Origin of the sequence: Halanaerobium hydrogeniformans (genome assembly GCF_000166415.1) — a bacterium.
GTDB lineage: Bacteria > Bacillota > Halanaerobiia > Halanaerobiales > Halanaerobiaceae > Halanaerobium > Halanaerobium hydrogeniformans.
Window position 1 is genome coordinate 2249188 of sequence record NC_014654.1, and the last position, 57671, is coordinate 2306858.

A 57671-nucleotide genomic window follows, 5' to 3' on the forward strand; every position below is an offset into this window, starting at 1 on the left:
ATCTATATATTAATGGGAAAACAAGTGTCCTAAAAAAAGGTAATAATATATACTGTCTTAAACCCATTCCAATCCCTACAACTATGGCAAAAATGAATGCTAAAATCAAAATAGCCATCGGGATACCAGGCCAGGGTGAAGAAAGTTTATCTCCTAATTCTTCTCTTTTGTTTTTCTCTTTTTTATTTTTTTTATTTAAATATTTATTGCTCAATCTTTCTGCATTTTCCCAACTAGCATTTATATTATTTGCTAAGTCATTTTGTGTTTCTATTTGAAGTTTTTCTCTAATTTTCTTTTTTAATTTTGATAAACCATATTCTTTAACAGCTACAGTTTCTACTATATCTATCTCTAACTCTTCTGCAAAAGCTTCAGCTGCAAAGCTATAACCCTTTTCTTCTAATAAATCAATCCTATTCAAGACTGCTATAGCCGGAATACCCTTTTCTAGAATTTGTAGGAGTAAATATATGCTACTTTCAATATTATTAGCATCAAGTACAACCACTAATAATGAAGCTCCTTTATTAAGCATATCAACTGCAACCTGTTCTGCCTCATTACTCGAATTAAGAGTATAGGTACCAGGTACATCTATCAGGTAGATTTCATCTTTTTCAAAAGTAATTCTACCTTTTTTATAATCTACGGTTGTACCAGAATAATTTGCTATTGCAGAATCCAAACCTGTAAGGTGATTGAAAATGACACTTTTCCCTACATTTGGAGGCCCCATTAATAATACTTTATTTTCTTTATCATCAAATTGCGGCATGAGTTAATACCTCATGTCTAACTAAAATGTCTTTAGCTATATCTTTAGCAAGTGCTATCTGTCTACCTTCTATTTCCACAACAAGTGGCCCATTCCAGGCTTGAGAACTTAAGATCTTAATTTTTTTCCCTTTTCTTAAACCTAAAGGTGCCAAAAGAGAATGTTCGGGAACATATAGAATTTCAGCCTCAGAATTTTCGGGGATATTTTTTAGTGATAATTTTTTTTGCAATTGCATATAATTCACTCCTTTATACATAGTTTATATATAGTTTCTAGAATATAAGACCAGCTTATATTTAGGAATAATAGATTTAAATTAAAAATTCTTTTTTGTTAAAAAATAGATACCGGGATATATTAATTGATGCCAAAGTAGATAAAAACAAAGGAAACCAAAAAGTAGCAAATCTGAGTATTAAAGCAATTGTAAGTCCTTCTGCATAAGAAATCTCTGCTTGTGTTAAAATCAGAGCCATCACTGCTTCAAAGCTTCCTAAACCACCAGGCGAAATAGGTAGTAAAGCAATTAAATAAGCTAAAAATGTAGCAGTTATAATCAAAATTGGACTAACATCATAGGCTAAATAATCGGCAATTAAATAAGTTTTTACTGGATAAAGCAACCAAAATAAAGCTGCAATAATTATTAAATACAATAACTCTTTAAAATTACATAGATTAAAAGTATTTGCAATAATATTTTTTGATTTATCTTTAAAAGTATTAATTTTAAGTTTTAAATTATTACTAATAGAAAAACAGATCATAAAAACCAGGAAAAGGAAAAACAAAGAATAAAATATTATATTAATATTCAAATTAAAATCAATATGCTGAACTAAAAACCTTTTATTAGAGATAAAAAGAATAAATGCAAAAATTAAAAACGGTATAAAAGTAGTTAATTTTTGAACTGCGATATAAGGAATAAATTCGCTAACTTCTATTCCTGTTATTTTATTATAAAGGTAAACCTTTGCTGACTCTCCTCCTAGTTTAGCAGAAGGAGTAATACTCTCAATAAAAGAAGCAGCTAAATTTATATTTATAATATCACTAAATTTAGCTTTCTTTTGCCCAGTAAATTTAAATAAGAATTTCCACTGAAAAGCTAATAGAAGAATAGTAGAAATTTGCAGTAAAATTAAGGCAGTGATAAGCCTATATGATATCTGATTAATGATATTTGCAATTTCAAGTCTTCCCTGCCAAATAGTACGCGAAAGAAATATTATAATTAAAACAGCAAAGCTATATTTAATAACCTTTATTTTTTTAGCCTTCATTTTTATAAACTCCTATCGAAGTCAAAGCAAAGAGTTTTGTCAAAGGTGAGAAAATTTTGTTTTACTTTCGAAAAAATTGCTTCACTTGGAAGTTCTAATTTATCATATGCTTTGTAAAATTTTTTTCTAGGTTCTCTGATCAGAAATTTTTTGATCTTTTTATCTTTAGCTAATCTTATCTTTTTATAAATTTCATTTTTACCTACTGTTTGTAGAGCAGCTAAAACTTTAGAATAATTGCAATTCTCTAGAGCCTTATCTGCAGACAAATGAAGAAATTCAATCTGTTCCTTTGATATTTTAAGTTTTTTCATAAGCTTTTGAGCTTGTAAAATGGCATTTCTGTCATAATCAACTGCAATGACCTTAGCAGCACTTAATTTATTAATATAATAAGCTGTAAAAGGTAAAGCTCCACAGCCGATGTTTAATACTATATCTTCAGAATTGATATCACCCAATTTTATTTCTTTAGCAACTGTTTTTTTATAAGGTCTAGCATAAATTTTAAATAACAAATTATTTGCCTGAGCTTTTTTTTCGATTTTTTGAATTATTTTTCTGATCAATTTCATCTTTAAACTCCTCATTATTTAAAATTTAGATAATGAAATTCATTATCGATTAAGCTTTAAAAAAAATTATTCTACTTCTAATAAACATGATTTCTTAGCTTTGATTATTTTTGTGGTTTTACATTTTTCAATCTTACTAAAACTACGTGGACAAATATAATCATAGAATTTGCACAACCAGGATGCCGGATTTCTGTAAATGATTTTGGTACCTGATCTTGATTCTTTTATCAGTTTTTTTAAAATATTTTTTTTGCTTTTAACATGTAGTGAAATCCAGACTGCATCATATTTTAAATAATTAATCTCTTCTTTACCATTACCTGCTAAAATATTTATTTTATTATCCACTTTTAAGTCTTTTAAATACTTTTTTGAAGTTTTTATAGCTTCTGGATCAATCTCAACTCCATCTACAAAATAACCTTTCCTGGCAAGATAAACAGCTGTCATTGGTCTTGGTCCACTGCCAATATGGAGTATTTTGCTACCTTTTTTCAATTCTGATAATTCTAATTCAGAAGCAATCAAACGATTATAGAAAAACTTGTCATAAAGTTCACCTGTATAGCTGATCTTGTTAAAAGAAGCTTCTAATTTTTGTAGAGCATTACAAGCTTTTTTATGAAAGTTTTCTTTGAAATTGCTGATTATATTTCTTGCTAACATTTAAAACCTCCAATACTATTTTATCATTCTGTTAAATTAATAGATATCTTAAATAAACTATTATAATTTAGCTGAAATAATAGAAAATCACATCAGCAAAAAACTAATTGATATTTAGTCTCAATAGCCTTCAAAAAAATACTTATTAAGAATAATTCTTAATAAGAGAAATCTTTCACAACTGAATCTATTTATAGAATACCATAGCTTAGCAATGTAGTCAAGTTCGATATTAAAAATAATTAAAAAAATTTGATTGCTTTTAAAATGACATAGTCCTCCTATATAGGAGGACTATGTCATTGTTATTATATTTAATTTTTATCTCTGTTTAAATAAAAATCCATATACTCTTTTGTTGAAGGTATCCTACCCAAAATTGCTGTACAGGCGGCTACTTGAGCACTACCTAAATAAGTTCTCGAATCAGCTGGACCTATTCTTGATTGATAATTACGGGTAGTTGTTGTAAAAGCAGTTGAATTAGAACCAATTCTACGTTTATTACCCATACAAAGTCCACAACCAGGCATAATTACAGTTGCTCCTGCTTCAGTTAATTTTATCATACTTCCATCTACCATCAATTCCTGATAAATATCACGTGATGCAGGTCCAACTACAACATTAACACCATGTGGAATCTTATGCCCAGATAGTATCTCAGCTGCTTCTTGAATACTTTTAAGATCTCCACCTACACAGCTTCCTATATACACCTCATCAACTTTTTCTCCAGCTGTCTCATTTAAGTAAGCAACATTGTCTGGATGATGTGGTTTTGCCACTATCGGGTCTTTTATTTCAGAAAGAGGTATTTCTATTACTGCTGAATAATCTGCATCTTCATCAGCTTGAAATAATATTGGGTCTTTTAAATATTCTTCTACTGCTTTGATAGTTCTTCTAACTGATGGTGAGCTATCAGCATCTTCACGATTTTTTAAATAATCCAGGTTATCTTTTATAGTTTCAATAGTTGTTTGATCACTTGGAACTACACCTGCAGAAGCACTTCTTTCGGCAACAGCATTTGTAAGAATATATCTTTCATCAGAACTTAAAAATTCAAGACCTTCCATTTCAATAATTCTACCATTATAGATATCTTTACCCACTGTTTTTTCTGCATAAACAACTAATGCAGAAACTAAATCACGAGCAGTAATACCTGGCTCAGGCTTGCCTCTAAATACTACTTTTACCGATTGATCCATGGTTAAATCCTGTTTACCATATTTCATAACACCAGCTACTATATCAGAAGCTGCAGGAAATGAAACTCCTCTTGGAGTTCTGGTATGAGAATCACCACCCACAATAACATCTGTAGGTAGTACAAATCTATTTCCAATTGTATGGATAATGCCCTCACCTGTTTCTAAGCTTACTCCACCTCTTTTGCTAACAAATTCATTTAAAAAGCGGTGAGTATCTCTATCTGAACTGGATGGGCATTCTCCAGTATGACATAAAGATTGGACAACGAAATCGGCTCCAAAATCCTCTCCAGCCATAGATTGATATTCTTCCATGGTCATTGGACCTGTTGTATCTTGAGAAAATGCTCCCCGCATCTTAACCTGGGCAGTTTCTCCAGGCAGAATTGTATCCTTACCATCAAGCCTATTATAAGCTACAATCTTTTGAGCTAAAGTTTGAGGAGGCCTGCTCTTTTCTATAATAATATTTTCTTGAGCAGGTGTTTTTATATCACCTGTTTCAATTCCTTTATCATTGCAATATTCAAGAGCCATCGTCTGCAGCTCATTACCAGCATCAAAATATGTCATACCACCAGCTGCAATCTTTTTTAATTTATAGTCGATTGGAAGTTCAACAGCAAGCTCTAGTTTGTCATTAACGATAATTTTTTGCTGTGCTAAATCTATTTCTAAATCATCACCTTCACTAATATCAGTGGTATCAACTTCTAGAGGTAAAATACCAGACGCAACTAAGGACTCTTTGAAAATTGGAGCGAAACTTTTGGCTGCAACTATTCCACCCTTCTTTTTTTCGGGTTCACCTTCTACATCTTTACCCAATAACTGCTGCATTGTATAGGTGGCAGATTTACGGGACGATCCTTCACCAAGTGCTTTGCCTGCTGTAAAAATAACAGTCGATTTTTTTTCTTTTAATTTTTCTAATCTCTGCAGTAAATCTTCCTCATCTTCGCGACCTTCCATAACATGTTTGGCATGTAAGGGATGGTCAGTTCTACTATCAGCATTTTTAGAAGGACTTAAATGACCTGTAGTAATATTATCTCCTACTCTTAAAGAAATGCCCTGATAGTGAGAATCCAATTCCCAGTCAGAGGCAAATTCTCTCTTTGCCCAACTTAACATTATTTCTGCCACTTTTTCTTCAAAATAAGGATTTTCTGAAGCTAATTCTTTTAATGTATTAAAATCTTTTTTAGTTAATAAAACCGTATTTTTTAAAATCTTAGTTATTTCATCTTTATATATCTCTTTAGAAAAAAGATCTATTAAGCGTGCTGCTGCAGCTCCACCCTTCATATCAGCCAAAAGTCTTAAAGCTTTATCAGCACTAAGATATTGGTTTTCCTTCTCACTTAGTTTTGCTTTCTTAATTAATTTAGATAACCCATCTGCTTTTGCATGAGAAGCAGGAAAAGTACCTCTTCTGACCTGATTAGTGATCAGTTTTAAGATTAAATTATCCAAACTTTCTTCTTTAAAAATTGTATAGGTTTTATCACCAAGCCCTTCAAGGCTTAAAGCATTAAACAAAAGCTCTACCTCTTTAGCTGAGAGTGGTCTGGGTTCTAAACCATGAACTTCACGTCGTTTAACTGCTCTATTTTTATATCCATCTAAAATATCAATTAAATTTTTAAATCTATCTTCCATAAAATTTATTTCTCCTTTCTTATACTTCCATTTTTATACAGGATTATAAATTTGCTATTATTGCTTCAGTAATTTGATCTGTAGTAGCATTTCCACCAAGGTCAACAGTTAAAACATCGCCAGCATTTAAAACATCTGACACCGCTTTTTCAATTCTATCTGCTGCAGATTTTTCATTTAAATGACGAAGCATTAAAACAGCAGAAAAAAGCAGTGCTACAGGGTTAGCCTTGTTTTGACCAGCTATATCAGGAGCACTCCCATGAACGGCTTCAAAAACAGCAATATCATCTCCAAGGTTCATTCCAGGGGCAAGACCAAGTCCGCCGATTAAACCAGCTCCTAAATCTGATACAATATCACCATAAAGATTAGGCATTACTAAAACATCGTACTGTTCAGGATATTGAACCATTTGCATACACATATTATCTACAATTCGGTCATCAAATTCTATTTCTGGATGGGTTTCAGCATATTCTGCTGCTATATTTCTGGCTTCTTCTAAAAATAGACCATCACTATATTTTAAAATATTTGCCTTATGAACTGCTGTAACCTTTTTGCGTCCCTCACGAACAGCGTATTCAAATGCAGCTCTAACAATTCTTCTTGAAGCTTTTCTAGTTATTATTTTAATGCTTTCTGCAGCCTCATCACCGACATAATGTTCTATTCCTACATAAAGGCCTTCGGTATTTTCTCTAAATACAACCATATCAATAGCCTCGTTTTGAGCAAATGCTTTTGCATGAACCTTAAGTGGACGAACATTTGCATAAAGATTAAGTTCTTTTCTGATTGCTACATTAACACTTCTAAACCCACTTCCTACGGGTGTGGTAATCGGCCCTTTTAAAGCAACTTTGTTTTTTCGGATTGAATCAAAAACCTGTTCAGGTAATGGTGTCCCATATTTATCCATAACACCCGCACCAGCTTCTACCTTATCCCAATTAATTTCTACACCTGCTGCTGCAATTATATCTGCAACTGCTTTCGATATTTCTGGTCCTATCCCATCTCCAGCGATCATTGTTACATTATGCATGCTCTAAACTCACTACTCCTTTTTAGTTTCCAAATAATATTTATGTTCTTGATTTCAAAAGCAAAGATTATTATACCATAGATGCTGCAAAACTTTCTAGTTTTCTAAATTCTTTTCTGCTTATACCACAATCACCAGGCAATATACCAGGTGAATTCTCTCCATGATAATCAGAACCGCCTGTTATTAAGAGGTCAAGTTCTTCAGCTATTTTTTTATATTTAGAAGTAGTTTTTTTATCATGTTTTGTTTGATAAACCTCTACCCCTTTTAAACCAACCTTTTTTAACCTGGCAATTTCCTTTTTATCTAAAGGATCACCATGATTAATCAAATAAGGATGAGCAATAACAGGAACACCACCAGCTTTTAAGATCATCTCAATAGCTTCTGCAGGAAGAACTTTTTCCTTTTCAACATAGGCTTTTCCTTCACCACCAATAAATTTATCTGTAAAAGCTTCCTGCATGTTTTCTACATAACCTTTTTCTATCAAGGCTCTAGCAACATGGGGCCTACCAATACTCACTCCAGCCGCATATTTTTGAACATCAGAATATTGCAGAGGATATCCCATTTCAGTCAATATTTCTATCATTTTATGGATTCTACTAATTCTCGATTCCAAAATAGTTTCAGTAAGACCCAATAAAGCTTCATTTTCAGGGTCTATATAATAACCTAAAATATGATATTCAGCTTCACCTCTATAAGTTGAAATTTCAATTCCAGGTACAAATTCTATTGGATATTTATCTGCTTCTTTTTCTAATTCCCTCAATGCAGTTGTATTATCATGATCAGTAACAGAAAAGACATCAAGATCAAACTCCAGACATTTCTGCACTAATTCTTTGGGAGTTAAAGCACCATCAGAAGCAGTAGTATGCATATGCAAATCTATCTTTTTTCTTTTTTTCTTCATAATATCAAGCTCCTTAATATTTACTAATAAATCTTTTTATTTCAATTATTCAAATCCGAGCTCTTAAATAATACCATACAATACCAACCCACTCATGTAAAGCAGATAAATTAACCTGTAAGGCACCTCGATTTGGTAAATAATTGAGCCAACTAAATTTGTGATCATAAATAAAACCAGAATGATGAGCTAAAAAATCAATTTCTTGAGCTCTAAAAGCCCTGGCAGAACGATACATATGATAAGCTGAGGTTACAAGGTAAATTCTTTCAATCTCATTTTCATTAAGCCATTTTTTGATGTAAAGAGCATTTTCATAAGTTGAGCGTGCCTGATCTTCACTTTCATATTTTTCACTCTCTAAACCAAGACCTGACAGAAATTCTTTAGCTGCATCAGCTTCACTAAAGTTATCATGACCTAAACCCACACCACCAGAGTAAATAATCTTAGTATTGAGAGTTCGATGAAGCTCATAAGCTTTAGCCAATCTTTGTTTGCTGTGAACTGAGGGCTCAGCACTTCCATCAGTTTTATAATAATTTCCTCCCCCTAATACTACAATTGGATGATCTTCTTCTAAATCAACCGATATCTCTTCTGCATAATTTTCTAAAGGTAAAAGCAAGACTTTTACACCAAAAGCTGTAGAAATAAAAATTAAAAAAATTAAAGTAGCTGTTGCTAAAAACTTTATTAATTTAGAATCAGATTTAAAAAACAAATAAACTGTTATAATCAATAATATTATAATAAAAAACCCCGGAGGCATCAAAAAAGAAGAAATTATTTTTTCTAATGCAAGCATTTAATCACCCTTTTAGCTAAGTCTCATTAATCAGTAAATTTGTCAATAACATGCATTAACTCAGCAATGATTTCTTCATCACCATTTTTTTAGAAATTGCATTTTTTACACAACCATTGATATGGCTGTCTAAAATCTTAAGGCCTACTTTTTTCAGGGCTCCCCGGCTGGCACTAATCTGTGTTAAAATATCAACACAATATTTGTCTTCTTCGATCATTCGCTGGAGACCTCTGATCTGTCCTTCAATTCTACGTAGTCTTATTATTAAATTTTTACTTTCTTCATCTGATAATGAACTCATATAATTACACCTCTATTGTCCTGATTTTAATTAATAATTATTAACCGATCTGAGGAAATAATAGTTCTAAAAAATCCATCTTCAAATAACTTTCCATTGTTTTAAAAGTATCTTCATTTTTAATAAGCCGGCCCGGCTCTTGATATTCCACCCAGGCCATAGCTGACCAGGAAATACCTCTCATTACTGAAAATTGATTAAATAATTGTAAAGCAGAACTGATTTCTTGATAACGCTCATCAAGTCCTCTTGCTTTTAAATAATGATGAAGAAATTCTTCCTCTTCACCCTGATTAAATATAAAATCAGCTTTCCAGAGAGTGGTTGTGGGAACCATAAAAATACTTAAATCCTGGAGTGGTGTTGTAATTAAAGGCTTTTCCCAATCCACCAAATAAGCCCTGTCATTTTTATCATCAACCAAAAAGTTAGCAGAATTAAGTTCAGTATTTACTATGGAAAGAGGTAAAAGCTCAATAATCTCTCTTTCTTTTTCTCTTTTTTCTCTTAAATTAACTTTAACTTTTTTAAGAAAATCTTTAACTTGAGCATCAGCCAGCTCAGAATTAAAGTATTTCTCTAAAAGACTATCACATTCATCCCAGATAGCACTCAACGGTTTCTGCTCTTCGATTAAGATTGTATTGTCCTCTATATCTACCTCATGAACACTGGCCAATACTTCTGCAGCTTTTTTTAAATCTTTCCGATAATCTAAAGGCCTTCCAGGCAAATATTCCATAACCAGCATTCCATATGGAAGTTCTTCCTTTGAATTATCAAGATAATAAGGTCTTGGAGTAACACCTGAAGGAGCCAGTTGTTCTAAAGCATTAAATTCATAACCTATCTGATCATCAAGATCCATCTGACTGCCAAGATTAAGCCTTATGACAAATTTATCTTCCTCATCTTTAAGAATATAATTTATATTATACTCACCTTGAGCCAAAAACTCTATTTCTACATTTTTGCTAATTCCAATTGCCCTTTGAAATGCTTTCTTTTTTACATATTTCTCAAGTTCTTTTTTCATCTCTTCCTGAAGCGGCATATTCAAAATACCTCCATCAAATTTAAATTTATAATAAATTGTCTATAATTTTTTTACTTTCAAGTGGATAATCACAATTCTCTTTATCAGTAGTCTTTAAATATTCTCTAAAAATAAGCAATTCATTAAAAGTATCAACATCATACCATTCTGGTAAAAAATGACTTTTAAGCTCATGTTTGCTAGCAGCTTTCAAAGTTTTCTCTAAAACGGATTCATTGCCCCACTTTTCTTGATCAAAAAGAAAAAGATGTGGCTTTTTCATTCCTAATAAATAATAACCTCCATCTAGTGATGGACCAATAACCAAATCTCTCTCTTTTAAACCAGCAAAAGATTCGGTAATTATACTGATCGGTAAAGACGGTAAGTCAGAGCCAGTTATAATCACTGGAGCATTGCTCTGATTATAGGCATCAAAAAGGGAATTATACATTTTTTTGCCCAGATCTTTACCCCTTTGAATTATTATTTTAAAATCATCATTTAATAATTCTTCAAATAAATTCTCGCTACCTGGAGGAGTAATACTTAAATACAAATCTAAGTTACTGTACTTTTTTTTGATAACCGAAAATTTATTTATTATATCTTTTAAAAAAGCTTTATGAAGTTCTGCACATTGAACAGGGCTTAAATGTGATTGAAGTCTTGTTTTAGTCTCTCCAGCAATCGGCGCTCTACTCATGATAACAAATGCGGCCTTCAATACAATCTCCTCCTATCTAATATCTAACGAGAATCTTTATAAATTTTCTTTAATTTTCTTGGTTTTACACCTAAAATATATAAAATTTTTATTTTATGCATTAAAAAAAAAGTTTTTAAAACTCCATTCTTTTCCCAGCGTCTTGCTGAAGTATAAATTTTATCTTCTAAAAACTCTAAATCTCCATAAGCAGCCATTTTTTTGGAAAATTCCCAGTCCTCCATTAGTTCTATTTCTGGAAAACCACCAATTTCTTGAAAGGCTTTTTTGCGAATAAATATACCCTGATCACCAAAAATTAAATTTAAATATTTAGCTCTTAAATTAGAAGACCAGGAAATAAACTTAAGCAGAGGATGTTCGGATTCAATTTTCAATTTAAAACATCCACCTATTTTATCTTCTTTTTTAGTCATATTCTTTACTAAACTCTCCAAAGCAGATTTTTCTAACCTGGAATCCGCATGCAAAAAAAGTAATAGTGGTGCTGTTGCAAGTTGAGCTCCCCGATTTAACTGCTGACCTCTGCCTGCATTTCCAACAACAACTTTTGCTCCCTTTGCTTTTGCTTTCTCTACAGTTAAATCTTCACTATCACCATCAGAAACAATTATTTCAGCTTTTACATTTTCCTTTTCAATATAATCTATAATTCGAACAATATTATACTCTTCATTAAGCACAGGAATAATCACTGAAAGACTGTAATCCATCTAGGAAATCCACCTTCCAAAATTTTGAACTTTCTTTTATTATAGCATATTTTAGGTTGATAACAAAATACCCTTTTTTCTATTTTATAATTACTTTTTTGGCTTATCAATACAAAAGAGAGAGGAGCTCCTCTCTCTTTGGAAAACAATATACTTAATATTATTTAAAATCTATTCTACTATTTCCCAGTATCTATATTGAGATCTCTGGGTAAAAAAGACAGGTTTTATATGATCCTGACTTGCCTGAAGATGAGCACCATGAGATATCCAAACAGCTGATACTTCTTCATCTAGTATTTTTTGCTGTTCTACATATAATTGATGTCTTTTTTCCTGATCTAATTCTAAAACAGCTTCTTCAACTAAACGATCATAATCTGGATCTGTGAAATTTTTAAAGTTCCAGGAACCAACATGTTCTGAATGCCACCATTTAGTCCATCTATCTGGATCAAGAGTAGGTCCCCAATCCTGTATATGCATATTTGACCTTGACTGGCTTAAATAGTCATAAGAAGAGTCGGTCATTTGGATTTTTGCATCTATACCAATTGCCAAAAGCTGCTGTCGAATAATCTGACCAACTTCTGGTAGTGGTTCTCTTACGGGTACTACTAATTCAGTTTTAAATCCATCTTCATAGCCTGCTTTAGCAAGATATTCTCTTGCTTTTTCTAAATCGGGATCATATTGAGGAGCATCTTCCCAATGCCCTAAAACACTTTCAACAATACTAGAATTTGCTCTTTCAGCTATATTATTATATGCTCCCTGTATAACTTCATCTACATTGACCGCATAACGAATGGCTTTACGCACATTTTTATCTGTAAAAGGCTCTTCCTGCATATTAAAGCCTAGAAAAACCTGGCTTGTAACAGCAACCTGTTCGACATTTATATCAGCTCTCTGATTATAGATATCAAAAGAATCATATGAAATCTGAGTAGAATTTAGTTCACCTGCATCTAATGCAATTTCTGCCATCCTAACTTCAGAAATCGGGAAAATCTCTATTCTCCTAAAATCAGGTAATTCACCATGATAATCCTCAAATCTAGCTAGAGTTATTTTTTCGCCTGGATCCCAGTTTTCCCAATAATATGGTCCTGAACCAACTGGATTTGTAGCAAAATTATCGCCTCTATCCTGATAGGCCTCTTTACTTATAATACTGCCCGGATTATATGGAAGGGTCTGAGTGAAAAGAGGAGCATAAGGTTCAGAAAGAATAATTCTACCTCTATATTTATCAATGATTTCTACTTCTTCTAAAGTTGCCCACTCATTATGGTATGGCGAATCATTATCTGGATCAGCAATTCTTTCAAAAGAAAATTTTACATCTTCTGTTGTTAGTTCACCATATCCATGATGAAACTGAATACCTTCTTTTAATTTAAACTCAATAACTTTACCATCATCACTAACTTCAAATTCTTCTGCAGCATCTAATTCCCATTCTGAAGAACCTGCTTTAAATCTAATTAATTTACTGTAAAAAGATAAATCAATATTTAATTCTTCATCACCAAGATAGTAAGCAGGGTCCATTGTAGTAATATCTGAGCCATTTATTGCCCTAACTTTTAATACATCATCTGCTCCATAAACTGTAGCTGAGCTAACTAGCATTAAAACAATTAATACTAAAAACATACAAATAGTTTCTTTCCTTAAAAAATTAGTTTTAAATTTTATCATTTTTGATCTCTCCTTGTAATTAACTGACTACAAATTTTTCAATCTAGGATCATAAGCATCCCTTAAAGCCTCTCCTAAAAAGGTAAATCCCAGGGTTGCAAAGATTAGCATTCCCCCACCAAAAATAACCATCCATGGTGAATGCCTTAAATTTAAATAGCCATTTCTCAATATTGTTCCCCAGCTGGGAGTTGGTGGATTAACACCAAGCCCTAAAAAGCTTAAGCCAGCCTCAAAAGCAATAATTGAAGGAATATCCATAGCAGCCATAATAAACATCGGTCCTTTAATATTGGGCAAAATATGTTTAAACATTATCTTTATATCAGATTGACCGATAGCTTTTGCGCTAATCAAATACTCTTTTTTTTTGACCTTTAATGTCTGAGCCCTAATTAACCTTGCATAACGGGGAAAATAGGTAAAACCAATCACAATGGTTAAAGTTGGAATTCCTGATGTACCAAGCATAATTATTACTGCAATTGCGAAAATCAAAGATGGAAAAGACCTTATTATATCAAAAAATGTTCTTAATACATGGTCTAGTGTCTCAGAACCATAACCTGAAATCATACCAAGAGCTGTTCCTGTAACAGAAGCAAAAGTTACTGCTGCAATTGAAATTGCTAAAGAAATTCTACTACCATAAAGCATTCTACTAAATACATCTCGTCCAAGGTGGTCTGTCCCCATCAGATGAGTTCTTGAAGGAGAAGCAAGTTTGTTTATCACATTAACTTGATCTGGATCAAATGGACTTAAATAGGGTGCAAAAATAGCCATTAAAAAAACAACAACAATTAAAATAAATCCTATCTTGCCAAAAAAATCTTTAAAGACTTTTTGCGATATAAAAAACTTGCTCATTTTTTTTGTTTTATTTGCTATTTGAACCAGAGCATTTTTTGACTCCATTTAGATTTATTCATCCTTTCTAATCCTGGGGTCTATTAAACCATATGATAAATCGGTAAACATATTTACAATTGCATACATAAATATCGCTACAATTAAAGCTCCCTGAACCACTGGATAATTACGGGTTCTAAAAGCATTATAAATTAAATAGCCGAGACCTGGACGGTGAAAAATAACTTCAATTAAAACAGCGCCTCCAAGTAAATTGCCAAAACCAACTCCTAGAATTGCTATCACTGGCAAAATAGCTCCTCTTAGTACATGCTTTGAAATAACAATTTTTTCACTGAGGCCTTTTGCTCTCGCAGTTCTAATATAATCTTCATGCATCTCTTCTAAGACAGAACTCCTGATAAGCCTTCCTACATAACCTACCCAGCGAATTCCAAGTGCAAAAGCAGGCAAAACCAGATGATAAAGTTGATCAATTAAATTACCGCTTTCTCCTCCACCCATTACTGGAAACCAACCTAAAGTTAATGAAAAAAGCAAAAGAAAAAACAATCCAAATAAAAAAGAAGGAGTTGTTATAATTGAAATGGAAGCAAATGTTAGTATCCTATCCAGGACTGTATTTCTATAAAAAGCACTGTAAACTCCAAGTGGAACCCCTAAAATAACTGCAATAAAAATACTTGCTGTTGCTAAAGCAATCGTATAGGGCAACACATTAATAATCATACTGCTTACTGAACGATGATTTAAAACATCAGTACCTAAATCACCTTTCAAAATATTAAAAATAAATCTAAATAGTTGAACATAAACTGGCTGATCTAATCCCATCCTGGCCTGAATATTCTCTATAAGTTGAGGACTTGCTCTAGGTCCAAGCATAATACTTACTGGATCACCAGGGACTAACTGAATTAAAATAAATAATAATATCATTGCACCTAAAACTGTAATAATCCCCAGTAAAAACCTCCTGACAATTAAAGAAAACATTACATTCCTCCTCAAAACAAATTTAGCCTCTAATAGCTAAAAATTTGAAAGAATTCTCTAAAACTGTGGCTTCAAAATTTAATTATAAAAATGCCCTGTTAAAAGGAATTTTTACAAGTTTATTTTTCTGAAATTCTAATCACATTAATCAATTATTCAATTGATCTTTTATGATTGGTTATTAATAAACTTTTTAAATTACACAATTAAGTATCTAAGTGCCTTATAACACTTTGTGATAAATTTAGCAATTAATTATATTATATATTAAATTTCAATTATTATCTTTGTAAAATAAAACAAATTTATAATTATTTCTTTGTATTTAGATAACATATAATATAATAATCAGCTATTTTTAATCAGAATAGCCTTCTGGTATAATTTCTATATTATCCCAGGCAGCAAAAGCAATATCCTTAAATCTTTTTGTATCTAAAATTGTAGTTGGTAAATTAATTATTTCTGGATCGGCAAGCATACCATCTGCATCATCTGTTTTAATTATTCCATGTTCTAAATCCTCTTTAGTTGAAATAATTTTCCGCTTGTTATAAGGAAAAATTTCCGGCGAAATCATATAAACCACATTCACAACATCCCACATATAAAAACCAGAAAGTCCTATCATTTCTGAAGAATATTCGTACCAACCTTCAATATGGTCTTTCATATAAGCTCTAACCGGTTTGTTTTTTGATCTATTAACTCTCCGCCAAGATTTTTCTCCAAATCTAGCTGCTAGACAAAGATTACCTGACATTACAGCAACCGGAACTTCTGCTTTCAGCACCTTTTCTGCAGCTTCTGGATCACAAGAAAAATTAAGCTCATCGATTATTTCATCACCAATTTCAAGTGGTGAGGTAATTCCACCCATAACAATAATTTCTTTTAAATTTTTAAAAAAGTCATTATCAATTTTCCAGGCTCCATAAAGATTAGAAACCGGGCCAATTGCAATTAAAGTTATCTCATTTTTATTTTCTGCCGCCTGTTCAGCTAAATATCTGGCAGCCTCAGTATCATAATCTCCTGCTTCAGCCGCTCCTTTTAAATGAGGTATCTCTTCTTTTAAATTAAAATCTTCTAAGAACTTTTCTGTAGTAGAGAAAGTATCTTCTAAGCTACTATTACCAAAAACACTAGTTATACCCATTAAATTAATATCTTCTCTACCAAGAAGAAAAAGAAAAGCAAGCCCATCATCTACATCTTTTTCATCCAAACCCATAGTATTATCACAATCTAAAAGTACTTTTTTCATTAATTCCTTATCCCCCTAGCAGTTAAAATAATTGTTGTCCTTTTTGTTATTTTCAACAAAAGATGTATTATTCCTGCTTTTTATAATATTGTATTTCATTTAATATTTTATGATTAATCATGCAAATTATATAATTTTGGTGTATAATAGATTTGACGTAACAAATGAAAAACAAGGAGGTTATTTAATGAAACTAAGAAAGAGTTTAGTTGTATCAACAATTTTGCTTCTTTTACTTTTACTTGCTTCACCATTTTTAGCTGCAGAAGATAGAGGTTATACTCATCCTGAATACTTGATATCTGTTGAAGAGTTAAGTGAAAATATGGATGATGAAAACCTTGTTATTATTGATGTAAGAAACACAGCAAAATATTTTTTAGGACATTTGCCTGGCTCAGTTCAGATGTGGGGCGACGATTTTACTGATCCAGATGGTTGGGTTCCTGGTTTAGCTGCAACACCTGAACAGTTTACAGCTACTGCTCAGGCAAAAGGTATAAATAATGATTCTAAGATTGTTGTTTATGATGATAACAATGGCCTCTGGGCCTCAAGACTCTGGTTTGTTTTCAGATATTATGGTCATGATGATGTAAGACTTCTTGAAGGCGGCTATGATGCCTGGACTGATGCTGGTCATAATATTAGAAGACTGCCAACTTCAGTTGATACTGGTAATTTTACTATCAGTGATGTCAAAAACGACTGGATAGTTGATACAGACACAGTTGCAGAAAATATTGATAATCAGGATTTTGTAGTTTTAGATACCCGTTCTGAGTCAGAATATTTGGGTGAAGACACAAACCCTGGTGCAGATAGAATGGGAAGAGTTCCAGGTTCTGTTCATATAGAATGGACTCAGCATCTAAATGAAGATAATACTTTTAAAACAGCTGCTGAAATAAGAGAACTTTATGAAGAACATGGTATAACCGATGATTTAGATGTTATTGCAAGCCTTTGCCACACAGCTGTTAGAGCGGCTCATTCTTATCTAGCTCTAGAGATGATAGGCTATGAAAATGTTAAAGTATATGATGAATCCTGGGTTGGCTGGGCTAATCGAGAAGACCTACCAATAGAAACAAATTAATTAATACATTTTTAATTTCAAAAACTCCCTACGTCAGTTAAGATTAACTTAAAATTAGTTAATCTCCTGATAGCTAAGGGAGTTTTTTATTTTTTCTGTCCTAAAAAATCTCTCTCATCGAAGTTAGTAAGAGCTTCTTTTAAAGAGATTTCTTCCTTCAAATAACTAAAAACTAATGCAAAATAAACCTTGCTTTTACTAAGAGCTTGATTAAAATATCGTTCAAACTGCTGATATTTTTCTTCAAGCCAAAATTCTTTATCTTTAGCAAGCTGATAACTATAAGAAGCTAGTTCAGCAGGATAGATACAGTTCAATATTTTAAGAAAATGATACTTATACTTATTAGGGTCATAAAACAGACTATGGTATTTCCTTAAGTCAGTATAGGCATCTTCTATAATACCCTGCTTATAAGGTTGATACAACAATTCTGTAAAAACAGCTCTATAAAAACCTTCTATTTCTAATTTAAAATCTGATTTAAGTTGATAATAAGTAGTGGGATCTATTTCTGCTGCATCCTTATCCCAGTATTTCTTAATCATATATAAATCAATTTTCATTTCAATAAACTTATGCTTATCACCTGCTCCTCCATTATCAAGTATAAAAGGATGACTAATACTATCAAGAGTATAATGGCTTATAAAAGCCAAAAAATAAACAAGCAAGGCTCTTTTTTTTAGATTAGAAGATATTTCTCCATTATCATAAAGTTGAATTTCCTTTAAATTTTTTAAGATTATTTCGAATATATCTTTTCCCGATAACCGGTGGATAAGACTACCCAATTTAGATGCTTTTTTAGAAAATTTCCAGGGCCAGAAATCTTTATAAAACAGGATATCTGCTCCCTGACAACCAAGATTAAAAAGTTGATAATTTTCTTCAATTAATTTTTTTAAAACTTTATTTTCACAGTTCTTTTTAATTTTTTCTCCTGCCAAAATATGTGTCCAAAAATCAGGCATCTATATCATCCCCAGATTATATTCCGAAAATATTATTTAAATCTTTGAATTATTTCTAGTAATTTATTTTTAAATCTTTTATCATCTTTTTCAGTTCTTTTTTTATGTGAAGTATGTCTAGCAGTCCTGCGGCGCTCTTTATGCTGTCTATGCCTTTGGGCAAGCAAACGATTAATATTGCTGTTTTTAAATTCTCTACCTGAGAAACTTAAGACAGCAGTTTGTGCCGATAAGGCTAAAGCTGCCAGACCATAATCAGAAGTGATTATTATATCATCTGCTTTAATCTCATTATATAGTTCCATATCAACTGATTGAAAACCCTGATCAACTGTAATAATCTCCCCATATCCCAGCTGATGCTGGTGGTTTAAATCTGTAAAAACAAGTAGTTCTATATTATTTTTTTTAGCTATTTTTGAAGTTATCTCTAGTACAGGACAGCTATCACCATCAACTAAAATACGCATCAGCTTACCCCTTTATAAAAAAGTTTAAATAATTAACTAAAAAGTTCTAAAACCTTATCATAATCGTTCTTCTCTTTGAGCAAATGAGTTAAAATTTCTCTTACAGCACCATTACCACCATCAAATTTAGAAACGAAATCTGCTATTTTTTTAACATCAGCAGCGGCATCAGCAGGACAGGCAGCAAATGCAGCTTCTTTCATAACTGCTAGATCATTTAAATCATCACCAAGATAAGCTAGATTCTCATAAGAAAAATTGTTTTCTTTCATCAGCTCTTTTATTTTAGATTTTTTATCTCTAATCCCCTGATAAAACTCCTCAATTCCAAGTTCTGCAGCTCTTCTTGCTACTACTTGAGATTTTCTGCCAGTCATAATAATAATATTATAGTTTAATGCGAGTGCTGAGACAATTATCAGACCATCTTTTACATCAAAAGCTTTAAATTCGTTTTCACCATTATCCAAATAAACTTTCCCATCTGTAAGTGTACCATCTACATCTAAAAAAATCGTATTGATTTTCTGCAATTTAGAAGCCTCCATTTATTTAAAATTATATTTAGTACCTACCTTAATATTAACACACTGAATAAATAATATGCAATTAGCTTTGACGTAAGGTTAATTATAAAGTTACCCTATTCTCTGATAATACTTAAAATTTATTTCACCTTCCTGTAAAGGAAAAACTCCACCAAATTTGGTGAAGTTAAGGATTTTATTAATATTTATTTTTATTAGTTTTTGTTTAATGCTTCTTTAAGTGTGTGCCAGGAGAGAACAGCACATTTTACTCTTGCTGGCATATTAGAAATATTTTTTAAGGCCATTGCTTCTTTTAATTTCCTCAATTCTTGAGGATCATCTATTTCTTTTTTTATCATTGCTATAAAAGTATCCACTAAATCAAATGCTTCAGCAACCGTTTTCCCCTTAATTAAATCTATCATAATTGATGTAGATGCCTGAGAAATTGCACAACCACTTCCATTAAAAGCAGCATCCTCTATTATCTCACCATCAAATTTTAACTCTAAAGTAATATCATCTCCACAGCTGGGATTATGACCATGTTCACTGATATCAGGTTTATCTAACTCCCTTTTATTACGACTATTTTTATTGTGTTCCATTATTAATTCTGTATAGACTGAATCAAGATCCATAACCAAAAACCTCCCTTGCTTTTTGCAGAGATGCTAAAAATTTATCTATTTCTTCTTTACTATTATAAAAATAGAAGCTAATTCTACCGGTTGAATTTAGATTAAGATGCTTCATCAAGGGCTGAGCACAGTGATGCCCAGATCTAAGAGCTATTCCTTCAGTATCACTAATACTTGCCAGGTCATGAGAATGTATTCCTTTTAAATTAAAAGAAATTATTCCTCCCCTGTCTTTTAAATCATCTGGACCTGCTAATTCAATATAATCTAATTTTTCCATTTTCTGCAGAGCGTATTCGGTCAATTCCTGTTCATGTTTTTCTATTTCATCTAAACCGATTTTTTGCAAATAGTCTATTGCTGCAGCCAATCCAACTGCTCCCTCAGCATTAGGTGTACCTGCTTCAAATTTTTCCGGCAGGGGAGCAAAGGTAGAACTTTGCTCATAAACATATTCTATCATACCTCCACCTGTTAAAAAAGGTGGGATCTTTTCTAATAAATGCTTTTTACCATAAAGAACCCCAATTCCCATTGGACCAAGCATTTTGTGGGCAGAAAAAGCATAAAAATCTGCATCAATAGCCTGGACATCTGTTTTTAAATGAGGAGCTCCTTGAGCACCATCAATAACCACATATGCTCCATGTTTGTGCGCATATTCAGCCATTTCTTTAACTGGATTAATTACCCCGGTAACATTTGACATCTGAGAAATACTAAATATTTTAGTTTTATCGGTAATTTTATCCTCAAGCTCAGAACGAGAGATTCTGTAATCTTCACCCGGATAAAGATATTTCAATTTTAAATTTTTCCTTTTAGCTAGCTGCTGCCAGGGTATAATGTTGCTGTGATGCTCCATTATCGAAATTACTATCTCATCACCTTCATCTAAAAGTTCACCCAGGCTGTAAGCAAGTAAATTAATTGATTCTGTGGTATTTCTTGTAAAGATAATTTCTTCACTAAATTCTGCATTAATAAACTCTTTTACCGTATCTCTGGCATTTTGATAAGCTTCTGTTGCCTTAACACTTAAAATATGGGCACCTCTATGGGGATTAGCATTAATATTTTCATTATAATCATTTATTGCATCTAAAACAGCTTTAGGTTTTTGAGTTGTAGCAGCATTATCAAGATATACCAGATCTTTGCCATTAACTTTTTGCTTTAAAATTGGAAAATCTGATTTATATTTATTCTCTAATTCTAGTTTTGATATCATTAATAACACTTCCTTTGAGTTCATTTAAAGGTATCTTGTCAAAAATAGGGTTAAATGCTGCCTCAATCATCATTCTTTTAGCTTCAGTTTCATTCATTCCTCTGCTCATCAGATAGAATAATCTATTCTGATCAATCTGACCTGCACTTACTGCATGTTCTCCTTCCACATTATCTTCTTCACTGAAAAGAGCTGGAATAGAATCTGAAACCACTGTTTTATCAAGCATTAGTACTTCTTCACTCTCTGCACCTTTAGCCTGACTGGAACCCTTTTGAAAGTATAAATCACCTCGAAATACTTTTTTAGCTCTATCTTTTAAAACACCTTTGGTTTCTATTTCACTGGAACTATGACGCCCCTGGTGATTCATTTTATAAGCAAGATCCATTTTCCTTTCACCATCAGCAAAATAAATCGAACTTATATTTGCTTTACTACCATCTTCAGCAAGGATATTTTCGTTGTTTGTAATTGAAGTTTTTGCCCCCAATTCAATTGGAATCCAGTTTAATTCTCCTTGATTAGAAATGATAGAAAAATTACTATCAAAATTAACACTTTGATCATTAAATCTCTGTACTTTTATTATATTTAAAACTGCATTAGCTTCAACTATTACCCTTGTTAAACCATTGTGAAAAGCCTTGAAATCTTTTTGATCCATTTTATAATCTATCACAATAGTTAACTTAGAGCCTTCTTCTGCAACTATTAAATTATTATCAATTAAAAATGGATTATCTTCTTCTAATAGATAAAATATTTCAAGAGGAACCTTAAACTCTTTACCTGCTGGGGCTTTAATAAATAGACCAGTATTATAAAAGGCGTCTACCATTGAAGTATATTTAGCTCCTAAACCTTTATTACCCTTCTCCACAAGTGGTTCTGTAAATTTATCTAGATAAGCCATTATTTCTCTTTCATTATTCAAATTATCTGTCATCTTTTTTATTATCAGTTCATCTAAAGCATTTTTGCTTTTTATATATTCTTTATTATAAGCCATATATTCTGGATTCTGAAAATCAAACAGACCAATCCTATTAAATGTTTGCTCAGCTAAATTATTGTATTTAATAAAACTGTCTTTTCTTTTCTGGCTCAATAATTTAGACTGTCCAGTTGTTAAATTATCTACTAATTTTTTAGTATACATCTATCATCACCTATCCTATAGTTCCTTCGAGTTCTAAACTAATTAAATTATTCAGTTCTACTGCATATTCTAGAGGAAGTTCTTTGGCAATTGGTTCAACAAATCCGCGAACTATCATAGCTTTAGCCTCTTCCTCATCTATACCTCGACTCATTAGATAATATATTGATTCTTCACTAATCCGGCCTACCTTTGCTTCATGTCCAATATCTATATCATCTGTCTCTAATTTCATAATTGGAAGTGTATCGGATACAGAGTCATTATCCAACATTAAAGACTCACAAGATACTGAAGCCTTAGCATGATGGGCATTTTTAGTAGCTTTTAAAAGCCCTCTGTAATAAGCTTTACCTCCACCTTTGGCAATTGAACGGGTATTAACTGTTGAAGTTGTATGGGGTGCTGCGTGAATAACCTGAGCACCAGTATCAAGATGCTGTCCCTCAGCAGCAAATGTGACTCCTGTAAATTCTGCTCTAGCTCCTTTTCCTTTTAAAATACTCATTGGATAAAGCATAGAAACTTTTGAGCCAAATGAACCTGAAACCCATTCGATAACTCCATTTTTTTCTACTGAAGCACGCTTTGTATTTAAATTATACATATTTCTTGACCAATTTTCTATAGTACTGTAACGTAAACTTGCATTTTCTGCAATAAATAGTTCAACAGCACCAGCATGAAGGTTATTTATAGAATACTGAGGTGCAGAACATCCTTCTATAAAATGGGCCTCAGCTCCTTTTTCCAAAATAATCAATGTGTGTTCAAATTGACCTGCACCAGGAGCATTAAATCTAAAGTATGATTGTAAAGGAACATCAACTTTTACCCCGGCTGGCACATAGACAAAAGACCCTCCTGACCAAACTGCTCCATGAAGGGCAGAAAACTTATGGTCATTAGGTGTTATTAGCTTCATAAAATGTTCTTTAACTACATCTTCATATTCTTTAATTGCATTTTCCATATCCATATATATAACACCCTGTTCTACCAGTTCTTTTTTCAAATTATGGTAGACAACTTCAGAATCATACTGTGCTCCCACTCCTGCAAGCGATTTTTTTTCTGCCTCAGGAATACCTAATGAGTCAAAGGTGTTTTTTATTTCTTCTGGAACTTCATCCCAGTCACTCTGGAGATCAGCATCAGGGCGAATATATGCTATTATCTCCTCAAGATTTAAATCTGAAAGATCTGCTCCCCAATCCGGAATTTCTTTTTCCAGATAAATTTCTAATGATTTAAGACGGAAATCAGTCATCCACTGAGGTTCATCTTTTTCTCGAGAAATATCTTTAATAATTTCTGGTGTTAACCCTTTTTCTGATTTATATCTATATTTATTTTCATTTTTTTTATCATAAAGACTGCGATCTATATCTTTTACTTGAGTCTTTTCACTCATTTCAAAAACCTCCTATAAAACAAGTCTTGCTTGTGATTTTTAATACTTTTAATAGTTAAATTCTAATTAACAATTAGTGGCTGACTTATAATCTTCAACTTTTTCTGGTTTATAAGCAGCATAACCTTCTTTTTCAATCTCTCTGGCTAGATCCATATCTCCAGTTTTTACAATTTTACCATCAACAAGTACATGTACATAATCAGGCTGAAGATAATCTAAGATCTGATTGTGGTGAGTGATTATAATCATTGCATTATCATCTGAGGCGAGTTTTTTGATACCTTCAGCAACAGTTCTTGTTGCATCTACATCAAGACCTGAATCTGTTTCATCTAAAATTGCTAGTTTTGGTTCTAAAACTGCCATCTGTAATATTTCGTTTTTCTTTTTTTCACCACCAGAAAAGCCTTTGTTTAAATATCTATCTGCATATGATTGATCTATATCTAATAATTTCATCTTATCTTCTAATAAAAATTTGAAGTCAAAAATGCTCTGGTTTTCTCCACTTACAGCAGTTTTCGCTGTGCGAAGGAAATTCTCAACAGTCACTCCTGGTATTTCTTGAGGATATTGGAATGATAAAAAGATACCTTTTTTTGCTCTTTTATCAACAGCAAGATCAATTATATTTTCACCTTCAAATTCTACTTTCCCTTCTATTATCTCATGTTCTGGATGTCCCATGAGAACATTAGCTAAAGTAGATTTACCTGAACCATTAGGTCCCATAATAACATGAATTTCTCCAGTTTCAACTTCAAGATTAATGCCTTGAAGTATTTCTTCGCTTTCAACTTTTGATTTCAAATTACAAACTTTTAATAGTTTTTTATTCATCTATGACATCTCCTTATTTTCAAAATATTTATCTACAGTTATTTAATCAAAATTGTCATATTTATATCCTACAACATTACTCAACTTTAGTCAAGCCCTATAAGAAAAAAGTAATCTAGACAACAAAAAAAGCCGGGATTCCCGGCTCTTTATTAAAATATTTACTTTTTCTTTAATATTCTTTCTTGATAAATCAATCTCAAAACCGCATATAGGGGAACAGAAATCAAAGCTCCAATTAATCCGAATAAATATACACCTGTTAATACCACAAATAATACTACAAGAGGATGGATATCCATTGATTTCCCCTGAATAAGTGGTCTGATTAAATTACCTTCTAAATACTGGGCAATTATAAAGATTATAATCACCAGTAAAGCGGTTATAATGCTTTCTGTAAGAGCAATAAATAAGGCCGGCAAAATTCCAATAGCAGGTCCGATTATTGGAATTAAAGAAGTTATTAACACAATCAAAGCCAAAACTAAAGGACTTGCTAATCTAATTATTAAAAAACCAATCAACATTACAAAAGCAGTAAAAAGAGAGACCAATAATTGGGAAGTAATAAAATCCGAAAGTAATTTATCGATATCTTGAGCTAATACTTCTATCTGTTTTCTTTTAGACCCTGGAATCATCTCTATTGTTTTTTGATAAATTTCTTTATCATCTTTGAGTAAATAAAATAGCACAAAAGGAATTAATAATATTATTAATCCTATATTTGTTAAAGAACTAAAAATCCCCATATAATTATAAGTAGAAAGCCTCATTATTATAGAATCAGTATAAGAAATTAGCCTTTCTCTAAGATTAAAATCATCTATAAGTCCTCTTTCTATATTTATGAAATCTCTTATATTTTCAAAAATTTCTACAATAGAAGAATAAATAAGTTCATAGCTACCGCCTAATTCTCTACTCTGTTCATAAATAATATTTCCGCCCAAATATATAATTAAAGTTATTATGGAAGCTGCTGCTAAAAATGAAATGATAACAGCAATTGTCCTTATTTTTATTTTTTTTTCTAAAATAATGACAAGGGGACGCAATAAATAATACAGAAAAATACTAAACAAGAGTGGGAGCAGAACAAAGCTCAACACAGTAGTTAATGGCCCCATAAAATAAGGGATCCTTCCCCCCAAAAATATAATGAGCAAAATGATAATTATTGTATGACCGATCTTAAGCCATTTTTCTTTAAACATAATTATCTCTCCCTAAACTACCTATAATTAAAATATTAAAGCTATCTTTACTATAATATTTCTGCAGAAATAATAAAAACCCTGCTTTAGAAGCCAGGGCATAATTTAAGTTGTATTTAGCTAAAAAACTTAAGTTTTATTTATATTTTTAATTTATTTAAACTTAACCCAAAATTGCAATTAAAGCACCAGCAGCAATAGCCGAACCAATTACTCCAGCAAAATTAGGCCCCATAGCATGCATTAAAAGGTGATTAGAAGGGTTTTCTTCCTGTCCTACCTTCTGAACCACTCTAGCAGCCATTGGTACTGCAGATACACCTGCTGCTCCAATTAAGGGATTAACCTTACCACCGGTTACTCTATGCATAATCTTGCCAAATATAACGCCTGTAGCTGTACCAAAACCAAAAGCAACTAAACCAAGAACTATAATCCCAATTGTTTGGGCATTTAAAAAAGCTTCTGCACTTGCAGTCGCTCCAACTGTCAGACCTAAAAACAGGGTTACTATGTTCATTAAAGCATTCTGAGTTGTTTTTAACAAACGATCAACAACTCCTACCTCTCTCATTAAGTTTCCAAACATTAAACTTCCCAACAGAGGTAAAGCTGTAGGTACCAGCAGTCCTCCAAGCAGGGTTACTGCAATTGGAAAAATTATTTTTTCTTTTTTATTTACATGTCTTAACTGCTCCATTTTAACTTTTCTTTCTTCATGAGTAGTAAAAAGTCTCATAATCGGAGGCTGAATAATAGGGACCAGGGCCATATATGAATAAGCCGCAACAGCAATAGGACCCATTAAATGAGGTGCCAGACGACTGGCAGCAAATATTGCTGTAGGACCATCTGCCCCCCCTATAATCCCAACAGCTCCTGCTTCTGCAGGAGAAAAGCCAAGCGCCAACGCTCCAAAAATAGTCGCAAAAATCCCAAACTGAGCTGCAGCTCCTAAAAGAGCTGTTTTAGGTTGGGCTATCATCGGACCAAAATCTGTCCAAGCTCCAACACCCATAAAAATAAGAGGTGGGTAAATACCTAATTTTATACCATAATATAAATAATAAAGCAGCCCACCAATTTGACCATTTTGAGGTTCAGCCATTAAATCACCAAGTGGTAGATTCACAAGTAGCATCCCAAAACTTATTGGCACCAATAATAATGGCTCATATTTTTTTACAACTGCTAAATATAGCAGGACAAGCGATATCAAAATCATGAATAATTGTCCAAATTCCAGATTAACATACCCTGTTGACTGGACAAATAGCGAGATATTATCTAACATTATTTTGCCTCCTACTCAAGTACCAGCAGTAAATCTTCTGCATCTACACTGTCTCCAGCTCTAACATGGATTTCTTTTACAAGGCCAGCTTTAGGTGAAGTGATCTCATTTTCCATTTTCATAGCTTCTAAAACCATTAAAAGATCACCTTTCTTTACACTATCACCTTTAGTTACATCTACTTCAAGTATACTACCAGGCATAGGTGCAATAATATCACCATTAGAAGATATCCTATCTAAAGGAAGCTCATCTTTAGATTGTTTTGACTTTTTACTTTGACTCTTAATCGAGCCAGTACTCTTTGAAACAGTTTTACTTTTAGTAGAAGCAGACTGAACAGTGTTTTGGGAAGCAGAACTTTCGATAGCTCCACTTTCATCTGCAATTTCTTCTATGTTAACAATAAATTCTTCTCCATCTACCTCAACTCTAAATTTTTTCATTATCTATTTCAGCTCCTATCTTTTCCAGTTTTGATTTCTTTTTTTAATAGATATTATCCTATAACTTTTCTTATCTGAGAGCATTTGATATACTGCTGCGGTAATTGCAGCTGCTTTTTTTCTGCGCAATCCATCCAATTCAGGCTCGTTATTTTCCCTTTGCTCTTTTAATGGAACCTTTTTTCGCATTTCTTTGGGCCCAAGTATTTTTCCACTAAAATATAGAAAAACTGAGAGTAAATAAAGGGAAAGAAAAACTGTTCCCAGACCTATTATCAAAAGTTCAAGACCGAACGCAAAGTTTTCCATACTTTCACCTACTTTTTTCTTTTCTTATCTCAATTTTATCTTATAAAGGAATGTTTCCATGTTTTTTATCAGTACTATCTTCATGTTTATTAATCATCATTTCAAGTCCATTAATAAGTTTTGCTCTACTCTCTTCCATTTCGATAACATCATTGATCATACCTCTTTTAGCAGAAATATATGGATTAGCAAAATTATTACGGTACTCATCAATCTTTTGCTGTCTTAAGTCTTCAGGATCATCTGCAGCAGCTATTTCTCTCCTATATATTACATTAGCTGCTCCACCAGGTCCCATTACAGCGATTTCTGCAATTGGCCAGGCATAAACAAGGTCAGCTCTAACTGAACGACTTCCCATGGCAATATAGGCTCCACCATATGCCTTTCTCATTATTAAAGTTATTTTCGGCACTGTTGCCTCAGAATAAGCATAAAGAACTTTAGCTCCATGTCTGATAACTCCACCATATTCCTGTTCAGTACCCGGCATATAGCCAGGAACATCAACCAATGATACAATAGGAATATTAAAACTGTCTAAAAAACGAATAAATCTTGCTATTTTAGTAGAAGTATCAATATCAAGGCAGCCAGCAAGATGTTTGGGCTGATTGGCTACTATACCTACACTTCGTCCATTTAGTCTAGCAAATCCTATAACTGCATTTTCAGCGAAATAAGGTTGAACTTCTAAAAAGCTTCCTTTGTCAACTAAAATATCAATTACATCTCTAACATCATATGACTTTTTTGCATCTTCTTTAACAATCTCTTTTAGTTCTTCAGTGCTGCGGGCCGGATCATCATCTGTAGCAAAAACTTCTGCTTCCTCTTTGTAATTATCAGGTATGTAAGATAATAATAATCTAATTTTATCTAAAGCTGCTTCTTCATTATCTTCCATAAAATGAGCTACACCACTCAGCTTATTGTGGGTTTCTGCACCACCAAGATCTTCAGCTGTAACTTCTTCACCGGTTACAGATTTGATTACTCCAGGACCGGTGATAAACATTTTACTTGTTTTATCAACCATAAAAATAAAATCTGTGATAGCAGGTGAATATACAGCACCTCCGGCACAGGGACCTAAAATCGCCGAAATCTGTGGCACAACTCCAGAAGCCTTTGTATTACGATAAAAAATCTCTCCATAACCATTTAAGGCATCTATTCCCTCGTTAATTCTTGCGCCTCCTGAATCATTAAGCCCTATAATAGGAGCTCCATTTTTAAGGGCAAGGTCCATTACTGCCTGTATTTTTTGCGAATGAGCCTCACCAACTGATCCACCCATTACTGTAAAATCCTGGGCATAAACATATACAAGACGATTATCTATTGTTCCATAACCAACTACTACACCCTCACCAGGAACATCTTTTTCATCCATTCCCAGAGAGGTACTACGATTTTCCATAAACATATTTAATTCGTTAAAAGAACCATCATCAAGCAAATAATCCAGTCTTTCTCTGGCCGTTTTTTTGCCTTTAGCATGCTGCTTTTCAATTCTTTCTTTTCCTCCACCAAGCCTTATCTTTTCTTTTTTATTTTCTAGTGAATTTTCTTTGTCTTCTACTGTCATTCTTTTTCCTCCTTAACAAGTGGTATATAAACTAAAAGTCAATACTTCACCACTGAATATAGGGTGAACAAAAAAGTTTAATAAAATTTATTACTTGACACATAATTAAAGCATAAGTTTAATTTCAATTAATAGACACCATTAAGGATAGCAAAAAACTGACTATAAGTCAACTTACAATTAATTTTTTAATATAATTTGTTGTTTTTTTGATAATAATTATTTAAAAAGTCTTAATCAACAATTCTTTTTGCCCCACTATAAATGTTCATTCTCTGGCCCCGACAAAACCCAATTAAAGTTAGGTTGCTGTCTAACGCCAAATCTAAAGCAGCCTCAGTTGGAGCAGAACGCGAAACCAAAAAAGGAATTTTCTGTCTAATAATTTTTATAATCATCTCTGAAGAAATTCTACCACTAGTTAAAAATATTTTATCTTCTAAGTTAAGCTCATTAAGCAATGATTCTCCAATGATTTTATCAACGGTATTGTGGCGGCCAATATCTTCAGCGGAATAGATTATTTTTTCTGAAGATGCTAGAGCAGATATGTGAGTTCCTCCGGTTTTATAAAAATAAGTAGATTTTTCTTCAAATTTTTTCATTAAATTTAAAATATTTTCAGCAGAAATAATTTGAGTACTCTCTGTCTTCGGTAAAAGCTCATAACCTTCGATATTTATAAAGCTAGAACCGCAACTTGAACCTAAAACAACCTTTCTTTGCCTGAATTTTTCAATATTAAAATCTACTTCAAGTTTTAAATGAACTTCTTTTTCTTTATTTTTATATTCAATTTCTTTAATTTGTGATGCCTTCTGAATTATTCCTTCTGCTGCTAAATATCCGGTAATCAGTTCTTTGCTTTTTTCTTTTAATCTCATTAATGTTAAAATCTCATAGTTTTCAATGAATATCGTTAATGGGATTTCGCGAATCAACAAATCTTTTTTTTCTATAAATTTTTTATTTTTATATTCTTTAATTTTTCTACTTTTAAAAATATCTTTTTCTGTATCATTAAAATTATTAGATTTAAAATCGCTCATAATAATTATCTCCTTTTAAAATTTGATTATTAAATCTTTAGAATTCTTATGTTTATTTAGTTCTCTAACAATAATTATTAACCTTTATTTATTTTATGAAAATAGCTTAAATCTAATTCTTTTCCCTGTTGTACAGACATCCATCGCAAAAAATCTCAATCCACTTTTACGATTAAATTAATTAATTAGCTTTCCATAATAATTAATAGCACAAAAAGTGTAATGACTCGCCATAGAAAAAGCAGCTCCCTAATGGAAACTGCTCTAGTCTTTCTGCTTTTTAAATTTTCGTTTTTTCACATCTTTCTCAAATCATACCGTCAGTTGATAACAGCCGTAAAATCTGATAAAACTTTAAAACTTACTCGTTGTCCTTTTTCTACCTGTAATTCAGGGTGAACATGAACTAAAATCTGTCGTTTTTTATTTTTCTTATCTGTATCCGCTGAAATTAAAACATCAATATTTGTACCCTTATAAGAACTGTTTTCAACAACTCCTGTAATATTTCCATTTTGGTCAAGCTCAAAACTATCAGGCCTAATCGAAACTGCTACCTTATCTCCCGCTTTTTTGCCATGAGTATGGTTACAGGGGACTATACCAATCTCAGTAATAATTCTATTATTACTTTCTGCTATAACTCCTTCTAAAATATTTGATTGTCCAACAAAAGAAGCAACAAAATTACTTTCAGGATACTGATAAATTTCTCTGGGAGTACCCTGCTGCTCTATTTCTCCGCCATTCATTACAATAATCTTATCAGATATAGTTAAAGCTTCTACCTGATCATGAGTAACAAAAATAGCTGTTGCTTTACTTTTTTTAATAATAGCAGTTACCTCTTTTCGCATTTTATCTCTTAAATTAACATCAAGATTACTAAATGGCTCATCAAGCAGTACAAGAAGAGGGTCTAACACTAAAGATCTAGCTAAAGCTACCCGCTGCTGTTGACCTCCAGAAAGTTCAGCAGGATATTGTTTTTCCATTCCTGAAAGGCCAACAAGCTCTATGGTTGAAAGGATTTTATTTTTCTTTTTAGATTTTTCTTTAGATCTAAACCCAAAAGCCACATTCTGATAAACTGTTAAATGAGGGAAAAGAGCATAATCTTGAAAAACCATTCCAATACCTCTTTTATCAGGACTTAAATAGTGATTTTCACCTACGACTGTCTTTCCCCTAAGAGTAATTACTCCCTTATCAGGTCTTTCTAGACCTGCAATCAATCGCAATAAAGTAGTTTTTCCACAACCACTTGGCCCTAAAAGAGAAAATATTTCTCCTTCTTTAACTCCAAAACTAACATTTTTTACAGCTTCAATACAGCCATTATAAGTTTTGGAAATATTTTTTAATTTAATTATCATTTTATAATAACACCCCGGAATAAATACTTAAATTTTAAAACTCAATTGAGAAAAAATAGTCCAATAATTACTTAGCAAAAAGTTGACTATTCATTCTGCTTAAATAAAATCCACATTGAAAAAGAAGAAATAATTAAAAGCAATAAAGCTGGTCCAGCAGCTCTAGCATAAAAAGCTTCAGAAGTTGCATTCCAGATTTCAGTTGTCAGAGTTCTAAAACCAATTGGACTTAATAATAATGTTGCAGGTAGTTCCTTCATAGCTGTTAAAAAAACTAAAGCAACTGCACTTAAAATTCCTGGTTTAATAAGTGGTAAAGTAATTTTAACCAAAACTCTAAACTTAGAACTCCCCAGGGTTGAAGCTGCATCTTCAATGTTCGGTCCCAGTTGTAGCAATGAATTTCTCAGTGGGCCCATTGCCTGAGGCAAAAATAAAATAACATAGGCAAAAATTAATAAAGGTAAAGTCTGATAAATTCCAATTGCATAATTTGCAGCAAAAAAGACTAAGGCTAAGGCAACTACTATCCCTGGCAGGGCGAAAGCTACATAGGTCATTTTTTCTAATAAATTAGTAACCTTACTTTTATAACGGGTTATTAATATTGCCAGTGGAACTGTTACAATAACGCCTACAATAGCTGCTAGTCCAGAAACATAAAATGAATTTAGGGCAGCCTGCCAGCGTAATATAAAGGCTTCTCCATGAATTAAGCCTCTAATTAACCAGTATAAAATAACTCCTGTTGGTAAAACTAAAGAAAAAAACACAACTACTGATAGGAAAATTAGAGCTGGTATTTTAGCTTTACCTAATTTTATTTTTTTAGCTACACATCTGCTCCCACTTCCAACTTTATAATATCTTGCTTTAGTTCTGCTCCACATTTCGAAACTTAAAATTATCACAGTTAATAGAACCAATAATAAAGCAAGAGCTGAAGCATAGTGACGATTAAATGAAGACTGATACTGAACATAAATAGCCCTTGTAAATGAGTTGAACTGTAAAAGAGAAACAGCAGCAAAATCACTTAAAGTATAAAGAGCCACCATTAATCCCCCAGCCATTATAGCCGGTCTTAACTGAGGTAGCACAACTTTCCAGAATATTTTCCAGGGACTTTTGCCCATTGTCTGGGCTGCTTCTTCTAAAGCGGAGTCCATTCCCTGCAAAGCTCCTCTTACAGATAATAGTACATAAGGATAGCTCAACAAAGTCAGTAAAAGCCATGCTCCTCTAAAACCATAAATTTCTGGTACATAAAAAATATTTAATCCATTTCTTAAAAAATTATGAACAATTCCTCCATACCCAAAAGCAGCTACAAAAGCAAAACCACCAACAAGTGAAGGAATTACAAGGGGCAGCATAGTCAATACAGTCCAGATTCTGGCACCAGGTAAATCTGTTCTTACAGTTAGATAAGCTATTGGAACAGCAATTACTATACTGCTTAAAGTTACAGAAGCTGCCAGTTTGACAGTATTCAAAAGCACTGAAAAAGTTCTTTCTCTTAATAATAGATTAAGAAAATTTTCTGTACCCCAGGCTCTTATAAAGAGATAAATCAAAGGTAAAGACATAGCAGTTGTTAATAAAAAAACCGGAATTAATATAAACAAAGAGGCCTGGAAAGGCCATATTTCATGGCCCTTCCAGTATATTTTTTGGATTAAATTCTTGAAATTATTTTTTTCTACATCAGTATTCATTATAAAACTCCTACATCAAATAGTAAATCTAAAGTTCCTTCTAAGTCTTCTAAATTACTTAAATCAATATCAGGTGCATTAATCTCTTCTAAAGGAACAATTAAAGGATCATCAATACTTAAGTCCTCAATAACAGGATATTCACTATTTGCTTTAATAAAGTATTCCTGAACATCCTCTCTTAAAATAAATTCGAGAAAGCTATTAATAGCTTCATTATCTCTTGCAACATCTAATACACCAATACCGGCGATATTGATCATTGCTCCAGCATCATTTTCTGTATATAAATGTCTAACCGGAAAATCTTCTCCCTGTTCTGCAATAAAACGGAATAAATAATAGTGATTTGCAAACCCAATATGAACTTCTCCTCTACCTACAGCATCAACTGTGGTAGTATTATTTCTATATTCTCGAGGTTGATTGGCAACAATCCCCCGCAGCCATTCTTCAGCTCTTTCTTCTCCTTCTAATACTCTTAAAGCAGTTACAAAAGCCTGAAAAGAACCATTAGTTGGTGCCCAGCCAATTCTACCTTGCCATTCTTCATCTAAAAAACCCCAGATAGTATCTGGAAGTTCAGCTTCATCTACATAATCAGTATTATAAGCTACAACTCTTGCTCTTCCAGAAGTACCTAGCCAGAGGCCTTCCTGAGATCGGAGTCGAGAATCAACTTTATTTAAATATTCTTCAGGCAATTCAACCAGTCTGTCATTATCAGCCAGCGCACCTAAGGCACCCGCATCCTGAGCAAAGAAAATATCAGCAGGACTGTTCTGGCCTTCTTCTAAAATAGTTGCAGCAAGTTCTGCTGTTCCACCATAATTAACATTTATCTCAATTCCTGTTTCTTCTGTAAACATTTCGAAAACAGGACCGATTAAATTTTCTGATCTGCCAGAATAAATAGTAATTTCTGCTGCTTCAGCCCCTAAAGCTGTAAAAGTAAGACTAGAAAATAGAATGGCTATTGTTAAGACAGTTAATATTTTTTTTGAAAGGTTCATAATCTACCTCCATAATTTTATTTAATGTAATTTTTGATAATAGTAGTAATCATATCTGTTTAGTCAAGTTTAGTTTGTAAATTAAACACAGCCTTTTAGCTGTGTTTTCTACATTAGAAATTTTAACTATTTACTATATTCTTTTGCTTTTTTTATTTTGGTTTTTTTAATATAAGCATTTAACCTTGATATATATTATAATTTTTTTCTTAACTTTTTAAACTAATAGCGATTGAAAACCATTATCATCTAGAATTATATTATATCTTTATATTGTTGTCAAGTGCACGCTGTGTTTATAATTATACACATTTTGTCTATTTAATCTGTTTTGTCTTAATTCATTTCTGGCTGCTAGTAATATAAACATCAAGCAAATCCAAAAAGAGCAGCTGAAAACAGCTGCTCAAATAATCATTTATTCCTTTGATGATTTTCACTCATCTAATTCACTAAGCACAACTCCAATTAAACCTGGACCAGTATGAACAACCATCACAGGACTAATTTCACCAAAATAAGATTCTTTTACTTCTGGTAGCACTTTTATTTTTTCTAAAAGCTTTTGCCCTTCTTCTTCTGCTGCTGCATGCATAACATCAACCGAGTATTCTTTGCTTTGGTCTGTTCTGCTTTTGATAATTTGGAAAAACTTTTTTAAAGAACGACCGCGTCCTCTAACTTTATCAAAAGTATAATATACTCCATCCTCATCAATAGAAATAATTGGTTTAATATTTAAAAGCTGACCAATTGTTCCTGAAACTTTGCCAATTCTACCACCTTTTTTGAGATACTTTAATGTTTCAACAACAAAAAACACTTCTATTTTTTCTTTCTTTTTTTCCACCATTTCTACTATTTCTGCAAAGCTATATTGACCTTTATCAACTATTTTTTTGGCATATAAAACTAATCTTCCCAGTGCCATAGAAAGCATTTTTGAATCTATGACCTTAACCTCAATCCCTTCAATTTGATCTGCCACCATTTTACAATTACTGTAAGTTGCTGAAAGACCAGCCGAAATATGAATAGAGATAATATGGGTATAACCTTCTTCTCTTAATTTTGAATAAAGATCTTCTATTTCTTGAGGGGAAGGCATTGATGTTGTTGGAACCTCTTTTTCCATATTATTATATACTTCTGCTGGAGTAATATCCACTCTATCTTCATACTGTCGATCACTGTAAATAACCTTTAAAGGCATAGAATTAATACCATACTTTAACAAATCATCTTTTCGCAAGTCAGAAGTACTATCTGTAACAACTGCAATTTTTTCCTTCATAATTTTTCTCCTTACTTTTAAATTAAAGTATTTTTTTTAGTCATCAGCCAGATTATCAAAATATCCCTGAATTAAAACAATAGGAGTTCCTTTGTCACCACTGCCACTAACTAGATCAGATAAGCTACCTAGAAGATCTGTTAAACGCCTGGGAGTAGTTCCCTGAGATTTAATATCAGCTCTCAAATCATCTCCTTTTTCAGTTATTTCTTCTTTTACAGCATTAAGAAGTTTTTCTCCTTTTAAATTCTTAAAGTCATTATCAGCTAAATATTTTAATTTTACCTCATTTGGTGTACCTTCAAGACCGGAGGTATAGGCAGGAGAAACAACCGGGTCAGCAAGTTCCCATATTTTCGCCTGAGGATCCTTAAAAGCACCATCACCGTATATCATAACTTCTATATTCTTATTTGTTAGTTTTTTTAATTTCTCATGTACTTTATCAACAAATTCCTGTCCTAAACGTGGAAATAGCTTCAACTCATAATCTGAAGCTTTATTAGACCCTAAAAGTCCATAATCTGGATTATAACCCCCACCTTTATCTTTATTACAGATATCGGCTAAACTGATTACAGTTTCTGCACCGGCTTTTTCTAAAAGTTTTTTGGTTCTTTCTCTGGTATGGATATCAGCTGCAATAACCTGTTTTGTATATTTTAAAATACTTTTAGGCTGGTTTGCTGCAATGATCTCTATTTCGGTTTCTTGAGCAATCTCTTTATATAGATCTACATAATTTATACCTGTAAAAGGATGTTTAAAACCACCAAATTCCTTGTAATATAATTCTTCATCAATCACATCAGTATATGGATTTATATCAAGCTCATAAAGTTTTTGACTGTCTAAAAGTGGATTTCCCACCTCATCATTAGGATAGCTTAACTGCAAATAAATCTTTTTTTTAGTTTTAGCAATACCTTTAAGAATCATTGAAAAACGATTTCTACTTAAAATAGGGAATACTATCCCAACAGAATCTGCAAATATTTCATTTATTTCTTCAGCAATATCATCTAAGTTTATGTAATTGCCCTGTGCTCTTGCTAAAAGCGATTCTGTTATCGCTACTACATCCTTATCTTTTAGCTCATAGCCTTCACTCTGCCATGATTTTTGCAGAGAATCAACAACAATATCTGCTAAATCGTCACCTTCTTTAATTATAGGAGCTCTAATACCTCTTACTTGAGTTCCAACTGTTCTCATTAATTTCACCTCTTAGAATATTATCTTTATCAAAAAATTTCTCTACGGATTAATTATAGCAGAAAAAACTGCCTGAGGGCAAATATTCACAAAAAAAGATCCTATAATCAACTAAATTACAGGATCATAAAGAAATTCAACTCTTTTTAGACAGGTAAATATTTTTGGCTTCAATAAAATCTTTTGCTTCTGCAGTTATAATACTATCTGCTTTTATTTTGATTTTATCATAGCCTTGATTATATAATTTTTTAATTATATAAGAATCAATGACTTTCTTCTCCAATAAAAAATATTCGCTTTCTTTATTTTTTTTATTTTCAACTTTTTCTAAATTTGATATTTTTTTATAAACCTGTTCTGTTATCAGGGTCACTAATTCTTTTTTTTGCAAAGCGAAACCACCTCCACGAGCTATTACTCATCACTTAAATCTGGATTGGCTTCTGCAAGAGCATCAACAAGTTCTGCTTTCCTGGCAAATTTTATCTCATTATTAGTCATTGCAATGTTCTCTGTATCTCTGGCAAGAGAGCGCAGTTCTACAACTTTCATATCCCAAAGTTTTTCTCTTAACTCCTGCTCGTTTTGGTCAGGCTCACTAGTTTCTGATTCAGGCTCTTTTAAATCACGCTTAATAGTTTGTCCAGTTTCTTTGTGTTTTTTTAAATCTTCTTTGATCCCACCTAAAATTCTTTCTAATTGATCAGATGGCCTGGGAATGACATGAGTTGCAACTAAATTCCCAACTTTTGGGATGGCAGAACTTGCAGCATTAATAGAAGCAGTTACTGCACCAACATCTCCCCTGATTTCTACTGTAACTAATCCACCGGTTGTTTTTTCACATGAGGTCAGTTTAACATTGGCAGCTTTTGTACAGACATCAGCTCCAACAACTGCACCAACATATCCTTTAGTATCTATGATTCCAAGTGCATTTTTTTTCATCTTTTATCTCTCCTTAATTAGTAATTACATGGTTTGTCTGCTACTGATTTTACTGCATTGGCAAAAGCATTACAGGCTGCCTGACAGGCAGATTGACTACCAGTTAATAAAGCTCCACCAAAGTTTGTTTCTGAGGGAGGTCCATAAAAAGTAACCAGTTCTACATTGGCTGATTTTAAAGCGGCATCAAGTGCAAATAAAGCTTCTATAGGTGGGGCAATTAAATATGCAAGCGCCTGACCTTTTGGGACACCGGCTTCTGCAGATAAAAAGCTTCCAGTTCTAGAAACACAATGGTTATAATAACAAATGCTGTCATCTTCATTAGCACTATAAAAACAGGCACCATTTTCTATAAAATCAACTGCGGCATCAAGTCCACTATTAACTTCTGCTGGACTTGGACCTGCCATAATACCAATAAACTCTCCAGCTAATTTAGTTGTTGCATTATCAGCACCTGCATAAAATGATTTAGCATAAACTATATCTACTGAGGCTTTTTTTGTTGCTTCATCTAAGGCAGTATATCCTACATCATCTATATCACAGGTAATTAAGCCAATACTCCTATGGCCGGCTTCTAAATTAAGTTTTTCTTTTAAAGCATCATTAACATTAGGTATTAACTGTACACTTAAAACTTCGGCGCGTAAGGGATCATCTCTCATATTTTTATCCTCCTGTTTTATTTTTTAAATTTCTAGATCTAAGCCACTTGCTTTTTGGTCTAACATAGCTTTAATAACATCGGCAATATGAGCACCAGCTTCAACTGCTGAAGTACCCCCGGAGTGGATGTTTGAGATTACTGTTCTTCTCGCTTCTGGCATCCCAATTTCAGCCTTATATGCCATATAGCAGCTCATACTTTCTGCAGTTGCAAGTCCTGGTCTTTCTCCAATTAATACACAACTGACATCTGCATTTAAACATTCAGAAATAGGTTCCATGGAAGCCACTCGACCAAATTTTACAAAAAATGGAGTGCCTATCTCAATATTATATCCTTCTAGCCCCTGTTTGATAGCTGGTAAAATGTCACGAAGATTAGCTTCAATTGCTGTTGAGCTCAATCCATCCGCTACATATAATTGAACCTGAGGATTAGACTGACAATTATTTTTTATTTCTGCCAGTGTTTCATCTGAGAATAATTTACCTAAATCAGGTCTTGTTAAAAATTCATCTTTATCACTACATAAAGTCTGATATGTATCTAAGTTCATTTCATTAATCAGCTCTTCAGAAACTCCAGTAAAGACAGCATCCATTGCTGCAGCATGGTCTGCTCTAAACCTTAACAGTGTATTTGTTTTATACCTGGGGCCAGCTCGCCAAACACCAAGCCTTGCTGAGGTTTTAGCTTTTAATTTCAAAAATTCTTCTTCATTATTTGCATCTGGAACTAACATTTCTTTTTGTAAATCTACTTCTGTGATATCTGGAATTTCACCTGCTTCTATCTCTGAATTACCACCATTTGAATTACTACTTTTATCACTCAGATCATTTTTATTTAAATTTTTGATAACCACTTCAATAATATTTCTTAGTTCATTTTCAGATACCATTTAATTCACCTCTCCATTTTTAAAAAATATAGAAGGATCTCCTGCCTTAGCACTCAGCCTACCATCTTCATTCATAATCCCCATCTTTAATAACCATTCAAAAAATTCAGGTGCTGGTTTTCTATCAACCAGTTCTCTTAAAGTTGCATCATCATGAAAACTTGTATCCTGATAGCTCAGCATAATATCATCACCAGCAGGTACTCCCATATAGTAATTTGAACCTGCCATCGCTAATAGCATTGTAGCAGTTTCCTGATCATTTTGATCCATTTTTGTATGATTTGTATAACAGGGAGCCATTCCCATTGGTAGACCGGTTAATTTACCCATGAAATGATCTTCTAGATTTGCTCTGATCATCTGTTTACCATCATATAGGGTTTCTGGTCCAATAAAACCCGAGACGTTATTGACCAAAAAAGGCTTATACTTTTTAGCAAAACCATAAGTTCTTGCTTCTAGTGTCATCTCATCAATACCATGATCTGTATTTAATGACATTTCTGAGCCCTGACCGGTTTCAAAGTACATAAGATTGGGACCAGGGGCATTTCCATGTTTTTTTATTAAATCATAGGCTGAATCAAGTAATGCTTCATCAACTCCAAAAGCCTTATTTGCAGATTCAGTACCAGCTATACTTTGAAACAAAACTGAAACTGAAGCTCCTGCCTCAACCGCTTTCATTTGTGTTTTAATATGTGACAGAACACAATTTTGAGTTGGTATTTCCCATTTATTCATAAAATCATTAATAAAATCCATGATAGCTTTGGTGTTTTCCACACTATCATTAACAGGATTTATACCAATTACCGCATCTCCACATCCATAACTTAAGCCCTCCATCATAGAAGCTAAAATCCCATCAAGATCATCAGTTGGATGGTTGGGCTGTAATCTGAAAGATAAGCATCCATCTAAGCCGATTACTGTATTTGCTTTACTGGAGATTTTAATTTTGCTTGCACCATAAACTAAATCCATATTTGACATCAATTTAGCAACTGCAGCTACCATTTCTCCATTTAAAGCTCGGCTGATTCTTCTAATATCACTTCCAGAAGTACTGTGGCTCAATATATATTCTCTTAAATCAGAAACTGTCCAGTCTTTAATTTCTTGATAGATTCTTTCATTGATCAATTCATCGATCACTTTTGATACTTCATCTTCACTTTTATCAAGCACAGGGTTTTCTCGCAAATCTGAAAGCTTTATATTAGCCAGTACTACTTTTGCAGCAGCTCTTTCTTTAGAATTTTCAGCTGCTATTTTTAATAATTCATCACCAGATTTTTTTTCATTTGCTTTTGCTAATAGTTCTGTAATATCTTTAAATTCATAACTTTCTCCAAATAGTTTAGTTTTTAGTATCATCAAAGTACCCCCTGGCTATTTAAGAAAAATTGAACCATCACCAGCTTTTTCGGTTAGTTTTCCGTTCTTTAAAATCCCCATTTTTTCAGCCCATTCTTCAAATTCTTTTATTGGTTTAAGACCAACAACTTCTCTAATAGCCTGGGCATCATGATAACTTGCCGCCTGATAATTAAGCATGATATCATCACCAACAGGAACACCAATAAAGTAATTACAGCCAGCATTGGCAAGTAATACGGCAAGTTTTTCTACATCATTTTGGTCAGTTTTCATATGATTGGTATAACAGGCATCTACACCCATAGAAATACCGCTGAGCTTGCCCATGAAATGATCTTCTAATCCTGCTCTGATCATCTGCTTACCATTATATAAGTATTCTGGTCCAATAAAACCAACTACAGTATTGACCAGAAATGGATCATACCTTCTGGCTAAACCATAACATCTAGCTTCCATTGTCAACTGATCAGCATCAAAATGAGCATCTGAAGATAACTCAGCCCCCTGACCTGTTTCAAAGTACATTACATTAGGCCCTGTAGCTGTACCTTCTCTTAAAGCCAGCTGTCTGGCTTCTTCAAGCAGATCCACAGTCACTCCAAAACCTTCATTTCCTTTTTCAGAACCAGCAATGCTCTGGAAAATCAAATCAGTTGGAGCACCCTGTCTAATTGCTTTCATCTGGGTTGATACATGGGCTAGAACTGAAATCTGGGTTGGGATCTCCCACTCCCGCTTAAACTCATCAAAGCTTTTTAAAATATTAGCAATATTATCTACACTATCATTAACAGGGTTTAAACCCAGTACTGCATCTCCATTTGCATAGGAGAAACCTTCCATAACTGAAGGCATTATTCCATCAATATCATCTGTAGGATGATTAGGCTGCAGTCTAAAAGATAAAGTGCCTTCTTTCCCGATAGTGGTGTTACAGTGAGCAGTAACTACCATTTTTTTTGCACCATAAATCAAATCAAGATCGGACATTAATTTAGTAACTGCTGCTACCATCTCACTTGTAAGTCCCCTGCTTATTCTACGAATATCACTGCCGGTTATTTCTTCACAGAGTATCCATTCTCTCAATTCAGAAACTGTCCAATTTTTTATTTCTCCATAAATTCTCTCGTTTAAGTCATCCTGAATCACCCTTGTTACTTCATCTTCATCATAAGGTACTACAGGATTATTACGGAGATCAGCTAAAGTTAAATTACTTAATACAGTTTTTGCTGCTATTCTTTCAGTAACCGATTCAGCAGCAACCCCTGCCAATTGATCCCCTGATTTTTCTTCATTTGCTTTGGCCAGCACCTCCTTAACAGATTCAAACTGAAATACTTCGCCAAATAATTTGGTCTTTAATTTCATGTTCAAAGCCACTCCTTATTTATTTATTTGCCAAAAATTAAAGTCTTAATAATTACTGGAAGCACTTTTCCCCTGGCAAGAGGTTTACCAATATCAATATAATCCCCATTATCAACCTTTATCCCATCAAGTGAAACAAGAGCCTTTTTTTCTCCTATTAAACGATTGATGGTCTGGCCCAACACTTTCGCAGCATCGTTTTCTAAAATTACTATGAGAGGAAAATCCATTTTGATAATTTTTTCCATGCCGGCAATTATAATCTCGGCCAATTCGGTAATCTCTGCAAAATTGAAATTCTTTTTTCCTTTTAAAGCAACTGCTACTGTTTGGGCTTCAAAATCTAAATCATACCAATCTAACTTCTTTTTTATCAATTTAATTAAATCATTTTTAGCTAACTTTTCTTCTTTAGGAGTTATTTTTATGATTGGAATATTTTTTAGCGGAAAAATATTATCAGTATATGTAATCGTACTTCCACTAATATCTGTTGTGTGACTGCCTGCTCCTACAACAGTTGCTCGAATAGTTTCTTCTGCTTGATAAACTTTATGATCCTTATAAAGGCTTGATTCTCTAATTTTTTGAGCAAGTATTATCCCCAAATCATTATATTTATAAAGATCATCAGACTGATTATTATCAATATAATCAGCAACTCCCCCGGAAAATGAAACATAATTCACTGAATAATTTTTACTTAAATCATGATTCGTTATTAAATAATTATACTCAGAACTTTTTTCTCCTGCTTTTAAAACTTCAGATAACACAGAAGCCATTTTTTCGGCTATTTTCTCTAATTCACTTTTATTTACCTTTTTACCCAGTTCTAAATTTAGATTCAAATCAGAAACAAGCTTTTTCATCTTTTCAGAAATATATTTAAGCCTATTTTGCTCATCTAATTGAATCAACCTTCCCCCGACATCAAAACAAGCTGTATCAATTACCTGGCCAGATTCAAAAAGAGCTATATTAGTAGTTCCACCCCCTATATCGAAATTAATTACCAGATCATTTAAAGTCTCTGATAATTTATCTGCTCCAGCTCCTTTACCAGCGATAATAGATTCTAAATCAGGGCCAGCTGTGGCAACAACAAAATCTCCTGCTAAATCACTGAGCTGTTCTGAAATAAGGCTTGCATTTTTTTTGCGAGCAGTTTCACCTGTAATAATAACTGCCCCAGTACTAATATCTTTTTTAGAAACTTTTGCTTTTTTAAATTCATTTTCTATTATTTTTTTAATTTCCTTACCATCGATCTCAGTTTCAGAGACCAAAGGTGTAAAATAGATATCACTTTTATAAAAAACATTTTTATCGATTATGTCAATTTGTGGTACAGAATAGGCAGAGGCAAGATTTTCAATTGTAATATGAGAAAAAATAACCTGGGTAGTAGAAGTACCAATATCTATACCAACACTTATTATTTTCTCCAAATTTCCACCTCCAATTAAAAATATATTTTGCTAAAATAAAACATGCCAGAGAAAGATACCCCAAAGATATCACCTCCAGCTCACAATTATCAGCTATTATAAATTATATCATAAATTTCAAAAGTTATTATTTCTCTGTTGTCTTGAACTGAACATAATTTAAATGAGCATTATTTTATATATTTTTTTAATTAAATTGCTGTATTTAAAATTTGATTTTTGGTAGAGAAAGTTACATAAATTTGAAAATTTATCCATTACAATAACTGCCATTTGAATTTTTAAAATATAGCTGCTTCTGAAAAAATTTTACCATATATAGACTCTAAAAACAAGCAATATTTAAAATTTACTGAAAATTATCAAATTAAAAAAAGGATTATTAATAAATTCATCAAATTATATAATAGAGATTAATTATTTGTAGTTTTTAAAAGAAGATTTTTAAGAGAAAAGAGGAGTTTAAAATGCAAAAAAGTATCGCTTTAATTGAGTTCTCAAAAATTGCTGTTGCCATTAAATGTGCTGATGAAATGACCAAAGCTGCTGACATTGATTTGCTGCAAACAAAATTTATTTGTCCTGGTAAATATAGTGTTTTAATCGGTGGTAAAATCAGTGCAGTTAAATCATCTCTCAACACCGGGCTCAATCTAGCCGAGGGAGAAAAAGCGGTTATAGAAAAATTACTAATCCCCAAAGTTTCCGAAGAAGTTCTAGAGATGCTCAAATATAAAAAAATTGATAAAGATAAGGTCAAATCACTCGGTATTTTAGAATATAATAATATAGCTTCCGGTATTATTGCTGCTGATACCGCAGTTAAAGCAGCAGAAGTCCATTTAGTTATGCTTAAATTAGGTATGACAACTGGTGGAAAAGCAGTTGTTATTTTTACTGGTGATAATCAGGCCTGTCAACACGGTATTAATGCCTGTGAAAGCTCGGTAAATGATAAATATCTAATTTCTAAAAGCTTTATTTCTTCACCCAGCCAAAAACTAATAGACAGTATATTTTAATAACTTTTTGAATAAAAAAGCTACTGCTGAACTTCATATAAGAAATTTAGCAGTAGATTTTTATTTTTTATAGACTAAGTTTTTCTAAATTTTGCTGGTTAAATTCTTTAATGAGAATATCTGCCGAACTTAAATCCTGGTTATAATCAGTATCCCGATCAAAACCGATCGATTTCATGCCTGCCTGATTAGCAGCTGATATACCATGCTCAGAATCTTCGATAACCAGACACTCCTCAGCTTTAACCCCTAAATTTTCTGCTGCCTGAAGAAAAATATCAGGTTCTGGTTTTCCTTTTTCCACAGAATTACCATCCACATAACCTTCCATATATTTAGCAAGTCCAAATTTCTGATATATCAGTTCAATAATTGGTTCATAAGATGAAGAAGCTATAATCATTTTATAACTCTTAGCTTTAAAATATTCAAACCACTCTTTTATCCCGGGCATCAGTGCAAGTTCATCACTCTCACTTAATACTTTATAATGGCCATGTACATGTTCTTCTATAAAATCTTCGACTTCATAATCTTTATACTCACCTTTAAAGTGATATTTATTAAACAGATCTGTCCAAATATCTAGTAAATTTACTCCAATATAGTTTTGTAATTCCTTATCACTTAAGTTTATCCCATAACGCTGAAAAATCTCTTTATCAGCCTTCTCATAAATTGGTTCACTGTCTACAATAACACCATCCATATCAAATATTACTGCCTTTATCATTTTTATCACCCGCTAATCATTATATTGAAATCAAGCATTTTCTGCAAATTTAATTCTAAAATATAAAGCCAGCAGCCAGATATAGAACCAGCGCAAAAGCTCCATTTAATAGAGCATAAGGAAGCTGGGTATTTACATGATCAATATGATCTGAGGCTGAAGCCATTGAAGAAATAATTGTAGTATCAGAAATTGGAGAACAATGATCTCCCATAATCCCACCTGATACAACAGCTCCTATGGTCGGATATAAAGGGGCTCCCATGGCAACTGCCATCTGTATTCCGATTGGCATCATAATTCCAAATGTTCCCCAGCTGGTACCTGTTGAAAAAGCCATAAGTGAGGCCATTAAAAATATCATTGCCGGACCAAAAGCACCGCTAACCCTTCCCTCAACTAGAGCTGCCATGTACTGACCTGTTTCTAAATAACCTATTACATTTCCAATTGCAAATGCAGTAATCAAAAGTATGGCGACCGGAACAATTGCTCCTATCCCTTGATATACATAGTCTATATATTCTTTTAAAGACATAATACCACCCAGAACATATAAAAACCCTGCAAATGTTACTGATGTAATTACTGCCCAAAAGACAGATGTTGAACCTGAACCCTGCAAAATATTCCCATCACCTGTTATGTAGAGACTAATAGGCATCATTAGAATCAAGATAAGTAGTGGTAAAATCATATTCCACATATTCGGAGTGACCCCTTCTTTAGGAGGAGTTGCAGTTGCCTCTTCCGAAACCATCGGGGTAGCACCTTCTCTTAAGAGCAGGCCTTTTTCGCTGGCCCTCTTTTCTGCTTTTTTCATCGGTCCCCAGTCATTTCCGGTCATAATATAATAACCAACCGCTATAATTGCTATAATACTGTAAAACTGAAATGGAAGTGATCTAACCAACAGCCCAGCAGCAGTTCCATCAACTACCCCATTTGCTATCTGAACTCCAATAACTCCCATCAGCATAGCTCCCCATCCGTTTAAGGGGATCAAACCACAAACTGGGGCAGATGTTGAATCACAAACATAAGCTAATTTTTCTCGAGAAACATTATATTTATCTGTTAAGGGCCTTGCTACAGTTCCAGCAACCAAACTTGTAATAGAAGATTCAATAAAAATAACCAGACCAGTTATGTAAGCCAAAAGAAGTGCACCTTTTTTATCTTTAACTAAATCCTTTTTTTCTGTTAAATAATTTATAAAACCCTGTACTCCTCCTGAAGCTGAAATGACAGTAATCAATCCTCCTACCAAAAATGAAAATATTATTGTTTTGGTAATCCAGCCTTCAGAAAAAACCAGTACTATTTCTTCTAGAGTAGCATTAATGGATACAAAAAGCTGCCAATCATTTAAAATTAATGTTCCTGAAAAAATCCCTAAGATTAATGAAATAAAAACCTGTTTTGTAGTAATTGCCAGAAAAATTGCGACTAGTGGTGGTAAAATACTCCATAAACCATATTCCATCTTAGATCCTCCTCAAATATTAAATATTTAAATTATTTATGGCACAATATTCAGAAAATATTGGCTAATCCATATTTTTTAATCTGAGATCAGCTTTTTTGTATTACCGAGAAAAATAATACAATTACTGCCAGCAGACTAAAAGCAATACTAACAGCAAACATCGAATTCATCCCAAAAGTATCGATTAAAAAACCTCCCAGGAGACTGCCGATTATCCCACCACCTCCAAAGGCTGACATAAGTATAATGCTTTGAGCAGTTGTTTTTAGACCAGTAGGAGCAATTAATTTTACATAATATCTAACCGTTACCAGAAAAACTCCAAATGATAGCGACTGTAAAAGGCCATAGAATATTAACTGTGTTGGTGAGACAGCTAAGGCAACTATTATAGTTCTAAGTAAATAAAAAATTGCAGCAAATAAGAGTAGTGCTCTTGTTTTATATCGCTGCAGAAAATGTTTAGCCATAAAAAATATTGGTGCTTCACTTAATGCATTAAAAAATAATATGTAACCTAAATCCCTAGAATCACCTCCAACAGACTGAACTATTGGAGCAAGGTAAACCATTATCATCATCGCCGGAATAAAAATTAAAAGTGTAACCGATAAGATAAATAAATATTCGGGATCTTTTAAAAGTTTGACTAAATTTTTAAGATTGGTTTTTTGCTTCGTGGGATTAGACTTTAGGTCATCAGGAATTTGATAGCTATTATCCTCAATCATTAAAGCGATCACAACTACTATAAAAGCTGCCAAACCATAACTTAAAAAATGTACTGTCCAACCAAAAAACTCAATAACCAGACCGAAAATTGTCACAATAATCGCAAAGCCAATTGATCCCCAGGCTCTCATAAATCCATAATTAAGAGCCGTTTTTTCTGATGTTTCAATGATCCAGCTGTCGAGTACTGACTGCTGTGGCTCCCATAAAAAGCCCATTACCCCAATAGCAATAAAAAGCATGTAATCACCATAAAAAGTAAAAGGAGCAACAATAATCCCCATCAATAACATAGAAATAATAAAAACTTTTTTTCTGCTTTCAATCTTATCACAGATGAAGCCTATTACCGGGGGACCAATTAAACCTGTAAAAGTACGCAGAGACATTAAAGTCCCAATCCTTATGTTACTATAGCCAATCTCCCCTAGATAATAAACAAGATAACCACCATAAATTGCCCATGTGCTCCAGAAAAAAAACTGTAATAAAGAGAATTCTGTGATAACCTTTAAATATTTATTGCTTTCTATATTTTTTATATATTTTTTTAGCATAATTACCTACTCATCTTGTAGTGTTTTTTTGCTGTGATTATTAAGTACCACTTATAAGTACCTGGTACTTAGAGTCTAAATTTTGAAATAGCAGGGATTCTAATGTGAATAACAGTTTTCTGTACCTGGTACTTATAAACCGATAACTAATTAACCTGATTAATTGCCTGGCCATTAATAAAGCTTTTTACATTTTCAACAACAATATCAACTAACCTCTGCCGGGATTCTTTTGAAGCCCAGGCTATATGAGGAGTTATGATTGTTTTATCTGAGTCTAAAAGCGGATTGTCTTTTTTAGGAGGCTCAGTTGATAACACATCAACTGCTGCTCCAAAAACTTTGCCTTCTTCGAGAGCAGACTTAAGGTCTTCTTCTATTATTAAACCACCTCGGGCTGTATTGATAATAATTACTCCGGGTTTCATTTGAGAAATGCTATTTTTATTTATCATACCTTCTGTCTGATCAGTTAATGGACAGTGAAGACTAATAATATCTGCCTGCTGGTAAAGTTCTTCTAATTCAAGGAACTCTATTTTATCTGTCATGATTTCTTCAGCAGCAATTTTTTTAGCTGGACTTCTATCATATACTATAACTTTTAAACCAAAAGCAAGAGCTATCTCTGCAGTTCTCTGGCCAATATTCCCATAACCAATAATACCCATGGTTTTTCCCTTTAATTCAATTAATGGATAGTCCCAAAAACAAAAATGCTCTGACTCACTCCATTTTCCAGCTTTGACCACCCGATTATGTTCTCCAACATGATGGGCTACTTCTAAAGTTAAAGCAAAAACAAATTGAGCTACTGCATCAGTACTGTAAGCAGGTACATTGCTTACTACGATGTCATTTTCTGCAGCTGCACCTAAATCAACTATATTATAACCGGTAGCTTGAACTCCAATGTATTTCAAATCTGGCAGCTGAGAAATTCTTTCGGCTGTAAATTCAATTTTATTTGTCAAAATTATATCTGCATCTTTTGCCCGTTCCATAATTTTTTCTTCAGGGGTGCTTTCATAAATTTCAACTTCCCCAAGCTCTTTTAAAGGTTCCCAGCTTAAATCACCTGGATTGACTGCATAACCATCTAAAACAACAATTTTCATAATTCTGCTCCTTTCTAAAAATACTAATCAATAGATTTTTAGCTTATCTGTTCTAAATTATTCAACACTTTTTGAAGCATGATATGAACTTCTAGAAAAAGGCTCTGAAACAACTGACTTAAATCCTAATTTTTCCCCGTTCTTTTTATATTCTGCAAATTTCTCCGGCCTGATAAATTCTTTCACCTCTAAATGTTCTTTAGAAGGCTGTAAATACTGGCCGATAGTTAAAATATCAACATTAATCTCTCTTAAATCTTCCATAACTTTAATTACTTCCACTTCTTTTTCACCTAAGCCAAGCATTAGCCCGGATTTAGTATATAGTGAAGGCTTATAATTTTTCATTTTTTCTAGTACATCAAGTGAGCGCTGATAATCAGCTTCCGGTCTTACTTCATTGTAAAGAGTAGGTACGGTTTCTATATTATGGTTAAAAACCTCGAATTCTGCCTTTGCCAATCTTTTTAATATTTTTTCTTCACCTTGAAAATCAGGTGTTAAAAGTTCTACCTTGATATTTTTGTCTATTTTTTTAACTTCTTCTACCACCCTAATAAATTGGCTAACTCCTCCATCTGCTAAATCATCTCTTGTCACTGAGGTAATCACAACATATCGTAAATTTAAACTTTTAACTGCTTCTGCCAAATTAGCTGGCTCATCTGGATCAACCTTTTCCGGCTCAGCTGAGGTTACCGCACAAAATCTGCAGTTCCTGGAACAAATTTTGCCCAAAATCATAAAGGTTGCTGTATTATTGGCAAAACACTCTCCCTGATTTGGACAGTGAGCACTCTGACAAACAGTATTTAATTTTAAATCATCTAAAATATCCTCAACCTGCATCCACTTTTCCTGAGCAGGAAGTCTTTTTTTAAGCCACTCCGGGAACTTACCTTTCATAATTTATAACCTCCATTTTAAATACCTCTGTAAATTTTTTTATTAATATTTCTATAACCGCTTCAGTTTCGACTTTTTGCCCAAGCAGTTTTTCTAAAGATGTTACACCTTTATCAGTAATTCCACAGGGTACTATATAAGAAAAATGTTCTAAGTTAGGACTGATATTAAATGCACAACCGTGATAACTTACCCAGCGTCTCACAGCTACACCAATGGCTGTAATTTTTTCATTCCCAACCCAGACACCTGTTAATCCATCTATTCTCCAGCCATTAATATCAAATTCTTTTAATAATTCAATAAATACTTCTTCATAAGAACGCAGCAGCCAGTGTAAATCTTTTTTATGATTTTTTAAATTTAAAATTGGATAGATTACAAGCTGGCCCGGTCCATGATATGTGATATCTCCACCTCTATTTGTTTTATAAACTTCAATTCCAGCATCATTTAAAAAATCAGAACCGACTCTAATATTTTCTCTGGAGCCACTTGTCCCTATAGTAAAAACAGGTGGATGTTCAACAATTAAAAGAGTATCTTCTATCTCATCGTTTATTCTTTTTTGCATTATTTCTAATTGTAGATCATAAGCTTTCTGATGTTCTAATATACCTAGATTCTTAATATTTAATTTAACTGCCATATCTATCCCCTTTGTTTTATTAGAATTTACGTTAATAAATATTATATCATGCTATAAAGACTATTAAAATGAATTTATTAAAAAAAGCCCCCTAATAGGGAGCTTAATTTAAAAGAACAATATTTTTATTTGTAAACTTTAACTCTTTGATATAATGGTTGGAATTCTTTTTCATCTGGCTCAGCAGTTGGTTTACCAAATGGCATTTGAGCCACAAAACGCCATTTTACAGGAATGTCCCATTCAGCTCTAACATCTTCTTCAATTAATTCAGTATAATGCTGAAGTGAAGCTCCTAAACCTTCTGCTTCCAGTAAATTCCAGACGTTATACTGCAGCATCCCGGAAGATTGTTCAGACCATTTTGGAAAGTTTTCACTGTAAAGTGGAAACTCTTCCTGCATTTTCTCTACAATTGACTGGTCTTCATAAAATAAGACCGTTCCATAACCACTCCTGAATCCATCGATTTTTTCTTTGGTAGAAGGAAAATTTTCTTCTGGAACTATCTTTTTTAGTGAAGCTTCAACTATATTCCAAAATTTATCGTTTTCCTCGTCAAATAAGATAACAACTCTACCTGTTTGTGAATTAAAAGCAGTAGGGGTATGTTTAACTGCATATTTAACTATTTCTTCTATCTTTTCTTCAGAAACAACTTTTTCATCATTAATTGAATAATAACTTCTTCTTTCTTTGATCACTTGATAAATGTCTTTTGTCATAACATGTCCCTCCCAATTTCAGCTTAAGTAATTTTTTAAAATTAACTATGCTAAATTACAATAATATCAAAGCATAATTTTTATATTATTAGCTAATTATTCCTAATTATCCTTCTCTTGACTTTTTTGACACTATTGAAAATTTATCACAGCTGCAATAAATTTACTGTATTATTGTTTACATATTCTGATTTTTTAAAAAATCAGTAATCGCTTTAGCTGATGGAGGACACCCCTTCACAAAGTTTAATGCTTTATTACAGCAGCTGCCAATTCCCAAGCCCTCGATTTCTCTGTCTTTATAAGCCTGGCCAAGATAGATAGTTTGATTTATTGCCTTTAATTTACCCCTTTCGTCCAATCTCTTAAGGGCATGAACCAAGCTTCCATAACAGGCTGAGCAGGCATTTTTAGCTTTTATCATTTTTGTTAATTTTTTAATTTTACTGGAATTATAATTTATATCCGCAGCCTGATCTTTATTTATTTCTATAATTTCTGCTTTTTCTAAATTATTGTTCCCGATCCCCATTTCTGCTGCAATCTCTAGATAGGGAATATCAGTAATATGATAACCCAATAATTCAGCTGCATAGCTATCAAGTAGAACAGGATCTTTAGCAGCCATAATTCGATTCATTTTAACTGCATTACCACCTTCTTCGAAATCTAAATCCCCATAGATACCATCAACTATAATTAAATCCTGTTTTAAAGCCTTATTTAGATGGGCGATTGATTTATGCAGCCCCATTCTATGAAAGCGTCTTTTTTCTTGATCTGATAAACACCCTTTAAGATTTTTTAAAGCACAGGTTAGATTGGTCTGGCAGTGGCCCTTTAATACGGGCAAATTGATTAAATAATCAACTTTTAGAGCTATTTCAGCAATTTCTATTTCCATATCAAAAACTTTCTTTTTGCGATAATTGCTTTTCTGAAGATTATATAAAGGAATTTTATATTTCCTCGCAAGTTCCTGATAACCACATTTTTTAAAAGCATTATCAGTATCTGCTCCCACCCATGAACCTTCTATAATTATAATATTTTTAAAGCCTTTAGCCTGTAAATATTCAATTAGAGCAGCAGCTATTTGGGGATCAGTTGTTGCTCCTTTTTCTGAGGTGCTGGCATTGATCAAATTTGGTTTTAAAGCAATTAAATCATCTTTATCTAATTCATTTTCAACTGCAATTTCTTTGAGCAGTTCTTCGGTCATTTTTTTGGCCTGATCACCATAACTTACCAATATCTGCTTATTCAGCATTCTATACCTCCAAATTTAATGTGCTATTATTTGTTTTCATGAATAAATTCTTTTAATAGTTTGAGGCCGTTTATCAGTTCTTGCTTATTACCTGCAAATCCAACTCTAATAAAACCCTCTCTTCCAAATGCAATTCCAGGGACTGTTAAAACCCCTTTTTCATAATATAATTTTTTAGAAAAAGTTTCAGAATCTAAGTCAATTTTATAATTCAAAAATGCAGTAGTACCACCATTAGGTTTTACATACTCAACTAAAGCTTCAGATTCAACCCACTGGTCAAGAATTGCAAGCTGTTTCTCTAATTTAATAGAATTTCTTTTAAAAATCTTATCTTTGTTTTCTAAAGCAATAACAGAAAGAAAATCATCTATTTTACCATTACTAATTGTTGTATAATCTCTGTGCAGCTGACAGATATCAATAATTTCTTCAGCCGCTGCAAGCCAGCCAATCCTAAGCCCAGCCAGTGAAAATATTTTTGACATACTACCTACACTTATTCCCTTTTCATAAAGATCAGCAATTGCTGGTAACTTTTTTCCTTTACTTAAACCTCTATAAACCTCATCAGCCAAAATGTAGGCATCAACATCACTAGCTATTTCTACAATAGCTTTTAATATATCTTCTCCCATCACAACTCCAGAAGGATTATTAGGATTATTAATGGCAATTAATTTAGTGTTTTCATTTGCCATTCCCCTCAACTTTTTTAAATCTATTGAATAGTTATCTTCATATTTTAATTCTAATTTTTTAACTTTTGCCCCAAAAGATTCTGGTATTGAGTAAAGCTGTTGATAGGTAGGATGTACAGAAATAACTTCATCATCAGCTTCAACAAGGGAATACATAACTAAAAAATTAGCTCCACTCGCACCATGTGAAGGCAAAATATTTTCCGGGGATAGAGTATTATATAAACTGCTTACTCCTTTTTTAAAGCCTTCTGAACCTTTAATATCTCCATAATCAAGCTTTATATTTTTTATCTCTGTGATTTTATTTTCTGGATCATCACTTAAATTAATTAATTGCTCTACCGTTAAAGATTCTACACATGTTTCTGCAATATTATATTTAGCCCCTTTTTCATATTTATTCATCCATTCTTCTACTCCAAATGCTTCTATCTTCATTTTTTTCCTCCTAGCTGCTCAATATTTACTTTAGGTAAATTTTAAATATTAATAATAATTTTATCACATTCAAAACAAAAAAGAAAAAACCCCACCAAATATTTTCAGTGAGATTTTATAAGTTAAATTAGCACCAGTAATTATTTAATGATTGGAACTGTTAAACTGCCCTGTGGCATAACATATGCCTTATAATTGCCCTCATATTTATTTTCAAGATAATTTGTAGCTTCTGCTAAACTTCTCATCTTTTTAAGAAACATATTCTCACTTTGAGCCTTAGATAAATCAGATATCAGAATAACCTCTTTGTCCTTTACCACCTTAGAGATAGCAAATGCCTTATGACCACCGATTAAAAATTTCTCTTTTATTCTCTCTATATTATCTTCTGGTTTTTCGGCTTCATCCATCCAGCGTTCAAAACGTTCTTCTCCTAAACCCTCTGTACATTCTGCAACCCAGATTATCGTTCCACCTTTTTTTACCGCATGGTCTGCATGGTCAAGGGCCTTTTGGGCCTGATAAACATTTATATCTCTAGGAAATCCACCTGAACTAACTACTGCCACATCTGCTTTTTCTGCAATCTCTACCTCATACATCTCAGCTGAACTCTTTATTCCTGCTGACCAGGCTTCCCGTAGATCACCTGAAACAACCTTTACTATCTCGCGATTACTGTTAGTGACAACATTGACTATAAAATCAACACCCAAAAGTTCTGCTCCAGCAAATAACTCCTGGTTGATCGGATTTTCGGCTAAAGGAGGGTTTTCTGCCATCACATGAACCATATGAGAATGGTTTTTTTCTATCGTTTCTCTACCTGCTATACCAGGCAGGATTGATTTTCTACCACCTGAAAAACCTGCCATATAATGGGGTAATATTACTCCTGTTGTGATCACAAAATCAGCTTCTACTGCTTTTTTATTTATTTTCACTTTATTGCCGGTACTTAAAGTTCCCAATTCTACAAGCTCTCCATCACAGTCATGATGATGAAAAGAATAGTTCTCATGAATTTCATCACCGAAAATCTCCCTGTTCTGGGCCTCAGAATGAGCAGCATGGACTCCTGTTGCAACAATAAAAGTAATCTGTTCTTTTTTAATCCTGCCTTTTTTATGGTATCTAAAATGGGGGGCAGCATATATTCATAGGGAGTATATCTGCTTACATCATTAACAACTATAACCAGATCTTCTATCTTTTTTGCCTTTAACAACTCCAAAAGTGGTTTAGAAGCAATGGGGTTTGCAAGTGAATGCTCAACCTCTTTTAAAGGGTCTTTGAGTCCTTTTTTTTCAGCTGCTTTTAAAACTTTCAGTAAATTTTCTTTGGGTAAATCAAGTGATAACTTTTTTCTACCATATTTTAATAACATTTTAATTTGTCTCCCAACTGCTGATATAATCTTTTTGAGCTTCAGTTAGTTTATCAATTTTAATTCCTAGTGACTTTAATTTGTATTCTGCAACCATATTGTCGATTTTATCAGGAATCTTATATACCTTATTAGCCAGGTCTTGATTTTTATTTAAATATAGCAGTGAAGAAAGCTGTAGTGCAAAGGTCATATCCATAATTTCTGCTGGATGACCATCTGCGGCAGCAAGGTTAACCAGTCTTCCCTCTGCTAAAAGATAAATTTTTCTTTGGTCTGCCATTTCATATTTTTTAATATTTTTTCTAGCTTCTGCTGTATCAACTGCTAATTCTTTAAGATCAGTTTTACTCACTTCAACATCAAAGTGACCGGCATTAGATAATATTGCTCCATCTTTCATTTCTTTGATATGCTCTTTTGCTATCACATCATTACAACCGGTAACAGTGATGAAAAAATCACCTTTTTTTGCTGCTTCTTTCATAGGCATCACTTCAAAACCATCCATCCAGGCTTCACTGGCTTTTATCGGATCTATTTCGGTTACTATAACTCTGGCACCCAGGCCTTTAGCTCTCATAGCTACCCCTTTACCACACCAGCCATAACCTGCTACAACAGCAGTTTTTCCTGCTACAACCAAATTGGTGGTTCTCATGATACCATCCCAGACTGATTGTCCTGTACCATATCTGTTATCAAAAAGTGATTTGCATTGAGCATCATTTACAGCCATCATCGGAAAACTTAAGGTCCCATCTGCTTCCATTGCTTCTAAACGATGAATACCTGTAGTTGTTTCTTCTGCTCCACCAATAATTTTTTGTAATAATTCTTTGCGCTCTGTATGAAGAGCCTCTACCATATCACCACCATCATCGATAATAAAGTCGGGCTCAGTATCAAGCACTTTGTTTAAGTGAACTTTATATTCTTCAGATGTAGATCCATACCAGCTGTGGACCTCAACCCCGTGTGCTGCAAGACCAGCTGCTACATCATCTTGAGTAGAAAGAGGATTACTACCACAGATTGCAACCTCAGCTCCCAATTCTTTAATTACATAAGCTAAATAAGCCGTTTTAGCTTCTAAGTGAAGGCAAATTGCCACATTTTTACCGGCAAAAGGCTGTTCTTCTTGGTATTCTTTAAGTATTTGATTTAAAATATCCATTTTATCTGCGATCCATTCTATTTTTTTCCAACCCTCTGCTGCTAAATCAGGGTTTCTTAAGGTAGAATTTTCTATCATTATTTTGACCTCCTTGAAATTTTGCGCTAAAATATAATTTACACTGCTTTTATTTTATCATATATATATTTAAATAAAAGTCGAATTTTATTATCTTTTAAATTTTTTTGCCAATAATCTAGAATTCTGAGTTAATTACTTATATAATAATAGTTGAATGGAGGTATTGATGTGCAAAAGAAAAGTATTATTATTCTAATAGTAGTTATTGCTGCAGCAGGTGCTTTTATATATTTTCAAAATATGGGAACTGGAAATGAACTACCTGAAAGAGGTACCGAAGTTGATAAACTTGCTCCTGATTTTCAAATTGAAGATTTAGATGGTAATGAAGTAAAACTTAGTGATTATCAGGGAGAAAAAGTTTTTCTTAATTTTTGGGCAAGCTGGTGTCCTCCCTGCCGGGAAGAAATGCCGGCAATGCAGGAATTGCATGAAAAGCGAAATGAAGACAT

Annotated in this window: 57 protein-coding genes and 1 pseudogene (2 of these 58 only partly in view); 3 read left to right on the forward strand and 55 right to left on the reverse strand. The window is 32.9% G+C overall.

What is annotated here, in order from left to right:
• The 17 genes from HALSA_RS10475 to HALSA_RS10555 all read right to left on the reverse strand — a co-directional run.
• Window positions 1-778, reverse strand: the beginning of a protein-coding gene (locus tag HALSA_RS10475; protein ID WP_013406525.1) for a ferrous iron transporter B. The gene continues 947 nt to the left of window position 1, outside the view; the window shows 778 of its 1725 coding nt (coding positions 1-778); its start codon is at window positions 776-778; the stop codon falls past the left edge of the window.
• Complete coding sequence (locus HALSA_RS10480) at window positions 765-1016, reverse strand: FeoA family protein (RefSeq protein ID WP_013406526.1); 252 nt, start codon at window positions 1014-1016, stop codon at window positions 765-767. Before HALSA_RS10480 ends, HALSA_RS10475 begins: the two co-directional genes overlap by 14 nt.
• A 76-nt stretch (window positions 1017-1092) precedes the next feature.
• A complete protein-coding gene (locus tag HALSA_RS10485) occupies window positions 1093-2067 on the reverse strand; it encodes a lysylphosphatidylglycerol synthase transmembrane domain-containing protein (RefSeq protein ID WP_013406527.1) in 975 nt (324 codons plus the stop codon).
• Between the two features lie 2 nt (window positions 2068-2069).
• Entirely contained in the window at window positions 2070-2642 is a 573-nt protein-coding gene (locus HALSA_RS10490) for an SAM-dependent methyltransferase (RefSeq protein ID WP_013406528.1), read from the reverse strand.
• Between the two features lie 66 nt (window positions 2643-2708).
• Window positions 2709-3311: a class I SAM-dependent methyltransferase gene (locus HALSA_RS10495; protein WP_013406529.1), complete on the reverse strand. Its 603-nt coding sequence runs from the start codon at window positions 3309-3311 to the stop codon at window positions 2709-2711.
• A gap of 314 nt (window positions 3312-3625) precedes the next feature.
• Window positions 3626-6193: a bifunctional aconitate hydratase 2/2-methylisocitrate dehydratase gene (locus HALSA_RS10500; protein WP_013406530.1), complete on the reverse strand. Its 2568-nt coding sequence runs from the start codon at window positions 6191-6193 to the stop codon at window positions 3626-3628.
• A 43-nt stretch (window positions 6194-6236) separates the two neighbouring features.
• The gene (locus HALSA_RS10505; protein WP_013406531.1) at window positions 6237-7244 is read right to left on the reverse strand and encodes an isocitrate/isopropylmalate dehydrogenase family protein; all 1008 of its coding nucleotides are present in this window, start codon (window positions 7242-7244) and stop codon (window positions 6237-6239) included.
• Window positions 7245-7314: 70 nt separating this feature from the next.
• Complete coding sequence (locus HALSA_RS10510) at window positions 7315-8169, reverse strand: PHP domain-containing protein (RefSeq protein ID WP_013406532.1); 855 nt, start codon at window positions 8167-8169, stop codon at window positions 7315-7317.
• A 49-nt stretch (window positions 8170-8218) separates the two neighbouring features.
• Window positions 8219-8977, reverse strand: coding sequence for a YdcF family protein (locus tag HALSA_RS10515; protein WP_013406533.1), 759 nt, complete (start codon window positions 8975-8977; stop codon window positions 8219-8221).
• A 55-nt stretch (window positions 8978-9032) separates the two neighbouring features.
• Window positions 9033-9281: a metal-sensitive transcriptional regulator gene (locus tag HALSA_RS10520; RefSeq protein WP_013406534.1), complete on the reverse strand. Its 249-nt coding sequence runs from the start codon at window positions 9279-9281 to the stop codon at window positions 9033-9035.
• A 40-nt stretch (window positions 9282-9321) separates the two neighbouring features.
• Complete coding sequence (locus HALSA_RS10525) at window positions 9322-10335, reverse strand: phosphotransferase family protein (protein WP_013406535.1); 1014 nt, start codon at window positions 10333-10335, stop codon at window positions 9322-9324.
• 28 nt (window positions 10336-10363) lie between these two features.
• The gene (locus tag HALSA_RS10530) at window positions 10364-11044 is read right to left on the reverse strand and encodes a TIGR04282 family arsenosugar biosynthesis glycosyltransferase (protein WP_013406536.1); all 681 of its coding nucleotides are present in this window, start codon (window positions 11042-11044) and stop codon (window positions 10364-10366) included.
• Window positions 11045-11067: 23 nt separating this feature from the next.
• Entirely contained in the window at window positions 11068-11757 is a 690-nt protein-coding gene (locus HALSA_RS10535) for a TIGR04283 family arsenosugar biosynthesis glycosyltransferase (protein WP_013406537.1), read from the reverse strand.
• Between the two features lie 171 nt (window positions 11758-11928).
• On the reverse strand, window positions 11929-13464 hold the full coding sequence (locus tag HALSA_RS10540) for an ABC transporter substrate-binding protein (RefSeq protein WP_013406538.1): 1536 nt from the start codon (window positions 13462-13464) through the stop codon (window positions 11929-11931).
• A gap of 27 nt (window positions 13465-13491) precedes the next feature.
• On the reverse strand, window positions 13492-14382 hold the full coding sequence (locus HALSA_RS10545; protein WP_013406539.1) for an ABC transporter permease: 891 nt from the start codon (window positions 14380-14382) through the stop codon (window positions 13492-13494).
• A gap of 6 nt (window positions 14383-14388) precedes the next feature.
• The gene (locus HALSA_RS10550) at window positions 14389-15333 is read right to left on the reverse strand and encodes an ABC transporter permease (protein WP_013406540.1); all 945 of its coding nucleotides are present in this window, start codon (window positions 15331-15333) and stop codon (window positions 14389-14391) included.
• 358 nt (window positions 15334-15691) lie between these two features.
• A complete protein-coding gene (locus tag HALSA_RS10555) occupies window positions 15692-16600 on the reverse strand; it encodes a nucleoside hydrolase (protein ID WP_013406541.1) in 909 nt (302 codons plus the stop codon).
• Window positions 16601-16787: 187 nt separating this feature from the next.
• Between HALSA_RS10555 and HALSA_RS10560 the strand changes: the two genes are divergently transcribed.
• Complete coding sequence (locus HALSA_RS10560; RefSeq protein WP_013406542.1) at window positions 16788-17699, forward strand: sulfurtransferase; 912 nt, start codon at window positions 16788-16790, stop codon at window positions 17697-17699.
• 86 nt (window positions 17700-17785) lie between these two features.
• Here the strand turns inward: HALSA_RS10560 and HALSA_RS12500 are convergent, their stop codons facing one another.
• The 26 genes from HALSA_RS12500 to eutA all read right to left on the reverse strand — a co-directional run bounded on the left by HALSA_RS12500 (window position 17786) and on the right by eutA (window position 44228).
• Window positions 17786-18673: a zinc dependent phospholipase C family protein gene (locus HALSA_RS12500; RefSeq protein WP_013406543.1), complete on the reverse strand. Its 888-nt coding sequence runs from the start codon at window positions 18671-18673 to the stop codon at window positions 17786-17788.
• A 32-nt stretch (window positions 18674-18705) separates the two neighbouring features.
• Window positions 18706-19143: a YaiI/YqxD family protein gene (locus tag HALSA_RS10570; protein WP_013406544.1), complete on the reverse strand. Its 438-nt coding sequence runs from the start codon at window positions 19141-19143 to the stop codon at window positions 18706-18708.
• Between the two features lie 32 nt (window positions 19144-19175).
• Window positions 19176-19676, reverse strand: a complete 501-nt coding sequence (locus HALSA_RS10575) for a KdsC family phosphatase (RefSeq protein WP_013406545.1) — start codon at window positions 19674-19676, stop codon at window positions 19176-19178.
• 209 nt (window positions 19677-19885) lie between these two features.
• Complete coding sequence (gene sufU, locus HALSA_RS10580) at window positions 19886-20314, reverse strand: Fe-S cluster assembly sulfur transfer protein SufU (protein ID WP_013406546.1); 429 nt, start codon at window positions 20312-20314, stop codon at window positions 19886-19888.
• The gene (locus HALSA_RS10585) at window positions 20304-21545 is read right to left on the reverse strand and encodes a cysteine desulfurase (protein WP_013406547.1); all 1242 of its coding nucleotides are present in this window, start codon (window positions 21543-21545) and stop codon (window positions 20304-20306) included. The genes sufU and HALSA_RS10585 overlap by 11 nt, the downstream gene beginning before the upstream one ends.
• Window positions 21517-22707 carry a Fe-S cluster assembly protein SufD gene (sufD, locus tag HALSA_RS10590; RefSeq protein WP_013406548.1) on the reverse strand — a complete coding sequence of 397 codons (1191 nt, stop codon included), beginning with the start codon at window positions 22705-22707 and terminating at the stop codon, window positions 21517-21519. Before sufD ends, HALSA_RS10585 begins: the two co-directional genes overlap by 29 nt.
• A gap of 10 nt (window positions 22708-22717) precedes the next feature.
• A complete protein-coding gene (gene sufB / locus HALSA_RS10595; RefSeq protein WP_013406549.1) occupies window positions 22718-24121 on the reverse strand; it encodes a Fe-S cluster assembly protein SufB in 1404 nt (467 codons plus the stop codon).
• Between the two features lie 66 nt (window positions 24122-24187).
• Complete coding sequence (gene sufC, locus HALSA_RS10600; RefSeq protein ID WP_013406550.1) at window positions 24188-24964, reverse strand: Fe-S cluster assembly ATPase SufC; 777 nt, start codon at window positions 24962-24964, stop codon at window positions 24188-24190.
• A 161-nt stretch (window positions 24965-25125) separates the two neighbouring features.
• Window positions 25126-26184, reverse strand: a complete 1059-nt coding sequence (locus tag HALSA_RS10605) for an AI-2E family transporter (protein ID WP_013406551.1) — start codon at window positions 26182-26184, stop codon at window positions 25126-25128.
• A 163-nt stretch (window positions 26185-26347) separates the two neighbouring features.
• Window positions 26348-27478, reverse strand: a complete 1131-nt coding sequence (locus HALSA_RS10610; RefSeq protein WP_013406552.1) for a sodium ion-translocating decarboxylase subunit beta — start codon at window positions 27476-27478, stop codon at window positions 26348-26350.
• A gap of 11 nt (window positions 27479-27489) precedes the next feature.
• Window positions 27490-27924 carry a biotin/lipoyl-containing protein gene (locus HALSA_RS10615; protein ID WP_013406553.1) on the reverse strand — a complete coding sequence of 145 codons (435 nt, stop codon included), beginning with the start codon at window positions 27922-27924 and terminating at the stop codon, window positions 27490-27492.
• A gap of 15 nt (window positions 27925-27939) precedes the next feature.
• Entirely contained in the window at window positions 27940-28233 is a 294-nt protein-coding gene (locus HALSA_RS10620; protein ID WP_013406554.1) for an OadG family protein, read from the reverse strand.
• Between the two features lie 40 nt (window positions 28234-28273).
• Window positions 28274-29824 carry an acyl-CoA carboxylase subunit beta gene (locus HALSA_RS10625; RefSeq protein WP_013406555.1) on the reverse strand — a complete coding sequence of 517 codons (1551 nt, stop codon included), beginning with the start codon at window positions 29822-29824 and terminating at the stop codon, window positions 28274-28276.
• Window positions 29825-30057: 233 nt separating this feature from the next.
• Window positions 30058-30873, reverse strand: coding sequence for a formate dehydrogenase accessory sulfurtransferase FdhD (gene fdhD, locus HALSA_RS10630; RefSeq protein WP_013406556.1), 816 nt, complete (start codon window positions 30871-30873; stop codon window positions 30058-30060).
• A gap of 320 nt (window positions 30874-31193) precedes the next feature.
• A complete protein-coding gene (locus HALSA_RS10635; RefSeq protein WP_013406557.1) occupies window positions 31194-32249 on the reverse strand; it encodes an ABC transporter ATP-binding protein in 1056 nt (351 codons plus the stop codon).
• 86 nt (window positions 32250-32335) lie between these two features.
• Window positions 32336-33967: an ABC transporter permease gene (locus HALSA_RS10640; protein ID WP_013406558.1), complete on the reverse strand. Its 1632-nt coding sequence runs from the start codon at window positions 33965-33967 to the stop codon at window positions 32336-32338.
• Window positions 33967-34980: an iron ABC transporter substrate-binding protein gene (locus tag HALSA_RS10645; protein ID WP_013406559.1), complete on the reverse strand. Its 1014-nt coding sequence runs from the start codon at window positions 34978-34980 to the stop codon at window positions 33967-33969. The genes HALSA_RS10640 and HALSA_RS10645 overlap by 1 nt, the downstream gene beginning before the upstream one ends.
• A gap of 436 nt (window positions 34981-35416) precedes the next feature.
• Entirely contained in the window at window positions 35417-36274 is an 858-nt protein-coding gene (locus HALSA_RS10650) for a DegV family protein (RefSeq protein ID WP_013406560.1), read from the reverse strand.
• A 36-nt stretch (window positions 36275-36310) separates the two neighbouring features.
• Window positions 36311-37489 carry a coenzyme F420-0:L-glutamate ligase gene (locus tag HALSA_RS10655; protein ID WP_013406561.1) on the reverse strand — a complete coding sequence of 393 codons (1179 nt, stop codon included), beginning with the start codon at window positions 37487-37489 and terminating at the stop codon, window positions 36311-36313.
• A gap of 136 nt (window positions 37490-37625) precedes the next feature.
• The gene (locus tag HALSA_RS10660) at window positions 37626-37883 is read right to left on the reverse strand and encodes a hypothetical protein (protein WP_013406562.1); all 258 of its coding nucleotides are present in this window, start codon (window positions 37881-37883) and stop codon (window positions 37626-37628) included.
• Window positions 37884-37906: 23 nt separating this feature from the next.
• Window positions 37907-38440, reverse strand: a complete 534-nt coding sequence (locus tag HALSA_RS13365) for a BMC domain-containing protein (protein ID WP_013406563.1) — start codon at window positions 38438-38440, stop codon at window positions 37907-37909.
• Window positions 38441-38457: 17 nt separating this feature from the next.
• Window positions 38458-39111: an ethanolamine utilization microcompartment protein EutL gene (gene eutL, locus HALSA_RS10670; RefSeq protein WP_013406564.1), complete on the reverse strand. Its 654-nt coding sequence runs from the start codon at window positions 39109-39111 to the stop codon at window positions 38458-38460.
• 24 nt (window positions 39112-39135) lie between these two features.
• Window positions 39136-40014, reverse strand: coding sequence for an ethanolamine ammonia-lyase subunit EutC (gene eutC, locus HALSA_RS10675; protein WP_013406565.1), 879 nt, complete (start codon window positions 40012-40014; stop codon window positions 39136-39138).
• Complete coding sequence (locus tag HALSA_RS10680) at window positions 40015-41397, reverse strand: ethanolamine ammonia-lyase subunit EutB (protein ID WP_013406566.1); 1383 nt, start codon at window positions 41395-41397, stop codon at window positions 40015-40017. It lies immediately after the preceding gene.
• Between the two features lie 15 nt (window positions 41398-41412).
• Window positions 41413-42777, reverse strand: coding sequence for an ethanolamine ammonia-lyase subunit EutB (locus tag HALSA_RS10685; protein ID WP_013406567.1), 1365 nt, complete (start codon window positions 42775-42777; stop codon window positions 41413-41415).
• Window positions 42778-42800: 23 nt separating this feature from the next.
• On the reverse strand, window positions 42801-44228 hold the full coding sequence (gene eutA, locus HALSA_RS10690) for an ethanolamine ammonia-lyase reactivating factor EutA (RefSeq protein WP_013406568.1): 1428 nt from the start codon (window positions 44226-44228) through the stop codon (window positions 42801-42803).
• A 467-nt stretch (window positions 44229-44695) separates the two neighbouring features.
• Here eutA and HALSA_RS10695 point away from each other — a divergent pair, with 467 nt between their 5' ends.
• On the forward strand, window positions 44696-45250 hold the full coding sequence (locus HALSA_RS10695; RefSeq protein WP_013406569.1) for a BMC domain-containing protein: 555 nt from the start codon (window positions 44696-44698) through the stop codon (window positions 45248-45250).
• A 67-nt stretch (window positions 45251-45317) separates the two neighbouring features.
• On the opposite strand, the gene HALSA_RS10700 is transcribed toward HALSA_RS10695, so the two are convergent.
• The 12 genes and pseudogenes from HALSA_RS10700 to HALSA_RS10750 all read right to left on the reverse strand — a co-directional run bounded on the left by HALSA_RS10700 (window position 45318) and on the right by HALSA_RS10750 (window position 57216).
• Entirely contained in the window at window positions 45318-45983 is a 666-nt protein-coding gene (locus HALSA_RS10700) for an HAD family hydrolase (RefSeq protein WP_013406570.1), read from the reverse strand.
• A gap of 55 nt (window positions 45984-46038) precedes the next feature.
• Window positions 46039-47469 (reverse strand): Na+/H+ antiporter NhaC family protein, encoded by a 1431-nt coding sequence (locus HALSA_RS10705; protein ID WP_013406571.1) that lies wholly within the window; start codon window positions 47467-47469, stop codon window positions 46039-46041.
• Between the two features lie 89 nt (window positions 47470-47558).
• Window positions 47559-48761: an MFS transporter gene (locus HALSA_RS10710; RefSeq protein WP_013406572.1), complete on the reverse strand. Its 1203-nt coding sequence runs from the start codon at window positions 48759-48761 to the stop codon at window positions 47559-47561.
• A 146-nt stretch (window positions 48762-48907) separates the two neighbouring features.
• The gene (locus HALSA_RS10715) at window positions 48908-49879 is read right to left on the reverse strand and encodes a D-2-hydroxyacid dehydrogenase (protein WP_013406573.1); all 972 of its coding nucleotides are present in this window, start codon (window positions 49877-49879) and stop codon (window positions 48908-48910) included.
• A 57-nt stretch (window positions 49880-49936) separates the two neighbouring features.
• Entirely contained in the window at window positions 49937-50785 is an 849-nt protein-coding gene (gene lipA / locus HALSA_RS10720; RefSeq protein ID WP_013406574.1) for a lipoyl synthase, read from the reverse strand.
• On the reverse strand, window positions 50775-51434 hold the full coding sequence (gene lipB / locus HALSA_RS10725; RefSeq protein ID WP_013406575.1) for a lipoyl(octanoyl) transferase LipB: 660 nt from the start codon (window positions 51432-51434) through the stop codon (window positions 50775-50777). Before lipB ends, lipA begins: the two co-directional genes overlap by 11 nt.
• 125 nt (window positions 51435-51559) lie before the next feature.
• Window positions 51560-52159, reverse strand: a complete 600-nt coding sequence (locus HALSA_RS10730; protein ID WP_013406576.1) for a nitroreductase family protein — start codon at window positions 52157-52159, stop codon at window positions 51560-51562.
• A 178-nt stretch (window positions 52160-52337) separates the two neighbouring features.
• Entirely contained in the window at window positions 52338-53429 is a 1092-nt protein-coding gene (locus HALSA_RS10735; protein WP_013406577.1) for a DUF362 domain-containing protein, read from the reverse strand.
• 26 nt (window positions 53430-53455) lie between these two features.
• The gene (locus HALSA_RS10740; RefSeq protein ID WP_013406578.1) at window positions 53456-54571 is read right to left on the reverse strand and encodes an aminotransferase; all 1116 of its coding nucleotides are present in this window, start codon (window positions 54569-54571) and stop codon (window positions 53456-53458) included.
• 140 nt (window positions 54572-54711) lie between these two features.
• Window positions 54712-55368 carry a nickel-dependent lactate racemase family protein gene (locus HALSA_RS13405; protein WP_476620527.1) on the reverse strand — a complete coding sequence of 219 codons (657 nt, stop codon included), beginning with the start codon at window positions 55366-55368 and terminating at the stop codon, window positions 54712-54714.
• 51 nt (window positions 55369-55419) lie between these two features.
• Window positions 55420-55961, reverse strand: a pseudogene (locus HALSA_RS13410) (lactate racemase domain-containing protein); the annotation flags it as partial.
• Window position 55962: 1 nt separating this feature from the next.
• On the reverse strand, window positions 55963-57216 hold the full coding sequence (locus HALSA_RS10750; protein ID WP_013406579.1) for an adenosylhomocysteinase: 1254 nt from the start codon (window positions 57214-57216) through the stop codon (window positions 55963-55965).
• A gap of 171 nt (window positions 57217-57387) precedes the next feature.
• Between HALSA_RS10750 and HALSA_RS10755 the strand changes: the two genes are divergently transcribed.
• On the forward strand, window positions 57388-57671 hold the 5' portion of the coding sequence (locus HALSA_RS10755; protein WP_013406580.1) for a TlpA family protein disulfide reductase. Its footprint extends 232 nt past the window's final position; the window shows 284 of its 516 coding nt (coding positions 1-284); the start codon lies at window positions 57388-57390; the stop codon falls past the right edge of the window.

What these genes read in the sequence shown, in the direction of transcription:
- HALSA_RS10570 (WP_013406544.1), bottom strand. Translation starts at nt 19,143, where the DNA reads ATGCGTATTTTAGTTGATGGTGATAGCTGTCCTGTACTAGAGATAACT.
- HALSA_RS10640 (WP_013406558.1), bottom strand. Translation starts at nt 33,967, where the DNA reads ATGAATACTGATGTAGAAAAAAATAATTTCAAGAATTTAATCCAAAAA.
- HALSA_RS10735 (WP_013406577.1), bottom strand. Translation starts at nt 53,429, where the DNA reads ATGCTGAATAAGCAGATATTGGTAAGTTATGGTGATCAGGCCAAAAAA.
- HALSA_RS10655 (WP_013406561.1), bottom strand. Translation starts at nt 37,489, where the DNA reads ATGAGAACAGTTGGAACTCAAGTAAGAGGTATTAGAGCTCCTATAATT.
- HALSA_RS10610 (WP_013406552.1), bottom strand. Translation starts at nt 27,478, where the DNA reads ATGTTAGATAATATCTCGCTATTTGTCCAGTCAACAGGGTATGTTAAT.
- HALSA_RS10535 (WP_013406537.1), bottom strand. Translation starts at nt 11,757, where the DNA reads ATGGATTACAGTCTTTCAGTGATTATTCCTGTGCTTAATGAAGAGTAT.
- HALSA_RS10700 (WP_013406570.1), bottom strand. Translation starts at nt 45,983, where the DNA reads ATGATAAAGGCAGTAATATTTGATATGGATGGTGTTATTGTAGACAGT.
- HALSA_RS10695 (WP_013406569.1), top strand. Translation starts at nt 44,696, where the DNA reads ATGCAAAAAAGTATCGCTTTAATTGAGTTCTCAAAAATTGCTGTTGCC.
- sufC (WP_013406550.1), bottom strand. Translation starts at nt 24,964, where the DNA reads ATGAATAAAAAACTATTAAAAGTTTGTAATTTGAAATCAAAAGTTGAA.
- lipA (WP_013406574.1), bottom strand. Translation starts at nt 50,785, where the DNA reads ATGAAAGGTAAGTTCCCGGAGTGGCTTAAAAAAAGACTTCCTGCTCAG.
- sufD (WP_013406548.1), bottom strand. Translation starts at nt 22,707, where the DNA reads ATGTATACTAAAAAATTAGTAGATAATTTAACAACTGGACAGTCTAAA.
- HALSA_RS10585 (WP_013406547.1), bottom strand. Translation starts at nt 21,545, where the DNA reads ATGATATCAAAACTAGAATTAGAGAATAAATATAAATCAGATTTTCCA.
- HALSA_RS10740 (WP_013406578.1), bottom strand. Translation starts at nt 54,571, where the DNA reads ATGAAGATAGAAGCATTTGGAGTAGAAGAATGGATGAATAAATATGAA.
- HALSA_RS10555 (WP_013406541.1), bottom strand. Translation starts at nt 16,600, where the DNA reads ATGAAAAAAGTACTTTTAGATTGTGATAATACTATGGGTTTGGATGAA.
- HALSA_RS10750 (WP_013406579.1), bottom strand. Translation starts at nt 57,216, where the DNA reads ATGATAGAAAATTCTACCTTAAGAAACCCTGATTTAGCAGCAGAGGGT.
- HALSA_RS10705 (WP_013406571.1), bottom strand. Translation starts at nt 47,469, where the DNA reads ATGGAATATGGTTTATGGAGTATTTTACCACCACTAGTCGCAATTTTT.
- HALSA_RS13405 (WP_476620527.1), bottom strand. Translation starts at nt 55,368, where the DNA reads ATGGTTCATGTGATGGCAGAAAACCCTCCTTTAGCCGAAAATCCGATC.
- HALSA_RS10645 (WP_013406559.1), bottom strand. Translation starts at nt 34,980, where the DNA reads ATGAACCTTTCAAAAAAAATATTAACTGTCTTAACAATAGCCATTCTA.
- HALSA_RS10625 (WP_013406555.1), bottom strand. Translation starts at nt 29,824, where the DNA reads ATGACAGTAGAAGACAAAGAAAATTCACTAGAAAATAAAAAAGAAAAG.
- fdhD (WP_013406556.1), bottom strand. Translation starts at nt 30,873, where the DNA reads ATGAGCGATTTTAAATCTAATAATTTTAATGATACAGAAAAAGATATT.
- HALSA_RS10550 (WP_013406540.1), bottom strand. Translation starts at nt 15,333, where the DNA reads ATGTTTTCTTTAATTGTCAGGAGGTTTTTACTGGGGATTATTACAGTT.
- HALSA_RS10635 (WP_013406557.1), bottom strand. Translation starts at nt 32,249, where the DNA reads ATGATAATTAAATTAAAAAATATTTCCAAAACTTATAATGGCTGTATT.
- HALSA_RS10560 (WP_013406542.1), top strand. Translation starts at nt 16,788, where the DNA reads ATGAAACTAAGAAAGAGTTTAGTTGTATCAACAATTTTGCTTCTTTTA.
- HALSA_RS10480 (WP_013406526.1), bottom strand. Translation starts at nt 1,016, where the DNA reads ATGCAATTGCAAAAAAAATTATCACTAAAAAATATCCCCGAAAATTCT.
- sufU (WP_013406546.1), bottom strand. Translation starts at nt 20,314, where the DNA reads ATGGATCTTGATTCAGTCTATACAGAATTAATAATGGAACACAATAAA.
- HALSA_RS10620 (WP_013406554.1), bottom strand. Translation starts at nt 28,233, where the DNA reads ATGGAAAACTTTGCGTTCGGTCTTGAACTTTTGATAATAGGTCTGGGA.
- HALSA_RS10490 (WP_013406528.1), bottom strand. Translation starts at nt 2,642, where the DNA reads ATGAAATTGATCAGAAAAATAATTCAAAAAATCGAAAAAAAAGCTCAG.
- HALSA_RS10505 (WP_013406531.1), bottom strand. Translation starts at nt 7,244, where the DNA reads ATGCATAATGTAACAATGATCGCTGGAGATGGGATAGGACCAGAAATA.
- HALSA_RS10525 (WP_013406535.1), bottom strand. Translation starts at nt 10,335, where the DNA reads ATGCCGCTTCAGGAAGAGATGAAAAAAGAACTTGAGAAATATGTAAAA.
- HALSA_RS10540 (WP_013406538.1), bottom strand. Translation starts at nt 13,464, where the DNA reads ATGATAAAATTTAAAACTAATTTTTTAAGGAAAGAAACTATTTGTATG.
- HALSA_RS10515 (WP_013406533.1), bottom strand. Translation starts at nt 8,977, where the DNA reads ATGCTTGCATTAGAAAAAATAATTTCTTCTTTTTTGATGCCTCCGGGG.
- HALSA_RS10710 (WP_013406572.1), bottom strand. Translation starts at nt 48,761, where the DNA reads ATGCTAAAAAAATATATAAAAAATATAGAAAGCAATAAATATTTAAAG.
- HALSA_RS10485 (WP_013406527.1), bottom strand. Translation starts at nt 2,067, where the DNA reads ATGAAGGCTAAAAAAATAAAGGTTATTAAATATAGCTTTGCTGTTTTA.
- HALSA_RS13365 (WP_013406563.1), bottom strand. Translation starts at nt 38,440, where the DNA reads ATGAAAAAAAATGCACTTGGAATCATAGATACTAAAGGATATGTTGGT.
- HALSA_RS10615 (WP_013406553.1), bottom strand. Translation starts at nt 27,924, where the DNA reads ATGAAAAAATTTAGAGTTGAGGTAGATGGAGAAGAATTTATTGTTAAC.
- HALSA_RS10500 (WP_013406530.1), bottom strand. Translation starts at nt 6,193, where the DNA reads ATGGAAGATAGATTTAAAAATTTAATTGATATTTTAGATGGATATAAA.
- HALSA_RS10730 (WP_013406576.1), bottom strand. Translation starts at nt 52,159, where the DNA reads ATGACAAAAGACATTTATCAAGTGATCAAAGAAAGAAGAAGTTATTAT.
- HALSA_RS10520 (WP_013406534.1), bottom strand. Translation starts at nt 9,281, where the DNA reads ATGAGTTCATTATCAGATGAAGAAAGTAAAAATTTAATAATAAGACTA.
- HALSA_RS10495 (WP_013406529.1), bottom strand. Translation starts at nt 3,311, where the DNA reads ATGTTAGCAAGAAATATAATCAGCAATTTCAAAGAAAACTTTCATAAA.
- eutL (WP_013406564.1), bottom strand. Translation starts at nt 39,111, where the DNA reads ATGAGAGATGATCCCTTACGCGCCGAAGTTTTAAGTGTACAGTTAATA.
- sufB (WP_013406549.1), bottom strand. Translation starts at nt 24,121, where the DNA reads ATGAGTGAAAAGACTCAAGTAAAAGATATAGATCGCAGTCTTTATGAT.
- HALSA_RS12500 (WP_013406543.1), bottom strand. Translation starts at nt 18,673, where the DNA reads ATGCCTGATTTTTGGACACATATTTTGGCAGGAGAAAAAATTAAAAAG.
- HALSA_RS10650 (WP_013406560.1), bottom strand. Translation starts at nt 36,274, where the DNA reads ATGAAGGAAAAAATTGCAGTTGTTACAGATAGTACTTCTGACTTGCGA.
- lipB (WP_013406575.1), bottom strand. Translation starts at nt 51,434, where the DNA reads ATGGCAGTTAAATTAAATATTAAGAATCTAGGTATATTAGAACATCAG.
- HALSA_RS10605 (WP_013406551.1), bottom strand. Translation starts at nt 26,184, where the DNA reads ATGTTTAAAGAAAAATGGCTTAAGATCGGTCATACAATAATTATCATT.
- HALSA_RS10685 (WP_013406567.1), bottom strand. Translation starts at nt 42,777, where the DNA reads ATGAAATTAAAGACCAAATTATTTGGCGAAGTATTTCAGTTTGAATCT.
- HALSA_RS10510 (WP_013406532.1), bottom strand. Translation starts at nt 8,169, where the DNA reads ATGAAGAAAAAAAGAAAAAAGATAGATTTGCATATGCATACTACTGCT.
- eutC (WP_013406565.1), bottom strand. Translation starts at nt 40,014, where the DNA reads ATGGTATCTGAAAATGAACTAAGAAATATTATTGAAGTGGTTATCAAA.
- HALSA_RS10680 (WP_013406566.1), bottom strand. Translation starts at nt 41,397, where the DNA reads ATGATACTAAAAACTAAACTATTTGGAGAAAGTTATGAATTTAAAGAT.
- HALSA_RS10545 (WP_013406539.1), bottom strand. Translation starts at nt 14,382, where the DNA reads ATGGAGTCAAAAAATGCTCTGGTTCAAATAGCAAATAAAACAAAAAAA.
- HALSA_RS10715 (WP_013406573.1), bottom strand. Translation starts at nt 49,879, where the DNA reads ATGAAAATTGTTGTTTTAGATGGTTATGCAGTCAATCCAGGTGATTTA.